The organism is Nocardioides sp. LMS-CY (genome assembly GCF_018732145.1).
Classification (GTDB): Bacteria; Actinomycetota; Actinomycetes; order Propionibacteriales; family Nocardioidaceae; genus Nocardioides; species Nocardioides soli.
In genome coordinates this window covers 5,236,716-5,293,180 of the sequence record NZ_CP076104.1, presented here as the reverse complement: position 1 = coordinate 5,293,180, position 56,465 = coordinate 5,236,716, and the positions used below count along the sequence as shown (strand labels likewise).

Annotated in this window: 52 protein-coding genes (2 of these 52 cut by a window edge); 30 read left to right on the top strand and 22 right to left on the bottom strand. The window is 73.2% G+C overall.

The window, feature by feature from the left end:
- Positions 1 to 570, bottom strand: partial view of an IS110 family RNA-guided transposase gene (locus KM427_RS24875; protein ID WP_215525712.1) — the 5' portion only. 501 nt of this gene lie to the left of the window's left edge; only the first 570 of its 1,071 coding nucleotides appear in the window; its start codon is at positions 568 to 570; its stop codon lies beyond the left edge, outside the window.
- A gap of 359 nt (positions 571 to 929) precedes the next feature.
- Here KM427_RS24875 and KM427_RS24870 point away from each other — a divergent pair, with 359 nt between their 5' ends.
- Together KM427_RS24870 and KM427_RS24865 are read left to right on the top strand one after the other, a co-directional pair.
- The gene (locus KM427_RS24870; RefSeq protein ID WP_215525711.1) at positions 930 to 1,205 is read left to right on the top strand and encodes a DUF1905 domain-containing protein; all 276 of its coding nucleotides are present in this window, start codon (positions 930 to 932) and stop codon (positions 1,203 to 1,205) included.
- Positions 1,205 to 1,444: a DUF4287 domain-containing protein gene (locus tag KM427_RS24865; RefSeq protein WP_215525710.1), complete on the top strand. Its 240-nt coding sequence runs from the start codon at positions 1,205 to 1,207 to the stop codon at positions 1,442 to 1,444. Before KM427_RS24870 ends, KM427_RS24865 begins: the two co-directional genes overlap by 1 nt.
- Before the next feature lie 120 nt (positions 1,445 to 1,564).
- Here the strand turns inward: KM427_RS24865 and KM427_RS24860 are convergent, their stop codons facing one another.
- Positions 1,565 to 2,596 (bottom strand): glycoside hydrolase family 6 protein, encoded by a 1,032-nt coding sequence (locus tag KM427_RS24860; RefSeq protein WP_215525709.1) that lies wholly within the window; start codon positions 2,594 to 2,596, stop codon positions 1,565 to 1,567.
- 144 nt (positions 2,597 to 2,740) lie between these two features.
- Between KM427_RS24860 and KM427_RS24855 the strand changes: the two genes are divergently transcribed.
- The 10 genes from KM427_RS24855 to KM427_RS24810 all read left to right on the top strand — a co-directional run bounded on the left by KM427_RS24855 (position 2,741) and on the right by KM427_RS24810 (position 13,885).
- Complete coding sequence (locus KM427_RS24855) at positions 2,741 to 3,109, top strand: YciI family protein (RefSeq protein WP_215525708.1); 369 nt, start codon at positions 2,741 to 2,743, stop codon at positions 3,107 to 3,109.
- Positions 3,110 to 3,113: 4 nt separating this feature from the next.
- Positions 3,114 to 4,334, top strand: coding sequence for an RNA polymerase sigma factor (locus tag KM427_RS24850; protein ID WP_215525707.1), 1,221 nt, complete (start codon positions 3,114 to 3,116; stop codon positions 4,332 to 4,334).
- The gene (locus KM427_RS24845) at positions 4,331 to 6,301 is read left to right on the top strand and encodes a M3 family metallopeptidase (RefSeq protein WP_215525706.1); all 1,971 of its coding nucleotides are present in this window, start codon (positions 4,331 to 4,333) and stop codon (positions 6,299 to 6,301) included. The genes KM427_RS24850 and KM427_RS24845 overlap by 4 nt, the downstream gene beginning before the upstream one ends.
- A 216-nt stretch (positions 6,302 to 6,517) precedes the next feature.
- Positions 6,518 to 7,261: a PadR family transcriptional regulator gene (locus tag KM427_RS24840; RefSeq protein ID WP_215525705.1), complete on the top strand. Its 744-nt coding sequence runs from the start codon at positions 6,518 to 6,520 to the stop codon at positions 7,259 to 7,261.
- Entirely contained in the window at positions 7,258 to 7,683 is a 426-nt protein-coding gene (locus tag KM427_RS24835) for a DUF1707 SHOCT-like domain-containing protein (protein WP_215525704.1), read from the top strand. The genes KM427_RS24840 and KM427_RS24835 overlap by 4 nt, the downstream gene beginning before the upstream one ends.
- Positions 7,684 to 7,809: 126 nt before the next feature.
- Positions 7,810 to 8,907 (top strand): hypothetical protein, encoded by a 1,098-nt coding sequence (locus tag KM427_RS24830; RefSeq protein WP_215525703.1) that lies wholly within the window; start codon positions 7,810 to 7,812, stop codon positions 8,905 to 8,907.
- 158 nt (positions 8,908 to 9,065) lie between these two features.
- On the top strand, positions 9,066 to 9,368 hold the full coding sequence (locus KM427_RS24825) for a DUF3311 domain-containing protein (RefSeq protein WP_183595646.1): 303 nt from the start codon (positions 9,066 to 9,068) through the stop codon (positions 9,366 to 9,368).
- The gene (mctP, locus tag KM427_RS24820) at positions 9,365 to 11,008 is read left to right on the top strand and encodes a monocarboxylate uptake permease MctP (RefSeq protein WP_215525702.1); all 1,644 of its coding nucleotides are present in this window, start codon (positions 9,365 to 9,367) and stop codon (positions 11,006 to 11,008) included. Before KM427_RS24825 ends, mctP begins: the two co-directional genes overlap by 4 nt.
- A gap of 109 nt (positions 11,009 to 11,117) precedes the next feature.
- Entirely contained in the window at positions 11,118 to 12,386 is a 1,269-nt protein-coding gene (locus KM427_RS24815) for an acyl-CoA dehydrogenase family protein (protein WP_215525701.1), read from the top strand.
- A 308-nt stretch (positions 12,387 to 12,694) separates the two neighbouring features.
- Positions 12,695 to 13,885, top strand: coding sequence for an acyl-CoA dehydrogenase family protein (locus KM427_RS24810; RefSeq protein WP_215525700.1), 1,191 nt, complete (start codon positions 12,695 to 12,697; stop codon positions 13,883 to 13,885).
- Positions 13,886 to 13,896: 11 nt separating this feature from the next.
- On the opposite strand, the gene KM427_RS24805 is transcribed toward KM427_RS24810, so the two are convergent.
- The 4 genes from KM427_RS24805 to KM427_RS24790 form a co-directional block, all read right to left on the bottom strand.
- Entirely contained in the window at positions 13,897 to 14,862 is a 966-nt protein-coding gene (locus tag KM427_RS24805) for an LLM class flavin-dependent oxidoreductase (protein WP_183595650.1), read from the bottom strand.
- A gap of 72 nt (positions 14,863 to 14,934) precedes the next feature.
- The gene (locus tag KM427_RS24800; RefSeq protein ID WP_183595651.1) at positions 14,935 to 15,840 is read right to left on the bottom strand and encodes a GNAT family N-acetyltransferase; all 906 of its coding nucleotides are present in this window, start codon (positions 15,838 to 15,840) and stop codon (positions 14,935 to 14,937) included.
- A 136-nt stretch (positions 15,841 to 15,976) separates the two neighbouring features.
- Positions 15,977 to 16,573 (bottom strand): YceI family protein, encoded by a 597-nt coding sequence (locus tag KM427_RS24795; protein WP_183595652.1) that lies wholly within the window; start codon positions 16,571 to 16,573, stop codon positions 15,977 to 15,979.
- Positions 16,574 to 16,769: 196 nt separating this feature from the next.
- Entirely contained in the window at positions 16,770 to 16,916 is a 147-nt protein-coding gene (locus tag KM427_RS24790; RefSeq protein ID WP_183595653.1) for a hypothetical protein, read from the bottom strand.
- 281 nt (positions 16,917 to 17,197) lie between these two features.
- Here KM427_RS24790 and KM427_RS24785 point away from each other — a divergent pair, with 281 nt between their 5' ends.
- The 3 genes from KM427_RS24785 to KM427_RS24775 all read left to right on the top strand — a co-directional run bounded on the left by KM427_RS24785 (position 17,198) and on the right by KM427_RS24775 (position 21,269).
- Positions 17,198 to 17,467 (top strand): hypothetical protein, encoded by a 270-nt coding sequence (locus KM427_RS24785; RefSeq protein WP_183595654.1) that lies wholly within the window; start codon positions 17,198 to 17,200, stop codon positions 17,465 to 17,467.
- Positions 17,468 to 17,617: 150 nt separating this feature from the next.
- Entirely contained in the window at positions 17,618 to 19,459 is a 1,842-nt protein-coding gene (glmS, locus tag KM427_RS24780) for a glutamine--fructose-6-phosphate transaminase (isomerizing) (protein ID WP_215525699.1), read from the top strand.
- Between the two features lie 67 nt (positions 19,460 to 19,526).
- On the top strand, positions 19,527 to 21,269 hold the full coding sequence (locus tag KM427_RS24775) for a DEAD/DEAH box helicase (protein WP_252274875.1): 1,743 nt from the start codon (positions 19,527 to 19,529) through the stop codon (positions 21,267 to 21,269).
- 24 nt (positions 21,270 to 21,293) lie between these two features.
- Here the strand turns inward: KM427_RS24775 and KM427_RS24770 are convergent, their stop codons facing one another.
- On the bottom strand, positions 21,294 to 22,130 hold the full coding sequence (locus KM427_RS24770) for an NAD(P)/FAD-dependent oxidoreductase (RefSeq protein WP_215525698.1): 837 nt from the start codon (positions 22,128 to 22,130) through the stop codon (positions 21,294 to 21,296).
- 28 nt (positions 22,131 to 22,158) lie between these two features.
- Here KM427_RS24770 and KM427_RS24765 point away from each other — a divergent pair, with 28 nt between their 5' ends.
- Complete coding sequence (locus KM427_RS24765) at positions 22,159 to 22,587, top strand: MerR family transcriptional regulator (RefSeq protein ID WP_215525697.1); 429 nt, start codon at positions 22,159 to 22,161, stop codon at positions 22,585 to 22,587.
- 55 nt (positions 22,588 to 22,642) lie between these two features.
- Positions 22,643 to 24,529, top strand: coding sequence for a penicillin-binding transpeptidase domain-containing protein (locus KM427_RS24760; RefSeq protein WP_215525696.1), 1,887 nt, complete (start codon positions 22,643 to 22,645; stop codon positions 24,527 to 24,529).
- Between the two features lie 407 nt (positions 24,530 to 24,936).
- Here KM427_RS24760 and KM427_RS24755 read toward each other — a convergent pair whose 3' ends face one another.
- Positions 24,937 to 27,033 carry an elongation factor G-like protein EF-G2 gene (locus KM427_RS24755; protein ID WP_215525695.1) on the bottom strand — a complete coding sequence of 699 codons (2,097 nt, stop codon included), beginning with the start codon at positions 27,031 to 27,033 and terminating at the stop codon, positions 24,937 to 24,939.
- A gap of 349 nt (positions 27,034 to 27,382) precedes the next feature.
- Between KM427_RS24755 and KM427_RS24750 the strand changes: the two genes are divergently transcribed.
- Positions 27,383 to 28,852, top strand: coding sequence for an NAD-dependent succinate-semialdehyde dehydrogenase (locus KM427_RS24750; RefSeq protein WP_215525694.1), 1,470 nt, complete (start codon positions 27,383 to 27,385; stop codon positions 28,850 to 28,852).
- An 18-nt stretch (positions 28,853 to 28,870) separates the two neighbouring features.
- Here KM427_RS24750 and KM427_RS24745 read toward each other — a convergent pair whose 3' ends face one another.
- Positions 28,871 to 29,842, bottom strand: coding sequence for a hypothetical protein (locus KM427_RS24745; protein ID WP_215525693.1), 972 nt, complete (start codon positions 29,840 to 29,842; stop codon positions 28,871 to 28,873).
- Between the two features lie 40 nt (positions 29,843 to 29,882).
- Here KM427_RS24745 and KM427_RS24740 point away from each other — a divergent pair, with 40 nt between their 5' ends.
- The 3 genes from KM427_RS24740 to KM427_RS24730 all read left to right on the top strand — a co-directional run bounded on the left by KM427_RS24740 (position 29,883) and on the right by KM427_RS24730 (position 33,199).
- The gene (locus KM427_RS24740) at positions 29,883 to 30,872 is read left to right on the top strand and encodes a DUF2332 domain-containing protein (RefSeq protein WP_215525692.1); all 990 of its coding nucleotides are present in this window, start codon (positions 29,883 to 29,885) and stop codon (positions 30,870 to 30,872) included.
- A gap of 28 nt (positions 30,873 to 30,900) precedes the next feature.
- Positions 30,901 to 31,866, top strand: a complete 966-nt coding sequence (locus tag KM427_RS24735; RefSeq protein WP_215525691.1) for a zinc-binding dehydrogenase — start codon at positions 30,901 to 30,903, stop codon at positions 31,864 to 31,866.
- Between the two features lie 61 nt (positions 31,867 to 31,927).
- On the top strand, positions 31,928 to 33,199 hold the full coding sequence (locus KM427_RS24730; RefSeq protein WP_215525690.1) for an MFS transporter: 1,272 nt from the start codon (positions 31,928 to 31,930) through the stop codon (positions 33,197 to 33,199).
- 130 nt (positions 33,200 to 33,329) lie between these two features.
- Here the strand turns inward: KM427_RS24730 and KM427_RS24725 are convergent, their stop codons facing one another.
- From KM427_RS24725 to KM427_RS24715, 3 genes are read right to left on the bottom strand one after another with little or no spacing between them, the layout of a single operon-like run.
- Positions 33,330 to 34,526, bottom strand: coding sequence for an ABC transporter permease (locus tag KM427_RS24725; protein WP_215525689.1), 1,197 nt, complete (start codon positions 34,524 to 34,526; stop codon positions 33,330 to 33,332).
- The gene (locus tag KM427_RS24720; protein ID WP_215525688.1) at positions 34,523 to 35,206 is read right to left on the bottom strand and encodes an ABC transporter ATP-binding protein; all 684 of its coding nucleotides are present in this window, start codon (positions 35,204 to 35,206) and stop codon (positions 34,523 to 34,525) included. The genes KM427_RS24725 and KM427_RS24720 overlap by 4 nt, the downstream gene beginning before the upstream one ends.
- Positions 35,203 to 36,339 carry a hypothetical protein gene (locus tag KM427_RS24715; RefSeq protein WP_215525687.1) on the bottom strand — a complete coding sequence of 379 codons (1,137 nt, stop codon included), beginning with the start codon at positions 36,337 to 36,339 and terminating at the stop codon, positions 35,203 to 35,205. Before KM427_RS24715 ends, KM427_RS24720 begins: the two co-directional genes overlap by 4 nt.
- Positions 36,340 to 36,535: 196 nt before the next feature.
- Between KM427_RS24715 and KM427_RS24710 the strand changes: the two genes are divergently transcribed.
- Positions 36,536 to 38,371: a sensor histidine kinase gene (locus KM427_RS24710; protein WP_215525686.1), complete on the top strand. Its 1,836-nt coding sequence runs from the start codon at positions 36,536 to 36,538 to the stop codon at positions 38,369 to 38,371.
- 20 nt (positions 38,372 to 38,391) lie between these two features.
- Here KM427_RS24710 and KM427_RS24705 read toward each other — a convergent pair whose 3' ends face one another.
- Positions 38,392 to 39,474, bottom strand: coding sequence for a hypothetical protein (locus KM427_RS24705; protein WP_215525685.1), 1,083 nt, complete (start codon positions 39,472 to 39,474; stop codon positions 38,392 to 38,394).
- A 106-nt stretch (positions 39,475 to 39,580) separates the two neighbouring features.
- Here KM427_RS24705 and KM427_RS24700 point away from each other — a divergent pair, with 106 nt between their 5' ends.
- Positions 39,581 to 40,273 (top strand): response regulator transcription factor, encoded by a 693-nt coding sequence (locus KM427_RS24700; RefSeq protein ID WP_183595442.1) that lies wholly within the window; start codon positions 39,581 to 39,583, stop codon positions 40,271 to 40,273.
- 23 nt (positions 40,274 to 40,296) lie between these two features.
- Here the strand turns inward: KM427_RS24700 and KM427_RS24695 are convergent, their stop codons facing one another.
- From KM427_RS24695 to KM427_RS24675, 5 genes are all read right to left on the bottom strand, one after another.
- The gene (locus tag KM427_RS24695) at positions 40,297 to 41,316 is read right to left on the bottom strand and encodes a LuxR family transcriptional regulator (RefSeq protein WP_183595441.1); all 1,020 of its coding nucleotides are present in this window, start codon (positions 41,314 to 41,316) and stop codon (positions 40,297 to 40,299) included.
- A gap of 67 nt (positions 41,317 to 41,383) precedes the next feature.
- Positions 41,384 to 41,959, bottom strand: coding sequence for a TIGR03086 family metal-binding protein (locus KM427_RS24690; protein ID WP_215525683.1), 576 nt, complete (start codon positions 41,957 to 41,959; stop codon positions 41,384 to 41,386).
- Positions 41,960 to 41,967: 8 nt separating this feature from the next.
- Complete coding sequence (locus tag KM427_RS24685; protein ID WP_183595439.1) at positions 41,968 to 42,960, bottom strand: sigma-70 family RNA polymerase sigma factor; 993 nt, start codon at positions 42,958 to 42,960, stop codon at positions 41,968 to 41,970.
- Between the two features lie 48 nt (positions 42,961 to 43,008).
- Positions 43,009 to 44,544, bottom strand: a complete 1,536-nt coding sequence (locus KM427_RS24680; RefSeq protein WP_215525681.1) for a glycerol-3-phosphate dehydrogenase/oxidase — start codon at positions 44,542 to 44,544, stop codon at positions 43,009 to 43,011.
- Positions 44,541 to 45,143, bottom strand: a complete 603-nt coding sequence (locus KM427_RS24675; RefSeq protein ID WP_215525680.1) for a TetR/AcrR family transcriptional regulator — start codon at positions 45,141 to 45,143, stop codon at positions 44,541 to 44,543. Before KM427_RS24675 ends, KM427_RS24680 begins: the two co-directional genes overlap by 4 nt.
- 17 nt (positions 45,144 to 45,160) lie before the next feature.
- Between KM427_RS24675 and KM427_RS24670 the strand changes: the two genes are divergently transcribed.
- Both KM427_RS24670 and KM427_RS24665 read left to right on the top strand, forming a co-directional pair.
- The gene (locus KM427_RS24670) at positions 45,161 to 46,729 is read left to right on the top strand and encodes an FAD-binding oxidoreductase (RefSeq protein WP_252274872.1); all 1,569 of its coding nucleotides are present in this window, start codon (positions 45,161 to 45,163) and stop codon (positions 46,727 to 46,729) included.
- Positions 46,726 to 47,661, top strand: coding sequence for a diacylglycerol/lipid kinase family protein (locus KM427_RS24665; RefSeq protein ID WP_215525679.1), 936 nt, complete (start codon positions 46,726 to 46,728; stop codon positions 47,659 to 47,661). The genes KM427_RS24670 and KM427_RS24665 overlap by 4 nt, the downstream gene beginning before the upstream one ends.
- Positions 47,662 to 47,764: 103 nt before the next feature.
- Here KM427_RS24665 and KM427_RS24660 read toward each other — a convergent pair whose 3' ends face one another.
- Positions 47,765 to 48,427 carry a pirin family protein gene (locus KM427_RS24660; RefSeq protein WP_215525678.1) on the bottom strand — a complete coding sequence of 221 codons (663 nt, stop codon included), beginning with the start codon at positions 48,425 to 48,427 and terminating at the stop codon, positions 47,765 to 47,767.
- 15 nt (positions 48,428 to 48,442) lie between these two features.
- Here KM427_RS24660 and KM427_RS24655 point away from each other — a divergent pair, with 15 nt between their 5' ends.
- Complete coding sequence (locus KM427_RS24655) at positions 48,443 to 49,804, top strand: GH1 family beta-glucosidase (RefSeq protein ID WP_215525677.1); 1,362 nt, start codon at positions 48,443 to 48,445, stop codon at positions 49,802 to 49,804.
- 91 nt (positions 49,805 to 49,895) lie between these two features.
- On the opposite strand, the gene KM427_RS24650 is transcribed toward KM427_RS24655, so the two are convergent.
- Positions 49,896 to 51,014, bottom strand: a complete 1,119-nt coding sequence (locus tag KM427_RS24650) for a MalY/PatB family protein (protein WP_215525676.1) — start codon at positions 51,012 to 51,014, stop codon at positions 49,896 to 49,898.
- Between the two features lie 24 nt (positions 51,015 to 51,038).
- Between KM427_RS24650 and KM427_RS24645 the strand changes: the two genes are divergently transcribed.
- Entirely contained in the window at positions 51,039 to 52,400 is a 1,362-nt protein-coding gene (locus KM427_RS24645) for a CapA family protein (RefSeq protein WP_215525675.1), read from the top strand.
- On the opposite strand, the gene KM427_RS24640 is transcribed toward KM427_RS24645, so the two are convergent.
- Entirely contained in the window at positions 52,375 to 53,337 is a 963-nt protein-coding gene (locus KM427_RS24640) for a M28 family metallopeptidase (protein ID WP_252274869.1), read from the bottom strand. The two genes, KM427_RS24645 and KM427_RS24640, sit on opposite strands and share 26 nt — an antisense overlap.
- A 39-nt stretch (positions 53,338 to 53,376) precedes the next feature.
- On the opposite strand from KM427_RS24640, the gene KM427_RS24635 reads away from it, so the two are divergent.
- From KM427_RS24635 to KM427_RS24625, 3 genes are read left to right on the top strand one after another with little or no spacing between them, the layout of a single operon-like run.
- Entirely contained in the window at positions 53,377 to 54,264 is an 888-nt protein-coding gene (locus KM427_RS24635; protein ID WP_215525674.1) for an ABC transporter substrate-binding protein, read from the top strand.
- A complete protein-coding gene (locus tag KM427_RS24630) occupies positions 54,261 to 55,109 on the top strand; it encodes an amino acid ABC transporter permease (protein WP_252274867.1) in 849 nt (282 codons plus the stop codon). The genes KM427_RS24635 and KM427_RS24630 overlap by 4 nt, the downstream gene beginning before the upstream one ends.
- A complete protein-coding gene (locus KM427_RS24625; RefSeq protein WP_215525673.1) occupies positions 55,106 to 55,852 on the top strand; it encodes an amino acid ABC transporter ATP-binding protein in 747 nt (248 codons plus the stop codon). The genes KM427_RS24630 and KM427_RS24625 overlap by 4 nt, the downstream gene beginning before the upstream one ends.
- A gap of 247 nt (positions 55,853 to 56,099) precedes the next feature.
- On the opposite strand, the gene KM427_RS24620 is transcribed toward KM427_RS24625, so the two are convergent.
- Positions 56,100 to 56,465, bottom strand: the final stretch of a protein-coding gene (locus KM427_RS24620; protein ID WP_215525672.1) for a hypothetical protein. It continues 597 nt past the right edge of the window; only the last 366 of its 963 coding nucleotides appear in the window; the start codon falls outside the window, past its right edge; it ends in the stop codon at positions 56,100 to 56,102.

Below are 56,465 nucleotides of genomic sequence, written 5' to 3'. Positions count from 1 at the left end.
CAGGTTCCGTGCGACTGCGGGCATGGCGGATGCCTTGAGACCGCGGAATCGTTCCCGCACAGGCTCCGGTGCGGCAATGACCAGGCTGAACAGCTGTCGTCGGGCGTCGCTGGCCGCGTCCACGGCGGAGCGGCGGACGGTGAGCAGCATCGAGAGGGAGTGACGCTCTGCGGCCTGATCCCCGCCGTCGCGCGGGCCACCCAACTTGGTGCGGGAGAGCGCCTCACGGGCTGCGCGGATCGCGTCGAGGGGATCAGACTTCGCGCCGTTGCGGCGCTTGGTCCGGACCGGTCGATCGAGTTCGATCACCAGTTCGTCTCGCGTGCGGAGGTGGCGGGTCAGGCCGGCGCCGAAGCTGCCGGTGCCTTCGATCGCCCACGCGCGCAGGGTGGCATGCTCGTCGGCGAACTCCGTCAGCTGGGCGTAGCCGTCGGGAGTGGCGTCGACGGTGATCTGGTCGAGCACACCGCCGGTGCGGGCATCCACCGCAGCTGCGGAGTGTGTGTGGACGTGGGTGTCGACGCCGATGACGACATCGACCACCTCACGCAGGTCGGTCACACTGGTCATGCGTTCTCTCCTATGCCGGAAGGGACGTGGTTCCGGTCCGGGACGGAGATTCGGCGGGACTGTGATGAGACACGACGGGCGACGATAACGCCCGCCGGTCAAGCTCCTAATCAGGCCAGCTCCTCCGACCGGGCCGGGGCCGGTGACCACGAGCGGACGAGTCGCCAGAAAGGCACGAGGCCAGCCTTGCCAAGAGTCACGCCCGCGGCCACCGAGGACAGCCCAGCACGATCAGGCTGCGTACGCGATCCTCACAGCCTTGCGATGCACGCACCCCGAGCACGGGCCACCCCCGAGGAACTCCCAGCGACGACCACTAGTCGCCGATGAGTCCTGTTCCCGCCACCGGTCGAAACGGCATGACCGAGATCGACGTCACCTTCGAGGCGGTGCTTCAGACGAGTGGGGCCAAGGGTGGCTGGACCTACGTGATCTGGCCCGAGTCCGCGGCGTACTTCGGCACGCGTGGCCTGGTGAAGGTGCGTGGCACCGTCGACGGCCGGCCGTTCGAGAGCTCGTTCATGGCGCTCGGCGACGGCAACCACAAGCTGCCGGTCCGGTCGGCGCTCCGCGTCGAGTCGGGCAAGCAGGCGGGTGACACGGTGACCGTGCATCTCCAGGAGAGGATCGCGTGATGACCGAGAAGGTGCAGGGGCCCGCGTCGTACTTCCCGTCGATCGAGAAGAAGTACGGCCGTCCGATCGCGGAGTGGCAGGCCGTGGTGCGCGCGGCTCCGGGCTACGGCGCGGGCGCGAAGCACATGGAGCTGGTCGCGCTGCTCAAGGACGAGCACGGCATGGGCCACGGCCACGCGAACGCCGTCGTCGCCCACACTTTGGCCGAGGACAAGCGGGGGAAGGATGCCGCGTCGTGAGGCTCGGGCGACGTCAGTCCGGGATAGTCCGTCACGTTCTGGTTGGCTCGCCGGCCGATCGGCAACCGAAACGTGACGGACTATCCCGACGACCGCCCGTACGCCGCCCCCACCGGGCGGTCAGCAGCTGCCGCTCTCGGGGAGTCCCAGCAGCCGGTCGGCGAGGAAGTCGCACCACTGGCCGGACGCCGGCCCGCCGTTCTCGTAGCCGTCGGACTCGCCCGGGTGCTTGACCCACAGGGTGCCGTCGAAGGCGCCCCGGAAGACCAGTCTCGGCTTCTTGCCGACCTCGGCCCAGGTCGGGTTGATCACGTCCATGCCATCGTTGCTCGGCGCCGCCCCGTTGCGCGAGGTGTCGATGACGTAGTGCTTGCGCTTCACGCCCAGCTTGCGCAGGCCGCGGAGGAGTCCGGTGGCGTACCGCTTCTCGTCCCGGGTCGGGCGGAAGTTCGACACGTTGGTGCTGATCCCGCGGGCGAACCGCACCCCCGCGGCCTTGAGGTGGGCGGGCCGGGTCTCGTGCGGTGTCCAGTTCGAGTGGCCCGCGTCGAGGTAGACCCAGGCGCCGCTCCGGCTCAGCCGCTTCGACGCGAACCGGAGCATGCCCTGCCAGCCCCGCGGCTTCGTCGGGCAGGCCTGCACCGAGCTGCTGAAGAGCGGCAGCGCGTCGGGCTCGAGCACCACGAGCGCCTTCCGCCCCTCGAGTTCGGCCGCGACCTGCTTGATCCAGGCCTTGTACTGAGGGGCGGTCGTCAGCGGGTTGTTGGAGGAGTACATGCCGCAGTCGCGGCCGGGGATGCCGTAGATCGTGAGCACCGGCGTCTTCCCGGCCGCCGCGGCGTCGCCCGTGTACACGGCGGCCGCCTGCCCCACCGGCACCAGCCACGGCTGGTCCGGATCGGGGCGAGTGGGGTAGGCCTCCGGGATCACCCAGAAGGCCTGCGCGACCCGGCCGATCTCCTCCCGATAGACCCCGCCCTGCTGGTAGGCCGGCATCTTCGGGTCGACGAACAGGCCCTGGCTTCGGCGCGGGTCCTTCGGCTTCGCCGAGAGCCCGGCGTCGGCGCCGGAGGCCGACGTCAGGCCGGCCGTGCCGAGAGCGAGGACGGCGACCGTGGCGCAGGCGCGCAGGACCAACGACCGGGGAAGCACGCGCTCAGGGTACGGGCTGGCCGGCCCGACCGTAGGCGTCGAAAGTCTTTTCCGGAAGGGTGTCGTATCGAGGACGGACCGTTCGTGGAGAGGGTGAGCGGGGCCACCGGACCCGCTGCACCAAGGACGCAAGGAGAAGAGACCATGTCGCAGTACCTGCTCGCAGTCAACGGATCGGCGGCCGACGAGGCGGCCCAGTCCCAGATGACCATGGAGGAGATGCAGCCGCTCTTCGAGGCGGTGGAGCGGTTCAACGAGAGGCTCCGGGCCGAGGGCGCCTGGGTGTTCGCCGGAGGCCTGCAGCCGATCGGGAGCACCACCACCGTCGACAACACCGGCGGCGAGGTGATCATCACCGACGGGCCGTTCGCCGAGTCGAAGGAGTGGCTGGGCGGCTTCTGGGTGATCGAGGCGCCCGACCTCGACGCCGCCCTGAGGTGGGCGGCCGAAGGGTCGAAGGCGTGCGCCGGGCGGGTCGAGGTGCGGCCGTTCCAGGACGAGCCCGAGGCGTGACGGCTTGAGCGATCGCGACGCCCACGAGGCCGTCGAGCGGATCTACCGCGAGGAGTACGGCCGGGTCGTGGCCTCGCTGGTGCGCCGCTTCGGCGACATCGACGTCGCCGAGGAGGCGGCCGGCGAGGCGCTGGTCGTCGCCCTCGAGCGGTGGCCGGCCGACGGCGTACCGCCCAACCCGGGCGGCTGGCTGACGACGACCGCGGGCAACCGTGCCCTCGACCGGCTCCGCCGCGAGTCGCGCCGCGACGCCAAGCACCAGGCGGCCCTGATGATCCACGACGAGACGCCCCACGAGCCGACCGGTCCGGTCGAGGACGACCGGCTGCGGCTGATCTTCACCTGCTGCCATCCCGCCCTCGCGCCGGAGGCGCGGGTGGCGCTGACCCTGCGGCTGCTCGGCGGCCTGACCGTCGCCGAGATCGCCCAGGCGTTCCTCGTGCCCGAGACCACGATGGCGCAGCGGATCACCCGCGCCAAGAGGAAGATCCGGGACGCCCACATCCCCTACCGGGTCCCTGCGGCCGACGACCTGACCGCCCGGCTGGGCGCGGTGCTGGCCGTGGTCTACCTGGTCTTCAACGAGGGCTACCTGGCCAGCTCGGGCGAGCACTCGATCCGCGAGGACCTCACCGCCGAGGCGATCCGGCTCGGCCGGCTCCTGCGCTCGCTGCTGCCCGGCGAGCCGGAGGTCGCAGGCCTGCTCGCGCTGATGGTGCTCACCGAGGCCCGGCGTACGGCGCGGGTGGCCGCCGGCGAGCTGGTGCCGATGCGCGACCAGGACCGCGGCGGCTGGGACCGCGAGCTGATCGCCGAGGGCCACGACCTGGTGCGCGAGTGCCTCGCGGTCGGGCGTCCCGGGCAGTACCAGCTGCTCGCGGCGATCAACGCCGTGCACACCGACGCCCCCGACGCGGCGGCCACCGACTGGCGTCAGATCGCCGCGCTCTACGACCAGCTGTACGCCGTGGCGCCGAGCCCCGTCGTCGCCCTCAATCGTGCGGTCGCCGTGGCCGAGCTCGACGGGCCCGCGGTGGCCCTGGCAGAGGTGGACCGTCTCGACCTGACGGCGTACCACGCCTGGCACGCGACCCGGGCCGAGCTGCTGCGCCGGCTGGGCCGCAGCGCCGAGGCGCGGCCGGCGTACGACGCCGCCATCGCGGCCACGGACAACCCGGCCGAGCGCGCCTACCTGTCCAGGCGTCGTGGCAGTCTGGCCCCATGACTGATCCGGGGACGCCCCTCGACCTCCCGACGGCCGACGATGCGCAGGGCTGGGTCGAGGCCCGCTCCCGGGACGGCCTGGCGGCGGCCCGCGGCATCGTCGACGGCCTCCGCGCCGGGCGGCCGGCGACCACGCTCGACCTGCTGCGCGCGTGGGACGAGGCGTCGCGCCACCTCAGCAACGTGGCGGCGACGGCATCGCTCCTCGCCAACGTGCATCCGCTCGAGCCGGTGCGCACGACCTGCGAGCAGGCCGAGGTCGAGGTCGACCGCTACGTCACCGAGCTGCGCCAGGACCGCGCGCTGTACGACGTGTTCGCGGCCGCCTCGCCGGCGGGGCTGGACCCGGTCGCGGCGCGCCTGCTCGCCAAGACGCTCGACGACTTCCGGCGCGCCGGCGTCGATCGTGACGACGCCACCCGGGCCCGATTGGCCGAGATCAACGAGCGGCTGACCGCGGTCGGCCAGGAGTTCGGCCGCACCATCCGCGACGACGTCCGCACGGTCCGGGTCACCCCCGACCGGCTCGCCGGGCTGCCGCAGGACTGGCTCGACGCCCACCCCGCCGCCGACGACGGCCTGGTCACGGTTACCACCGACTATCCCGACTCGGTGCCGGTGCGGATGTTCGCCCACGACGCCGACGTGCGCCGCGACGTCACCGTCGCCTTCCTCGAGCGCGGCTGGCCGGCCAACGAGCCGCTGCTGCGCGAGATGTTCGCGCTGCGCGAGGAGCTGGCCACGCTGGTCGGCTACGCCGACTGGGCGTCGTACGACGCCGACGTGAAGATGATCGGCAAGGGCCCCGCCACGGTTCCTGAGGAGGCGAGGGACGAGCCGTCTCGAAGGATCCCGGAGTTCATCGACCGGATCGCCGACGCCGCCGACGGCCCGATGCGGCGTGACCTCGACCTGCTGCTCGAGCGCTACCGCCGCGACGTCCCGGGCGCCGAGGCGATCACGACCGCCGACTCGCTCTACTACGAGGAGCTGGTGCGCCAGGAGCGGCACGACGTCGACGCGCAGCGGGTGCGCACCTACTTCGACTTCGCGCGCGTGCGCCAGGGGCTGCTCGACGTGACCGGCCGCCTCTTCGGGCTGGCCTACGAGCCGGTCCCAGGCGCGGTCGTGTGGCACGAGGAGGTCACGGCGTACGACGTGCTGCGCGACGTCGGCGCCGGCCCCGAGCGGATCGGGCGGATCTACCTCGACCTGCACCCGCGCGAGGGCAAGTACAAGCACGCCGCGCAGTTCACGCTCGTCGACGGGCTCGCCGGCCGGCAGCTGCCCGAGGGCGTGCTGGTCTGCAACTTCAGCCGCGGCCTGATGGAGCACGACCACGTGGTCACGCTCTTCCACGAGTTCGGGCACCTGCTCCACCACGTGCTGGCCGGGTCGGGGGAGTGGACCCGCTTCGCCGGCGTCGCCACCGAGTGGGACTTCGTCGAGGCGCCCAGCCAGATGCTCGAGGAGTGGGCCTGGGACGCCGACGTGCTGCAGACCTTCGCCGTCTCCGCCTCCGGCGAGCCCATCCCGGCCGATCTGGTCGAGCGGATGCGCGCCGCCGACGACTTCGGCAAGGGCTACCACGCGCGCACCCAGATGTTCTACGCCGCGATGTCGTACTGGTTCCACACCTCGCGACCCTCGGACCTCACCGCGGCGATGCGGGAGCTGCAGGCGCGGTACTCGCCGTTCCCCTACATCGACGGCACCCACATGTTCGCCAGCTTCGGTCACCTCTCCGGCTACTCCTCGGCGTACTACACCTACATGTGGTCGCTGGTCATCGCGAAGGACCTCTTCTCCGCCTTCGACCCCGACGACCTCTTCGACCCGGTCGTCGCCGGCCGCTACCGCGACCGGGTGCTCGCCCGCGGCGGGGAGCGGGACGCCGCCGACCTGGTCGCCGACTTCCTCGACCGGCCCTACACCTTCGACGCGTACGCCGCCTGGCTGGCGCGGTAGGGGCCGCGGGGTTTCGGCTGCTGACCGCCGGAACCCGCACGACACGCCGAGATGCCGCGGCGTGTCGTGCGGGGTATGGCTGCTGACCGCCGAAACCCGCTTGTGTCACCACCCCAGCCGGCGTACGCTCACGATATATCGCGACAGGTTGACGACAGTTCTCGAAACTGTCGCCCCGCGATACCCAGACAACGAAGACAGACAAGGAGTCCTGACATGGGACACAAGGGATTCAACCGACAGTGGGCGCAGTACGCCGAGAGCGAGTGCCGCCAGCACGGCGGCGGACGACGGGGTGGCTGGGGCGGACCCGGCGCGTGGGGCGGCTTCGGCCCCGGCGGGTTCGGCCGACCCGGACACCCCGGCCCGCCGCCGTGGGTGGCCGGCCTCTTCGGGCTCGCCCAGGGCGACCGCCAGCGCGGGCCGCGGGTGCGCCGCGGCGACGTGCGGTCCGCGATCCTCGATGTGGTGCGCGCCGCGCAGCAGAGTGACGAGACCGTCAACGGCTACCAAGTGATCCAGCAGATCGCCGAGCGCAGCAACGATGGCTGGCGACCGAGCCCCGGCTCGGTCTACCCGACCATCCAGCAGCTCGAGGACGAGGGCCTGCTCGAGACCGACGACTCCCGCGCCCGGCGCAGCCTGCGGCTGACCGCCGAGGGCGAGGCGTACGTCGCCGAGCATGCCGACGAGCTCGCCGCGGTGTGGGCGCCGTTCGAGCGGACCGCCGGTGACGACGCCGGCGATGGTGACGCCTTCGCCGACCTGCGCCCGGAGATCGGCCAGGTGATGGGTGCCGTGTGGCAGGTCGTCACGACCGGGAGCGACGGGCAGCGCCGCGCCGCGGCCGAGATCCTCGCCGACGCCCGCCGGCGGCTCTACGGGCTGCTGGCCGACGGCGAGCCCGAGGGCGAGGCCGAGGACGGCGACACCGACCCCGAGGACGGCGAACCGCGATGAACGACGGCTACCTGCGGATCGGCGACGCGGAGCGAGAGCAGGCGGCCGCGGCCCTGGGCGAGCACTACGCCCAGGGCCGGCTCACCGTCGACGAGCACGCCGAGCGGCTGGACCGGATCTGGGCAGCGCGCACCCGCAGCGAGCTCGAGCCGGTCTTCGCCGACCTTCCGGACCCCGCTCATCGCAACCCCGACCGGCGTACGGCGCGACGCCGGTCGCCGGCGTACGCGCCCGGGTACTGGTCCCGCGGTGTCGCCTGCCGCGGCGGCGTCCCCGGACCGCTGTTCGTGGTCCTCGCGGCACTCCTGGCGCTGACGGTGCTGACGCACGTCCCGTTCGTGCTGCTCGGGCTGATGGTGGTGCTGTTCGTCGCGCTCCGGCACCGCCGGGGACTGGACCATTGGCGTAGACCAATGCGGTAGACCAGTTTCGCCGTCGCCGCGGCACCCACCTAGCCTGGGCGGGCCGGACCGGGGGGACCGGAGAGCGTTCTCGGGTGCACCAGTGCTCACGCCCCTGTTCCCGCACAGCCCAAGGAGATCGTCGTCATGACGGCTCGGACCCGGTCCCGCACCTTCCTCGTCGGCGCCGCCGCTGCCGCACTGGCCGCCCCGCTGGCGGCGGTCGTCTCGCTGGCCGGCCCGGCGCAGGCGTCCGGCAACCGGCCGCACGAACTGACCATGTACAAGGTGGAGCAGTTCGTCACCCTCGAGGGCGAGTACCCCGACAACACCGCGCGCGTCGACCTTCGCTGCAACCCCGGCGACCACGTCGTCGACGGCATGTGGAAGATCGACGCGGTCGACGACGTCAACCCCTCCGCCGGGATCGAGTACGGCGACGAGCGCGACGTGGTGTTCTCCTCGTCGTACTCCCTGGACAGCCGGACCTGGCGCTTCCAGATGGAGAACCGGGCCGACGGACGGGCGCAGGTGAAGCTCTTCGTCACCTGCCTCGGCGGCCGTACCCAGAAGCAGTACGGCCACCGGCACCGCGTGCGGGTCTCCAACCCGGTGAAGAAGACCGTCGACTGGACCGCCAACGGGCTGCGGATGTCGTCCAACCAGGCGCGGATGGGCTACGGCAACTCGGCCACGGAGCACAGCTACTTCGGCACCGAGTGGGGCTCGGCCGCCTCCTACGCGACGCCGGGCGGCTGGAGCATGACCTGCGCGAGCGGCGAGGTCGCGGTCGCACCCGGGTATGACTTCACCCACGGCTCGGGGCGCCTCTTCATCAACTGGCCGTCCGCGAACTCCCGCGGCTGGCTGTGGGGTTTCGTCGTCAACGACGCGGCCACGGTGGACGTCTCCTTCCGCTGCCTGCGCGTGAAGACCGACCGCGGCGGCCCGCACCCGCGCCACGTGCACAAGGTCTCGGCCTCGTGGTGGCCGAACGGCCACCAGGGCAGCCTCCGCCACCTGCCGGCCTCCCCGGCGTGGGAGGAGCAGCAGTCCTGCGACAGCCAGGCGAAGGCGCTGGTGGGCGCGTTCTGGATCCAGCACCCGGAGTACAGCTGGTACCTCGGGATGGACCCGCGGATCAAGACCCGGGCCTACAAGTTCTGGCACACCGCCGGCCCCGACGCCGCGTGGGTGAGCACGCTCTGTGTCGGCGACCGCACCGGCAAGCAGCTGCGCCCCTGAGGCCGGGCACCGCTCGCTGATCGTCTACCCGAGCCCGTCCCGGCCCTGCCGGGACGGGCTCGGGTGCGTCCGGGGGGCTGTTCGACGTGGGCCCGAGTGGGTACCGGCCGAGACGGCGGTGAGCGTGGTCGCCCCGCCGAATCGGCTCGGAGGTGCTCATGTCCGACGTACCCGACCGTGCCGGCCCGTCCTCGGCGGGCCGCTGGGCCCTGATCTACGTCCTGCTCACGCCGGCGGTGGCGCTACCGCTGTGGGTGTCGCTCTACGACCGCGAGGACCCGACCCTCTTCGGGTTCCCCTTCTACTACTGGTTCCAGTTCGCGCTGATCGTGATCGCCGTCGCGCTCACGATCCCCGCCTACCTCCTCGCCCGCGGGGCCGACCGGGCGGACCGCCGCGCCCACGGCCTCCCGCCCGAGCCGACCCGCCAGCAGCCGCAGGAAGGCGGCGAGCCGCGATGATCGACGACGTCGACGGAGTCGCGTTCGGCGTCTTCGTCTTCCTGTTCCTGGTCGTCACCGTGATCGGCTTCGCGGCCGCGCGCTGGCGGCGGGCCCAGTCGATGGCGAGCCTCGACGAGTGGGGCCTCGGCGGCCGCGGGTTCGGCACCTTCATCGCCTGGTTCCTCATCGGCGGCGACATCTACACGGCGTACACCTTCATCGCCGTCCCCGCGACGCTGTACGCCGGCAGCGCGGTCGGCTTCTTCGCCGTGCCCTACACGATCGTGGTCTATCCCCTGATCTTCCTGTTCCTGCCCCGGTTGTGGTCGGTGAGCCACCGGCACGGCTACGTCACGCCCGCCGACTTCGTGCAGGGCCGCTACGACAGCCGTCCCCTGGCGCTCGTCGTCGCGCTGACCGGCATCCTCGCGACGATGCCGTACATCGCCCTCCAGCTCGTGGGCATGCAGGTCGTGCTCGAGGTGATGGGCATCGGCGCCAGTGGCGGCAACTGGTTCATGAAGGACCTGCCGCTCTTCATCGCCTTCGTCGTGCTCGCGGCCTACACCTACTCCAGCGGGCTGCGGGCCCCGGCGCTGATCGCGTTCGTCAAGGACACGCTCATCTACGTCGTGATCCTCGTGGCCGTGTTCTACATCCCCAGCCAGATCGGCGGCTGGGACCACGTCTTCTCGACGGTGAGCGACGGCTTCACGTCCTTCAACAGCGAGAACGCCGATGCCATCGCGGCCGGCGACGCCGCGCCGAAGGCGACGATGCCGCCCGAGGCGCTGCACTGGGCCTACGCGTCGCTGGCGCTCGGGTCGGCGCTGGCGCTGTTCATGTACCCGCACTCGGTGACCGGTGTGCTCTCGACACGCAGTCGCTCGGTGATCCGTCGCAACGCGGCGCTGCTGCCGGCGTACTCCTTCCTGCTCGGGCTGCTCGCCCTGCTCGGCTTCGTGGCGATCGCGGCGGGCGTCAAGGTCGAGAACCCGCAGCAGTCGGTGCCGCAGCTCTTCGAGGAGCAGTTCAGCCCGTGGTTCGCCGGGGTCGCGTTCGCGGCGATCGTGATCGGCGCGCTGGTGCCCGCGGCGATCATGTCGATCGCCGCCGCCAACCTGTGGACCCGCAACATCTACCGGGCCTTCATCAACCGCCATGCCACCCCCGCGCAGGAGGCGGCCCAGAGCAAGGTGGTCTCGTTGGTGGTGAAGTTCGGTGCGCTGGTCTTCGTGCTCGCCCTGTCGAAGTCGTTCGCGATCAACCTGCAGCTGCTCGGCGGGGTGTGGATCCTGCAGACGCTGCCGGCGATCGTGATCGGCCTGTACACCCGCTGGATGCACCGGTGGGCGCTGTTCGCCGGCTGGGCGGTCGGCATGGCCTGGGGCACCTGGCTGGCCTACGGCGTGGAGTCGCCCACGCAGGACCACTTCGGCGGCCCGCTGGTGACCTTCCCCGGCACGGACACCCAGGTCTACATCGCCCTGGTCGCGTTCCTGGCCAACCTGCTGGTTGCGATCGTGCTGACCGTGGTGTTCCGGGCGATCCGGCTGGCCGAGGGTGTCGACCGCACCCGCGCGCAGGACTACTACGCCGACGCCGGTGACCCGGGTGTGGAGGGCGAGCTGGATCCGGGCGAGCGCGTGCACGCCTGACCGACCGGGATAGTCCGTCACGTTTCGGTGGTCCAAGACGCGATTCGACGGCCGGAACGTGACGGACTATCCCGGCGGAGGCCGGTGACCGGTCGGTAACCTGCGAGTCGTGAGCGAGCCGACGCCGACACCCGCCCCGCCGTCCTTCGACCTCGACCAGGACCACGTCGACCTCCGCGCCTGGGTGCACGGGTTCGCGGCCGAGGTGATCCGCCCGGCCGCGGCCGAGTGGGACGAGCGGGAGGAGTTCCCCTGGCCGGTCGTCGAGGAGGCCGCGAAGGCGGGGATCTACTCGGTGGACTTCATCGTCGCCCAGGCCCTCGACGAGACCGGACTCGGCTTCCCGGTCTCGATGGAGGAGCTCTTCTGGGGTGACGCCGGCATCGGACTCTCCATCGTCGGCACGTCGCTCGCCGCGGCCGGCGTCCGCGCCAGCGGCACCGACGAGCAGGTCGCCGAGTGGGTGCCGGCGATGTACGGGACGCCGGGCGACCTCAAGCTCGGCGCGTTCTGCTCCTCCGAGCCCGACGCCGGCTCCGACGTCGGGGCGATGCGCACCCGGGCGACGTACGACGAGGCGACCGACGAGTGGGTCCTCAACGGCACCAAGACGTGGGCGACGAACGGCGGCATCGCCGACGTGCACGTCGTCACCGCGGTCGTCGACCCGGACCTGCGCACCCGCGGCCAGGCGTCGTTCGTGGTGCCGCCGGGCACCAACGGGCTCGGCCAGGGCCAGAAGTTCCACAAGCACGGCATCCGTGCCTCGCACACGGCCGAGGTCGTGCTCGACAACGTGCGCGTGCCCGGCCGCTGCCTGCTCGGCGGCAAGGAGAGGCTCGACGCCCGCCTGGCTCGGGCCCGTGCCCTTCGAGACGGCTCGTCCCTCGCCTCCTCAGGAACCGGGATCAACGGAGGCAACGCGAGCATGGCGACCTTCGAGCGCACCCGCCCCTCGGTCGGCGCCCAGGCGATCGGCATCGCGCGGGCGGCGTACGAGGTGGCGCTGGACTACGCGAAGACCCGCGAGCAGTTCGGCAAGCCGATCATCGAGAACCAGGCCATCGCCTTCGCGCTCGCCGACATGGCCACCTCCATCGAGGCCTCGCGGCTGCTCGTGTGGCGCGCGGCCTGGATGGCGCGGCAGGGCAGGACGTTCGAGAATGCCGAGGGCTCGATGTCCAAGCTGTTCGCCGGCGAGACCGCGGTCAGGGTGACCGGTCAGGCCATGCAGATCCTGGGCGGCAACGGGTTCACCCGCGAGTACCCGGTCGAGCGGATGGCGCGCGACGCCAAGATCTACACGATCTTCGAGGGCACCTCCGAGATCCAGCGGCTGGTCATCGCACGATCGATCTCGGGTGCGCCGATCCGGTAGGTCGAGACGGCCGTGGCTTGGCCGGAACGGACATCCGGGTGCCCGATCTTCTCTCCCTCGCCCGAGGCGCGAGCCGCCGGTCCCGCCTAGTGTCGTGCGTTGGAGGTTGTTGCACGGTTGGCGTGCTCAGGGTGCGTGCGCTGCAAGGCGCCGGAGCGCCGCCATACCCGCTCGTCTCGCAAGCGACGGCAACGCCGCAGAGTGCGTGCCATGGGTGCGCGAAGCGCACCAGAACCTCTGACGCACGACACTAGTCTCGGTGAGCACGACGCCGAGCTCCGCGACCGGCTCACGAAGGAGACTCCCGCATGACCACCCCGACGCCGCTCCCGGCCTTCGACCCGCTCGACCCGGCGGGCATCGACGACCTGCTCACCGACGAGGAGATCGCGATCCGCGCCTCGGTGCGCCAGATGTGCGACTCCCGGATCCAGCCGCACGTCGCGCGCTGGTTCGAGGAGGCGCGCATCGACGACGTCCGCGGGCTGACCGCCGAGCTCGGCGAGCTGGGCGTCCTGGGGATGCACCTCGAGGGCTACGGCTGCGCCGGCATGTCCGCGACGGCGTACGGCCTGGCCTGCCTCGAGCTCGAGGCGGTCGACTCCGGCATCCGGTCGCTGGTGTCGGTGCAGGGATCCCTGGCGATGTTCGCGATCCACCGGTGGGGCTCGGAGGAGCAGAAGCAGGAGTGGCTGCCGCGGATGGCCGCGGGCCGCGCGCTCGGGTGCTTCGGCCTGACCGAGCCCGACGCGGGCTCCGACCCCGGCAGCATGCGCACCCGCGCCCGCCGCGACGGTGCCGACTGGGTGCTCGACGGCCGCAAGATGTGGATCACCAACGGCAGCGTCGCCGACGTCGCCATCGTGTGGGCGCGCACCGACGAGGGCGTGCGCGGCTTCGTGGTGCCCACCGACACCCCCGGCTTCTCCGCGCCCGAGATCAGGCACAAGCAGTCGCTGCGCGCCTCGGTCACCAGCGAGCTGGTACTCGACGGGGTGCGCCTGCCGGCCTCCGCCCGGCTGCCCGAGGCCGAGGGCCTGCGCGGGCCGCTGAGCTGTCTCAACGAGGCCCGCTACGGCATCGTGTGGGGAGCCATGGGTGCGGCGCGCTCGTCCTTCGAGGCGGCGTTGTCCTACAGCCTGGACCGGGTCCAGTTCGACCGCCCGATCGCCGGCTTCCAGCTGACCCAGCAGAAGCTCGCCGACATGGCGCTGGAGTACGCCAAGGGCGTGCTGCTCGCCCTGCACCTCGGCCGGCGCAAGGACGCCGGCCGGCTGCGTCCCGAGCAGGTCAGCCTCGGCAAGCTCAACAACGTGCGCGAGGCGATCGAGATCTGCCGGACGGCGCGCACGGTGCTGGGCGCCAACGGCATCTCGCTGGAGTACCCCGTGATCCGGCACATGAACAACCTCGAGTCGGTGCTCACCTACGAGGGCACCGTCGAGATGCACACGCTGGTGGTCGGCCAGGCGCTCACCGGCCTGGCGGCCTTCCGCTGAGCACGGCGCACCTACCCCCGCACCGCCGGGAGCACGGTCTCGAAGATCAGCCGCAGGCTCTCCCACGACGGCTCGGCGGGCAGGCCGCCGCAGGCGGGGTGGCTGGTGACCAGCCCGATCTCGCCCGAGCGGCACCGGTCGACGAGCTCGTCGGCGGTGAGCACGACGTACACGCCGGCCGCGCGCATCTCCTCGACGGTGCGCGAGTGGTCGACGACGTACGACCCGGCCTCGCCGTGCCAAGCCTGGTAGGCGACGGCGTCGGCGAGCAGGTGGTGGCCGTAGCGCTCCCAGAACTCGTCGGGCCGCTCGGCGCAGAAGACATTGGCCGGGCCGCCGTCGGGCGCCTGCAGCACGAAGCCCGGCTCGCGGCCGGCCGCCCGGCAGGTCGCGTCGTAGATCTCCTTGAGCTCCGCGCTGCCGTGCTGCGGCTGGAAGTTCAGGCCGAGTCGCGCGGCGCGGCGGGCGGCGGCCGGGGTGCCGCCGCCGTAGAAGAGGAACGGGTGCGGCCGGGAGTACGGCGCGGGCGTGGTCGCTCCCGACGACCAGGCGTCGAGCACCGCCGAGATGCGCGCCTCGATCTCGGCGCCGCGGGTCGCCCAGGACCGGTCGTAGAGGTCGTACTCCACCGGGCGGTAGCCGAGCCCGAAGGTGTAGGCGACCCGGCCCCTGCTCAGGTGGTCGAGGACCGCGATGTCCTCGGCCAGCCGCACCGGCTCGTAGAGGTTGACCAGCAGCGCCGACACCGTGATCGGCACCCGGCTGGTGACCGCCGCGAACGCGGAGGCCACCAGCAGTGGGCTGGGCAGGTAGCCGTCGTCGGCCGCGTGGTGCTCGGAGACCATCAGCGCGTCCGTGCCGTGCTGGTCGAGGTACGCCGCCTGCTCGACCGCCCGGGCGAAGAGCTCCTGACGGGTCTCGGGGTCGGCGCCCGGGGCGCGGAAGTCGTAGCGGGTGGCGAACCGGATGCGCGGCATGCGCACACTGAACCAGAGAAGTGGAACGCGTTCTAGTCCGATGGTCCGGCCGCCACCCGGTGCGGCCGGCTGTCAGAGATCGATCGCGCGGTTGACCCAGTTCTGGGTCACCTGCATGCCGACCTTCTCGTAGAGGCCGAGCGCGCCGGTGCGCGAGTCGGTGTTCAGCCCGGACGTGAGGGCGCCGTGCTCGCGGGCGACCGCGAACGCGTCGACGAGCATCGCCTGGGCGATCCCGCGGCCCCGCTGGTCCTTCCGGGTGGCGATCCGGTCGACGTACCCCTCGGTGCCGAACGGGTAGACCACGGTCACGCCGACGACCGTGCCGGACGCGTCGGTGACCAGGCGCAGGTTCCAGGACTCGAAGCCGGGCCGCTTGACCGTGCGCGCGACGAAGTCGTCGAAGGGCTCCCGGTCGCGCACCGACCACTCGAGGAACGCGTCCTCGAGCACCGTCCAGCAGGCCTCGTAGTCGTCCGCCGTGGCCTCGCGGAGCGCATAGCCGTCGGGCAGGTCGCGGTGGGGGACAGTCGCACCCTCGGGGAGCTGCAGCACCCAGCTGTTCCAGCGCACGTGGTAGCCCAGCGCCTCGAGCAGTCGGTCGCCGGCGGAGCCCATCGGGACCGGCATCCCCACGACCGACGCGCCCGTCGCCCGCGCCCGCTCCTGCATCCAGCCGGCGATCGCGGTGCCGATCCCGCGGCCGCGGTGGTCGGGGTGCACGGCGGCGTCGCCGCGGTCGGCGCCCATGTACTCGGCGTAGGCGACCAGGCGGTCGCCCTCGAAGACACCGAGGGTGCCGGCGCTGACGTCGTACGACGGGCGCTGCCAGTCGCCCACGATGTCGGCCTCCTCGATCGCGATCTCGCCGGTGTCGTGTTGCTCCTGGGCGGCCATCACCTCGTAGACCGCGCGGGAGTCGGTCATCACCAGGGGCCGCGCCGTGAGGCCGGTGGGCAGATCTAGCAGCTCTGTCATGGCGCAAGTGTTGCGGACGTGCGGCCGCCGCGCCTTCGAATTTCCGTCGGGGCGGCGGGTCGCCCACAGATACGACGACGGCCCGCCTCCCGAGGGAGGCGGGCCGTCGAGCGGATGCGCGCGTCGGCGCGGGTGCTCAGGCGTCCTGGCTGTTGCGGATCGCGGAGACGTCGAAGTCGAGCTTGACCTTCTCGGAGACCAGCACGCCGCCGGTCTCGAGCGCGGCGTTCCAGGTCAGGCCCCAGTCCTTGCGGTTGATGGTGGTGCCGCCCTCGAAGCCGATGCGCAGGTTGCCGAACGGGTCGCGGGCCGAGCCGGTGGGCTCGAAGGTGATCGTGACCGACTTGGTCTCGCCCTTGATCGCGAGGTCGCCGGTGATGACCCAGTCGTCGCCATCGCGCTCGACCTTGGTCGAGGTGAAGGTGATCTCCTTGTTGGTGTCGGCGTCGAAGAAGTCGGCCGAGCGGAGGTGGCCGTCGCGGTCGGCGACACCGGTGTCGATGCTTGCGGTCTGGATGGTGAGCGCGACCCTCGAGTTGGCCGGGTTCGCGGCGTCGACGTGCGCGGTGCCGGCGAAGTCGGTGAACTGGCCGCGGACGGTGGTGACCATCGCGTGGCGGGTGCTGAAGCCGATCCGCGTGTGGGTCGGGTCGATGGTGTAGTCGCCCGAGATGTCCTCGACGGCGGCGGTGGGGGCGTCGAACTGCTCGGACTGACGGTTGAAGAACGACATGGGCGCTCCTGGTGTGGGTCGGTTTTGATTGAACCTTTGACCACCTTAATCGGACCGCGGTCCGATTTATTCCCGGCTCGTCGCGCCGTACCCGTGGATCGGCCCGGACATGCCTCCGGCCCGCCCGGATCGATCCGGGCGGGCCAGCGGCGCGCGGTGCGCTGGGTGCCGGTGTCAGTCCCGGCGTCAGGCCTGGTCAGGCGGCGTGCGTGGCGTGCACGGTCGCGCCGCTCGGGCCGACCGTGTGGTCCACCCAGTGCGCTTCGAGGCGGGTGCGGCCGTCGGTGTCGGCCACCGCGATCCAGGTCTGCACGAGGCCACCTGTCGGGGTCTGGTCGCTCATCGGGTGCCCTCCGTTCGCTTGTCGTTCACCAACTGTTCACCCAGCGTACCTGATCCCCACCCGAACGACCGGAACGGGGTCGATTTCGTGCCTCGTCCCCCACTGGAGCTGCTCGGGGGCGGCGCGTCGGGCGCGATCCGCTCCATCGGCGCTCGCTGCGCTCGGTGGCCACGGGTGCGGTGCGGCCTCGGGTGCATCCGCTTGCCCAACTTGGGGCAATTTCCTGCCCGATAGCGGGCAAGAACTTGCGCGATGGCCGGCCCGATCCGCAAGATCGACCGGTGCCGACGTCGTCCGACTCCGATCTGGTCGCCCGCATCGTCGCCAGCACCGGCCTCTCGCCGGCCGAGGCGGCCCGGGTCGTCGAGGACGTCGTCGCCTTCCACGCCGAGCCGGTGGAGGAGTACGTCCGGCGCCGGCACGCCCAACTGAAGACCTACGGACGGAAGAACCCGGAGATCTTCGCCCGGATCGCCGAGGAGCTGGCCGACCGCGTGGTGGCCGCACCGGCCCTGTCCGAGCGGCAGCTCCGGCGGATCGTCTACGGATAGCCGGTGGTTGAGGTGTGAGGGCCGCCGGGCCCGAGCTCCAAGCCGTCACCAGGGAGAGCGGGGCCGGTGGTTGAGGTGTGAGGGCCGCCAGGCCCGAGCCTCGAAACCACCACGACAGACACGACAGAGACACGAGAGAGAGGTCGGGACATGTGCGGAATCGTGGGGTACGTCGGCGCCCAGCAGGCGTCGCCGCTGCTGCTGGAGGGGTTGACCCGCCTCGAGCACCGCGGCTACGACTCCGCCGGGGTCGCCCTGCTCGGCCGCTCAGGCATCAAGGTCGCCAAGCGCGCCGGCCGGGTCCGGGACCTCGCCGACGGCATGCCCAAGCGCAGCGCCGCCAAGGTGGGCATCGGGCACACCCGCTGGGCGACCCACGGCCCGGCGAACGACGTCAATGCCCATCCGCACACCGACTCCCAGGCCGGCGGCCGAGTGGCCGTCGTGCACAACGGCATCATCGACAACGCCGCCGCCCTGCGGCAGCGCCTGACCGACGAGGGCGTCGAGCTCGTCAGCGACACCGACACCGAGGTGCTCGCGCACCTCGTGAGTCGGTCGGGGGCCGACACGCTCGAGGGCAAGGTGGGCGAGGCGCTCGCCCAGGTCGAGGGCACCTACGGCCTGGCCGTGCTGCACGCCGACTTCGGCGACCGGCTGGTCGTGGCCCGCAACGGCAGCCCGCTGCTGATCGGGGTCGGCGAGCGCGAGATGTACGTCGCCTCCGACCTGGCCGCGATCGTGCGGCACACGACGACCATCGCCCACCTCGACGACGGCGAGATCGCGACGGTGACGGCGACCGGCTTCACGACGTACGGCGGCGACCTGCGGCCCGTGACCCGGACCGCCGAGACCATCGACATCGACCCCGCGTCGTACGACGCCGGCGAGCACGACTCGTTCATGCACAAGGAGATGCGCGAGCAGCCCACCGCCGCCGAGCGGGTGCTGCGTGGCCGCCTCAACGAGCGGTTCGGCACCGCGCACCTCGGCGGCCTCAACATGGACGCCCGCGAGACCCGCGCGATCCGCCGGGTGAAGATCCTCGGCTGCGGCTCGGCGTACTACGTCGGCCAGCTGGGCGCCTCGCTCGTCGAGGAGCTTGCGCGGATCCCCGCGGACGCCGAGGCGGCGAGCGAGTTCCGCTACCGCGACCCGGTGATCGAGCCCGACACGCTCTATGTCGCGGTGAGCCAGTCCGGGGAGACCATCGACACCCTGCTGGCGGTGCAGGAGATCCGGCGCAAGGGCGGGCGGGTGATCGGCCTGGTCAACGTGGTCGGCAGCGCGATCGCCCGGGAGTGCGACGGCGGCATCTACCTGCACGCGGGTCCGGAGGTCGCGGTCGCGTCGACCAAGGCGCTGACCAACATGTTCCTCGGGTTCGCGCTGCTCGCCCTCCAGCTCGGGCGGGTGCGCGACCTCTCGATCGCCGACGGCCGGCGGCTGATCGCCGGGCTCGAGCGGCTGCCGGCCCAGATCCAGCAGGTCCTGGACCGCGAGGACGAGATCGGGCAGGTCGCCGGCAGGCTGGCAGCGGCCGAGAGCCTGTTCTTCGTCGGCCGCGTGCGCGGCTACCCGGTGGCCCGGGAGGGCGCGCAGAAGTTCAAGGAGATCTCCTACCGGCACGCCGAGGCCTACCAGACCTCCGAGCTCAAGCACGGCCCGCTCGCGCTGGTCTGCGAGCAGGTGCCGACGGTCGCGATCGTGCCCGACGACGAGCTGACCGACCGCAACGTCGGCGCGCTGCACGAGATCGCCGCCCGGCGCGGGCCGCTGGTCGTCGTCACCCACGAGGGCGTCGACCTCGGCGGGATCGAGGCGCAGCCGAACTTCTGGGCGCGCATCGACGTACCCCGCAACGAGCGCGAGCTCGACCCCCTGCTGCTCGTCGTACCCCTACAGCTGCTGGCCTTCCACGCCGCACTGCAGCTGGGCCACGACATCGACAAGCCGCGGAACCTGGCCAAGTCGGTCACGGTCGAGTGAGCGTGGTGACCCAGCCCACCGCGACGACGAAGGTGGACGGCTCCGCGCCAGCCACTACCGTTGACGGGTGAGCAACGAGGACACCACTGACGACGCCCTGGAGCCCGAGGTGACGTTCGCCGACCTCGGTCTCGCCGCGCCGGTGCTGAAGGGGCTGGCCGAGGTCGGCTACGAGAAGCCGTCGCCGATCCAGGCCGCCACCATCCCGCCGCTCCTCGAGGGTCGCGATGTCGTCGGCCTCGCGCAGACCGGCACCGGCAAGACGGCGGCGTTCGCGCTGCCGATCCTGTCGCGGCTCGACCTGGCGCAGAAGACCCCGCAGGCACTGGTGCTCGCGCCGACCCGCGAGCTCGCGCTGCAGGTGTGCGAGGCGTTCGAGCGGTACGCCGCCCACCTGCGTGGTGTGCACGTCCTCCCGGTCTACGGCGGCCAGGGGTACGGCGTCCAGCTGTCCGCGCTGCGCCGGGGCGTGCACGTCGTGGTCGGCACGCCGGGGCGGATCATGGACCACCTCGACAAGGGCACCCTCGACCTGTCGGAGCTGCGGTTCCTCGTGCTCGACGAGGCCGACGAGATGCTCAACATGGGCTTCGCCGAGGACGTCGAGACGATCCTCGCCGAGACGCCGGAGGAGAAGAACGTCGCGCTGTTCTCGGCCACGATGCCGGCGCAGATCCGGCGGATCTCCAAGAAGTACCTGCGCGACCCGCAGGAGATCACGGTCAAGAACAAGACCGCGACCGCGTCGAACATCGCCCAGCGCTACCTGATGGTGAGCTATCCGCAGAAGGTCGACGCGCTCACCCGGATCCTCGAGGTCGAGAACTTCGAGGGCATGATCGTGTTCGTCCGCACCAAGAACGAGACCGAGATGCTCGCCGAGAAGCTGCGGGCCCGGGGTTTCTCCGCCGCGGCGATCAACGGCGACGTGCCGCAGGCGGTGCGTGAGCGGACCGTGAACCAGCTCAAGTCGGCCAAGCTCGACATCCTGGTCGCGACCGACGTCGCCGCGCGCGGCCTCGACGTCGAGCGGATCAGCCACGTCGTCAACTACGACATCCCCACCGACACCGAGTCCTACGTGCACCGGATCGGCCGCACCGGCCGGGCGGGTCGCAGCGGCGACGCGATCTCGTTCGTGACCCCGCGGGAGCGCTATCTGCTCAAGCACATCGAGAAGGCCACCCGCCAGCCGCTCCAGCAGATGCAGCTGCCGACGGTCGAGGACGTCAACACCACGCGACTGTCCCGCTTCGACGACGCGATCACCGAGGCGCTGTCGCAGAGCACCCGGATCGAGGCGTTCCGCGACATCATCGGCCACTACGTGCGCGAGTACGACGTGCCCGAGGCCGACGTCGCGGCGGCCCTGGCGATCGTGGCGCAGGGCGAGACCCCGCTGCTGCTCGACCCGGGCGCCGACGACCTGCGGCCGCCGCGTGAGGAGCGGCCCGGCCGCGACCGGGCCGACCGGGACCGGGGTGGCGACCGCGGCCCACGCACCCGTCGGCCGCGGGGGCGGTCCGACGTGCCGATGGCGACGTACCGGATCGCGGTCGGCAAGCGGCACCGCGTCGAGCCCCGCCAGATCGTCGGCGCGCTCGCCAACGAGGGCGGGCTGTCCCGCGAGGACTTCGGCCACATCGACATCCGCGGCGACCACTCGCTCGTCGAGCTGCCCGAGCAGCTGCCCGGCGACGCCTGGGACCGGCTGCGCGCCACCCGCATCTCCGGCAAGCTCATCGAGCTCTCCCGCGACGCCGGCGGCCCTCCCGCCCGCCAGAAGAAGCCGCGCCACAAGAACCGTTGAATCGGGAGTTCTGCCGATTCGACCTCACATCAGGTGGGCGACCAGGGCGCCGGCGGCGACCTGACCGGACGCGGCGGCGACCAGCACCGACGACATCGGCATCGGCAGGGCGGCGACGTGGGCCAGGTCGCCGGCGGCGTGTACGCCGGGCAGGCTGGTGCGGCCCATGACGTCGACCTCGACGCAGCCTGACGGCAGCAGGGTGAGGCCGAGCTGCTCGGCGAACGGCGCGGACTGCTCGAGCCGGGTCGAGACGAAGATGCCGCCGTACTCCGCGGTGGAGCCGTCGGCGAAGACGACCCGGGCGCCGTCGCCGGCGCGCTCGAGGCGCTCGACCGTGGCCTCGTCGAGCATGGTCACCGAGGAGGCCACCGGGCCCATGAGGCCCACCAGGTGGGTGGCGTCGCCGAGCACGGCGACCGGTCGGTCGGCGAACTCGTGGCCGTGGCAGAACGGGCAGTGCGCGACCGCGTCGCCGAAGAGCTCGGCCAGGCCGGGCTTGTCGGGCAGCCGGTCGCGTACGCCGGTCGCCAGGATCAGGCCGCGGGCGGTGACGACGTCGTCACCGATCTCGACCCGGAATCCCTCGCCGTCGACCCCGACCGCGGTGGCCGCGTCGGTGCGGATCGTCACCGTGTCGTACGCCGCGAGGTCCTGCTGCGCGGCAGCACGGAAGTCGGCCGGCGGGGTGCCGTCGTGGGCCACGATGTTGTGCATGTGCCGTGCCGGGTCGTTGCGGTAGCTGCCCGAGTCGAGCATCAGGACGCGCCGGTGCACCCGGGCGAGCGTGAGGGTGGCCTGGAGGCCCGCGGGTCCGCCGCCGATCACGACGGCGTCGTACATGAAGGAGGAAGTTGCCATGTACACGAGGATCTGACTTCATGTTGACATGAAGTCAAGCGAGCGTGACCAGGGCCTCTGGTCGATCGGCGAGATGGCCGCGAGGTTCGGTCTGGAGACCCACGTGCTGCGGCACTGGGAGGACGTCGGGCTGCTGCTGCCGGTGCGCGACGGCGCCGGTCGTCGGCGCTACGTCCAGGACGATCTCGTGCGGATCGCGGTGATCCTGCGCAGCAAGGCCGCCGGCATGACGCTCGAGCAGATCGGGGTGATGCTCGACGCCGGCGCCGCCGACCGGCACCGGGTGCTCGAGGACCACATCGCGGATCTCGATCGGCGGATGGCCGAGATGCAGCGCTCGCGGGAGATGACCGAGCACGCGCTGCGCTGCCGGGCCCACGACATCGCGACCTGCCCACGGTTCAAGGAGGCGGTCGCCGACATCGTGGCCGGCGGGAGTCGCGCGCGCTGGTCGTGACGGCACGGACCGGGGCTCCGCAGGCGGGTCGGCGGCGGCTGGTAGAACCGAGGGCGTGCGTTCCCTCCTCTCCGCCGCGGCCACCGTGCTCGCCGCCAGCTCCCTCGTCGCCTGCAGCGGGTCGGGCGACGACCCCGCACCCGACCCCGACGAGGCGGTCGGGGCGCTGGCCGCGGCGTTCGGGTCCGGCGACTTCTCCGGGGTCGCGCTGGCCGGTGAGCTCGACGCGGCCGGCGTGGCGGCGGAGTACGACGAGGTCGTCGAGGGGATGGGCGACCTGTCCCCGACCGTCTCCGCGGGCGACGCCGAGGAGTCGGAGGACGGCGACACCGCGACCGCGCCCCTCGCGTGGATGTGGCCGGTCGGCGGCGACGAGTGGAGCTACACGACCGAGGTCGAGCTGACGAGGGCCGACGACGAGTGGCAGGTCGCCTGGGACCGCGCGCTGGTGGAGCCGTCGCTGCAGTCGGGCACGGTCCTCGACGTCACCACCGTCCGCGCCGACCGGGGGCTGATCCTCGGCAACAAGGGCGACGTGATCGTCACCGACCGGGCGGTGACGCGCTTCGGCATCGACCGCTCCCAGGTGCCGGCCAAGCGCGCGGGCGAGTCCGCGCGCCGGCTCGCACAGCTGCTGGACCTCGACGCCGCGGCGTACGCCGAGCGGGTGAAGGCCGCGGGCGACAAGGCGTTCGTCGAGGCGATCGTGATCCGCAAGGACGACGTGCCGGCCGCGGTCGCTCAGGGTTACGGCTCGATCAAGGGGGCCGTCGCGATCGCCGACGACATCCCGCTGGGGCCGAGCCGCGAGTTCGCGCTGCCGATCCTCGGCTCGGTCGGCGCCGTCACCGCCGAGATGCTCAAGGAGCATCCCGACCGCTACCAGGTCGGCGACCAGGCCGGGCTCTCCGGGCTCCAGGCTCGCTACGACGAGCAGCTCCAGGGCGTCGACGGCGCCGTGGTGAACGCCGTGGCCTCCGACGGCGGGGAGCGCGAGCTCTACCGGGTCGATGCGCAGCCCGGCCGGCCGCTCGAGCTGACGATGGACCTCCAGGCGCAGCAGGCCGCCGAGGCGGCGCTCGCGGACGTCGGCCCGGCGAGTGCGCTGGTCGCGGTCCGCCCCTCCGACGGGGCGATCCTCGCCGCGGCCAACGGGCCCGGCACCGACGGCTACAACGTCGCGACGTACGGTCAGGCGGCGCCGGGCTCGACGTTCAAGACCGTCAGCAGCCTGGCCCTGCTACGGGCCGGACTCACGCCCCGGACCGTCGTGCCCTGCACCGCGGAGGTCGTCGTCGACGGCAAGCCGTTCGAGAACTACGACGACTACCCGAGCGGGGCGCTCGGGGACATCCCGCTGAGCGCCGCGGTCGCCAACTCCTGCAACACCGCCTTCATCGCGAGCGCCGACAAGCTCTCCGACGGCGACCTCGCCGGCGCGGCCGCCTCGCTCGGGCTCGGGATCGACCACGACCTCGGCTTCCCGTCGTACTTCGGCCAGGTGCCCGACCCGAAGTCGGAGACCGAGGCCGCAGCCGACCTGATCGGCCAGGGCGGCATCCTGGCCTCCCCGATGGCGATGGCGACCGTGATGGCCTCGATCCAGGCGGGCGAGACCGTCGTGCCCCGGCTGGTGAAGTCGGTCGAGGTCACGGTGCCCGACGAGGCCGCGCCGCTCGGCAAGGAGGAGGTCGCCGCGCTCCGCTCGATGCTGCGCGGCGTCGTCACCTCCGGCAGCGGGCGCGGCCTGCTCGACGTGCCCGGCGGACCGGTGATCGCGAAGACCGGCACCGCCGAGTTCGAGCGCGACGGCAACGTGCTCCTGCGCGCCTGGATGGTCGCCGCCCAGGGCGACCTCGCCGTCGCCGTGTACGTCGACGAGGGCGACTCCGGCTCCGGCACCGCCGGGCCGATCCTGGAGCAGTTCCTGCGGTCGCGGTAGTCGTTCGTTTCACCGGTCGCCCGGGGAAACGATCAGACACGCCGGGCCGGACCGGGGGTGGTCAGGGGAACCGAGCACGACACGCCGATGATCCCCGGCGTGTCGTCGTCGACTTCCCTGGCCATCCAGCGGTGGGGGGTCGTCCATCGGCCGGCACGTCACCCTGTCCGGTTCGTCACATGAGACTGTTCGTTTCACCGGCCGCCCGGGGAAACGAGCACGACACGCCGGGAAGAACCGGCGTGTTGCCTTCGGGTCCCCTGACCACCCTCGTCAAGCACGCTGACGCAACAAGCCGACGGCCGGCGGATGCCATACGTCGCAGAGCAAGCGGACGAGCAAGCGGACGACCGTGCGCATGACGTGCGCACCGTGGGTCAGCGGGCCCCGCCCCGGAGCGGCAGGCCTCACTCCCGCGGGGCGACGGTGCGCGCGACCTCCTCGGGCATCGGCTCGTAGTGGGCGAAGGACCGGGTGAAGACGCCCGAGCCGTGGGTGGAGGAGCGCAGGTCGACGGCGTAGCGGACCAGCTCGGTCTGAGGCACCTCGGCCTGCACGGAGGTGCGGTCCTCGCCGACCTTGTCGGTGCCGAGCAGCCGGCCGCGGCGGGCGGAGAGGTCGCTCATCACCGGGCCGACCAGGTCGTCGGGTACGACGACGGTGACGGTGTCGTAGGGCTCGAGCATCGTCACGGTGGTGGCGGCCGCGGCCTCCCGCAGCGCGAGGGCGCCGGCGGTCTGGAAGGCCATGTCGGAGGAGTCGACGCTGTGGGCCTTGCCGTCGGTGAGCGTGACCCGCAGGTCGACGACGGGGTGGCCGAGGCGCACGCCCTTCTCCATCTGCGACCGCACGCCCTTCTCGACCGAGAGGATGAACTGCCGCGGCACCGCGCCGCCGACGACCTTGTCGACGAACTCGAAGCCGCTGCCCTCCGGCAGCGGCTCCACCTCGAGGTGGCACACGGCGTACTGACCGTGGCCGCCGGACTGCTTGACGTGCCGGCCCAGGCCCTTCGCGGCGCCGGCGAAGGTCTCGCGCAGCGACACCACGAACGGCTCCTGGTCGACGTGGACGCCGTACCGCTCGGTCAGCCGTTCGAGCGTGACCTCGGCATGCGACTCGCCCATGCACCAGAGCACCAGCTGGTGGGTCTCGGGGTTGTTCTCGATGCGGAGCGACGGGTCCTCGGCGGCGACCCGGGTGAGCGCCTGGGAGAGCTTGTCGTCGTCGGCCTTGCTGCTGGCGACGATCGCGACCGGCAGCAGCGGCTCGGGCATCGACCACGGGCGCAGCACCCGGGGCTCGTCGACCGACGAGAGCGTGTCGCCGGTCTCGGCGCGCGACAGCCGCCCGATCGCACAGATGTCGCCGGCGACGACGTTCCCCGCCGGTGCCTGGGCCCTGCCGAAGACGTGGGCGAGCGCGCCGATCTTCTCGTCCTCGTCGTGGTCGGGGTGGCCCGCGGAATCGCCGAAGAACGACGAGAAGTGGCCGGACACGTGCACCGACTGGTCGGCGGCCAGCGTGCCGGAGAAGACGCGCACCAGGCTGAGCCGGCCGACGTAGGGGTCGCTGGTGGTCTTCACGACCTCGGCGACCAGCGGCCCGTCGGGGTCGCAGCGGATCGGGTCGGCGGTCGCGCCCGAGGGGAGGAACACGTCGGGCGCGGGGTGCTCGGCAGGCGACGGGAAGCCCCGGACGGCGAGGTCGAGCAGCTCCGCGCAGCCCACGCCCGTCATCGAGCAGACCGGGACGACGGGGAAGAACGTCGCGCGCGCGACCGCCCGCTCGAGATCCCCGACCAGCACCTTCTCGTCGATCTCCTCGCCGTCGAGGTAGCGGTCCATCAGCGTCTCGTCCTCGGACTCCTCGATGATCGCCTCGATCAGGTCGCCGCGCAGCCCGGTGGCCTCGGCCGCCTCGCCGGGTGCGAGCAGCCCGGTCAGCGCCACCACCTCCCCGGCCTCGCGCACGGGCACGAACAGCGGCAGCAGGCGGTCGCCGAAGGCGGCCTGTGCCTGGGCCAGCAACCCCTCGTAGTCGGCCCGCGCCTGGTCGAGCTTGGTGATCACGACGGCGCGCGGCATCCCGACGCTCGCGCACTCGCGCCACAGCGAGCGGGTGCCGTCGTCGACGGCCTCGTTGGCCGCGATCACGAAGAGCGCGCAGTCGGCCGCGCGCAGGCCGGCCCGCAGCTCGCCGACGAAGTCGGCGTACCCCGGGGTGTCGACGAGGTTGACCTTCGTGCCGTCGTGGACCAGCGGGGCGACCGCGAGCGAGATGGTGCGGCCGTGGGCGTGCTCGGACTCCTCGTGGTCGCAGACGGTGGTGCCGTCGCGCACGGAGCCGGCGCGCGGGATCGCGCCCGAGGCGGCGAGCAGGGTCTCGGCCAGCGTGGTCTTCCCGGACCCGGCCGGGCCCACCAGCACCACGTTCCTGATCCGGTCCGGGCTGCTCGCCCCCAGATCTTGTCCCGACGCTCTCCGGTTGCTCTTGTCGGCCATGGCCGACACCTCCCTGCGCTGGCTGAGGCGGCCCCTGTCGAACCCTTGATCCGAGGGAACTCCTCCACGCGCGTCGACACAAGGGGCAACGGGCCCTCATTCGGCGGCCGAAATGACGCGAGGCCCCGGTGTGCACGCCGGGGCCCCGCTCCTTGGGACTCCGTCGATCCGCCGCGAGGGGGTGCGCCGGATCGGAACATTCCAAGGGTGAGCCCCTCGCTGCATGGGGTCAGCAAGGGGCTCTTGCCGACACAAGGTGCTCCCTCCGAGTCGACCCTCCAAGAGTGTCACGTTTGCGGTGGGGGTGTCAGTGGTTTCCCCGAAGGCGATCGAGTGTCACGCTGGCAGCATGGATGGCCAGATCAACGGACTCGACCTGCTCGGCCCCGACATGCGCGGCCTCTACGTCGGCGGCGCCTGGCGCGAGGCCGAGGGCGGCGAGCGCTTCGACGTGATCGACCCCGCCGACGGGTCGGTGCTCACCGACGTGGCGAACGGGTCGCCGGGCGACGCCGTCGAGGCCCTCGACGCGGCGGTCGACGCCCAGGCCGACTGGGCGCGCACCGCGCCGCGCGAGCGCGGCGAGATCCTGCGCAGGGCGTTCGAGCTGATCACCGAGCGCGCCGATCGCTTCGCGCACCTGATGAGCCTCGAGATGGGCAAGACCGTCGCCGAGTCGCGCGGTGAGGTCGCCTACGGCGCCGAGTTCTTCCGGTGGTACGCCGAGGAGGCGGTGCGCGTCCACGGTCGCTGGATGCAGGCGCCGGCCGGCGGCAGCCGCCTGCTGACCATCAAGAAGCCGGTCGGTCCGTGCCTGTTCATCACCCCGTGGAACTTCCCGCTCGCGATGGGCACCCGCAAGATCGGGCCGGCGGTCGCGGCCGGCTGCACGATGGTGGTCAAGCCCGCCAGCCAGACGCCGCTGACGATGCTCGCGCTGGCCGCCCTGCTGGCGGAGGCGGGGCTCCCGGCCGGGGTGCTCAACGTGGTGACGACCAGCCACACCCGCGAGTTCAGCGAGACCCTGCAGGCCGACGACCGGCTGCGCAAGGTGAGCTTCACCGGCTCGACCGCGGTGGGCCGGGTGCTGGTGCGGCAGTCGGCCGAGCAGCTCCAGCGGCTGAGCATGGAGCTCGGCGGCAACGCGCCGTTCATCGTCTTCGACGACGCCGACATCGACGCCGCGGTCGACGGCGCCATGGTCGCGAAGATGCGCAACATGGGGGAGGCGTGCACCGCCGCCAACCGGTTCCTGGTGCACTCCTCGGTCGCCCAGGAGTTCGGCGAGAAGCTCGGCAAGCGGATGGGCGCGCTGACCGTCGGCCGCGGCCAGGACGACGGCGTCGACGTCGGCCCGCTCATCGACGAGCAGGCCGTCGAGAGCGTGGGCCAGCTCGTCACCGACGCCGTGCACGACGGCGCGAAGGTCGTCGTCGGGGGCTCGGCGCCCGACGGTGCCGGCTACTTCTACTCGCCGACCGTGCTGCTCGACGTGCCCGCCGACTCGGAGATCAACGTGCAGGAGATCTTCGGCCCAGTCGCGCCGATCACGACGTTCGAGAGCGAGGAGGAGGCGATCCGCCGGGCCAACGACACCGAGTACGGACTCGCGTCGTACGTCTACACCCGCGACCTGGCGCGCACCATCCGGGTCGTGGAGTCGCTGGAGTACGGCATGGTCGGCATCAACTCCGGGCTGATCTCCAACCCGGCGGCGCCGTTCGGCGGCGTCAAGGCCAGCGGCTTCGGGCGCGAGGGCGGCTTCGAGGGCATCGAGGAGTACCTCGAGACGACGTACGTCGCGCTGCCCGCCGGCTGACCCGGGTCGGCCCGGCAATCAGCGCGCGGCGTGCCGGGCCAGCCACGCGTCCCAGCCTCGGTCGAGCCGGTCGCGGCCGCGCGCGGCGGGCCGGTCGGATGCCCAGCTGCCGAAGACATCGTCGGGCCCAGCCCCGGTGGCGTGCAGGCGCAGCCAGGCCGGGAGGTCGGTGGCGCCGAGCGCGACCTGGGCCGCCCGCACGAGGGGCGCGAGCGTCCGGCCGTGGCGGGCGACGGTGAGCTGCTCGGGCGTCCTCGCCGCCGCGACGTCGACCGTCAGGTCGAGCCGCACGTGTCCGGAGCGGCGGTCGAGCTGCCAGTAAGGCACCCACACGGGCTGGCCCTCCGCGCCGGCGCCGCGCTGCACGGCCTCGAAGAGGCGTAGGTCGCGGCCCGTCACCCGGCCGGTCGCGGTGAAGGTGCCGGGGCCGCTGTCGAAGACCCACACGGTCCGGTCGCTCCCGTGGCCGATCCGCCGGGCCCGGGCCACGTCGTGCGCCGCGCCGCCCCCGGAGCGGACCCGGACCGTCTCGCCGTCCGGGCCCACGGCGTACGACACGGCTCCGAGCATCGTGTCGGTGAGCCGGAGCCAGGTGCGGAGCACGGCCCTGCTGCCACGCCGATCGCCGAAGCCGTCGCCGACGGTCAGCTCCGACTCCGGCGTGACGGCCGAGACCAGGGTCAGCCGGTACGACGGGTAGCCGCGGTCCGCGGCGACCGCGTCGACCTCCGAGACCAGTGCCGCCAACCCGGCCGCGTCGTCGACGGCCGCGGCGTAGGTGATCCTGATCGCGCCGGCCCGGTCGGGGCCCGGCTGCGTGACCTCCGCGGCTCGTACCTGGTCGAGGTGTCGCAGCCCGCTCTGCACGGCGAGTGCTGGATCGGGAGCGCGTGAGCAGGCCGCCAGCCCGGACAGGAGGAGCGCGCCGGTGGCGAGCGTCGCCGCGGCCCGCCGCCCCCGACGATCCTCATGCGGAGAATGGTGGCCCATCCGGGTGTCGCCCGGACGGGAAACGGGAGGATCGCACCGGATGGACGTCTACGGCGACACCGCCACGCAGTACTCCGAGTTCGCCGCGGACGCGCGCCCGACCTCAGCGTGCTTCGCGGACTGGGCGAGCCGGGTCGCGTCCGACCCCGAGGTGCTCGCGTGGCTCGGCCGGCTGCCCGTGCCCAAGCGACAGCCGAACCTGGTCTTCGCGGCCGCCCGCTGGCACGGGGTTCCCGCGCCGGGGCCGTACGACGACCTGCGGGCGGCGCTCCTCGGCGACGACGGGGAGATCCGGGCGACCATCCTCGAGCGCGCCACCCAGACGAACGAGGTCGGCCGGCTGGCGACCCTCGTGCCGGCCTTCGCCCTCGCCGCCGGGACCGGGCCGCTCGCCCTGGTCGAGGCCGGGGCGAGCGCCGGGCTGTGCCTCTACCCGGACCGGTACCGGTATCTGTGGCGCACGGACGCCGGGGTCACCGCGGCCGGCGATCCGGAGGCGCCGACGCTCGCGTGCGACGTGATCGGGCCCGCGCCGCTCCCGCCCACGGTGCCCTCCGTGGCCTGGCGGGCCGGGGTCGACCTCAACCCTCTCGACGTGACCGACGCCGAGCGGATGCGCTGGCTCGCGACCCTGATCTGGCCCGAGCACGACGACCGCCGGGCGCGGCTGGAGCGAGCCGTCGAGGTGGCTCGCCGCGATCCGCCGTACCTGCGCCGCGGCGACCTGATCGAGGAGCTGCCGGGACTGGTCGACGAGGCCGGTCGGCACGGGACAGTCGTCGTCTTCCACAGCGCGGTGATCGCCTACCTCCCCGACGAGCGGCGTGCGGCGTTCCACCGGCTCATGGCCGGGCTGGTCGCGGCCGGCCGCTGCCACTGGGTGAGCAACGAGGGGCCGCGGGTGCTGCCGGGCGTGACCGCCACCGGTCCGGACCTGCCCGAGGACGAGCACGGGTTCGTCCTCGGCGTCGACGGTCGCGCCGTGGCGCGGACCCAGGGACACGGCCGGAGCCTGCGATGGTTGACGTGAAGTTAACTTGAACTTGTGCAATGGGCTCATGCACGCCATCCGTCTCCATGAGTTCGGCCCATCCGACCGCCTGGTCCTGGAGGACCTGCCCGACCTCAGCCCGGCCGTCGGCCAGGTGCGGATCGCCGTCGCCGCGAGCGGGGTGCACCTGCTCGACACGGCGATCCGGCGCGGCGAGCCCGGTCCGCTGCCGCCTCCCGAGCTGCCGACGATCCCCGGCCGCGAGGTCGCCGGCGTCGTCGATGCGGTCGGCGACGGTGTCGACGCGTCCTGGGTCGGCCGCCGCGTCGTCGCCCACCTGGGGCCGGTGCCGGGCGGGTACGCCGAGCAGGCGGTCGCGACCGTCGACCTCCTCTTCCCGGTGCCCGATCACGTGTCCTTCGCCGACGCGGTGGCCGCCGTCGGCACCGGCCGCACCGCGCAGGGCATCGTCGAGCTCGAGCCGGCCGGCCGCGACGACGTCGTCCTGGTCCCGTCGGCCGCGGGCGGGCTGGGCTGGCTGCTGGTGCAGGACGCCCGGTCACGTGGCGCGCGCGTGGTCGCGGCCGCCCGCGGCACCGAGCGCACCTCCCGACTCGCGGAGCTGGAGCCCGACCAGGTCGTCGACTACGGCCGCGACGGCTGGGAGCGCGAGGTCGCCGACGGCGTCACCCTCGTGTACGACGGCGTCGGCGGCGCGGTCGGGCGCGCGGCGCTGGAGCTGCTGCGCCCCGGCGGCCGGCTGGTGATGTTCGGGTTCTCGGCCGGCGAGCCGACCCGGCTCGACACCGACGACCTGATCGGGCGGTCGATCTCCGCCGGCTGGAGCCTCGGGCCGCGCATGGTCGCGCTCCCCGGCGGCATCCCCGGCCTCGCCGCCCGGGCGCTCGACCGGGTCGCCGCGGGCGAATGGCGGCCACTGGTCACGACGTACCCGCTCGCCGAGGCCGCCCGCGCCCATGCCGACCTCGAGCGGCGTCGGGCGCTCGGCAAGGTCGTGCTCGAGCCGCGATGAAATCGGTGGGGCCAGGCGGTCGCAACAGCCAGACTGTTCCCCGGCCCGGAGAGGAGGAGCGATGACCGACGTGGAGCAGCGGCTCGAGAACACCAGACTGCCGCGCGCGCTCACGCCGTTCCGCCACTCGGCGTACCGCCGCCTCGCAGTGGCGCTCGTGCTGGCCACCTTCGCCGGCGGGGTGTGGACGGTCGGACTGGTCTGGGAGGTCATCCGGATCGGCGGCGGTCCGGCGCAGCTCTCGGTCGTCTCGACCGCGGCCGCGGTCGGCGTGCTGCTGCCGGCGCTGCTCGGTGGGGTGGTCGCCGACCGGGTCCCGCAGAAGGTCATCCTGCTCTGCGTCGCCGCGATCGAGTTCGTCGCGATGTCCGTCGTCGCGCTGCTGTCGGTCGCCGACCTGACGCTGCTGTGGCACCTGGGCGTGGTGGGCTTCGCGATCGGCACGGCGATGGCGTTCTACTACCCGGCGTACTCCGCCTGGCTGCCGGCGCTCGTGCCGGAGGAGGACCTGCTCGCGGTCAACGGCTTCGAGGGCATGGTGCGCCCGACGATCGGCCAGGCGATCGGCCCGGCCGTCGCCGGGGTGCTGGTCGGCGCGGTCTCGCCCGCCGCCGCGCTGAGCATCGCGGCGGTGTCGTCGGTCGCCGGCCTGCTCGCGCTCACCACCGTGCCGCTGACGCCGGTACGTCGTGACGCCGACCAGCCGGTGCGCTCGGTGGGCCACGACCTGCGCGAGGGATTCGTCTACATGGCGCGGACGCCGTGGCTGCTGGCCACGCTGCTGTTCGCGTCGCTGATGATCTTCGTGATCATGGGCCCGCTCGAGGTGCTGGTGCCGTTCCTCATCAAGGACAAGCTGGGCGGCGACGCGGGCGACCACGCGATGGTGCTGGCCGCGTTCGGTATCGGCGGCGCCGTCGGCTCGATGGCGATGGCGTCCCTGCGGATGCCGCGCCGCTACCTGAGCGTGATGAACCTGCTCTGGGGCGTGGGCTGCCTGCCCTTCGTCGTGATGGGCATGGCCACCCAGATCTGGATGCTGGTGGTGGCGGCGCTCGTCCTCGGTGCGATGTTCTCGGCCCCGATGGTGATCTGGGGGACGCTGCTCCAGCGTCGCGTGCCGCCGCACCTGCTCGGCCGGGTCGCCTCGCTCGACTTCTTCGTCTCGGTGAGCCTGATGCCGGTGTCGATGGCGCTGGCCGGCCCGGTCTCCGAGGCGATCGGCCTGCGCACGACGTTCCTGGTGGCCGGGGTGGTGCCGACCTTCGCGGCGATCGCCGCCGTCGTCCTGGCCCGGCTGCCGCAGGACGAGCTCGCCCACCCGCTGGCGTGAGGCTCGTCCGCCTCTCGCGGGTGCACACCGAGCGATACCCAGTGACGATCTGGTTGTTCCCGGGGTCGTGGAACGACCAGATCGTCACTGGGTATCGGGACGGGGCATCAGGACGGGGCCGGGTGCAGCTCTAGAGGGTGCGGAGCGCTTCGGCGGGCTCCAGGGACCCGGCTCGCCAGGCAGGGAACGCCCCGGCGAGTACGCCGATCACCAGCCCGGCGAGCGGGGCCGCGAGCAGCCGGGCGTCGAGCACGGGCGCCCAGTCGCGGGCGAGTGCGACGAGCATGCTGGTGCCGAACCCGAGGCTGGTCCCGACGACGCCGCCGAGCAGGCCCACGGTGGCACTCTCGACGAGGAACTGGGTCATCAGGTCGCCGCGGGTCGCGCCGAGCGCCCGGCGCAGCCCGATCTCGCCGACGCGCTCCATCACCGAGAGCAGCATGATGTTGGCGATGCCGACGCCACCGGCGACCAGCGTGACGATGCCGAGGAGCACCAGCAGCGACGAGACGTCGCCCTGCACCCGCTCCCGCAGCGTGGTGTCGGTCGGCGGGGCCGAGGCGAGCAGCGCGCCCGGGTCCGTGGGCGTGATCGCCAGCGGCGCCTGACGGGCGATCGTCTCGGCGGCGCCGGGCGCGACCTCGACCTGCAGCGACTGCGCTCCCTGCCAGCCGAACAGCCGGGCCGCCGTCGACTCCGGGACGACGATCGAGTCGACCAGCTCGCCCCGGGCGTCGACCGCGTCGATGATGCCGACGACCGTCAGGGCCCGGTCGCCGACGAAGACCGCCGGCCCGTGGGCGAGGTCCGTGATGCCCAGGCGCCGCGCGGCCGCGGCGCCGAGCAGCGCGACCGGGTCGGCGCGGGCGACGTGACCGGCGTCGTACCGCCGGCCGGAGATCTCGGCGTCGACCGCGTCGAGCAGGCCCGGGGAGGCCGCCAGCACCGGGAGCGTGGGGTCGGGCGGCGCCTGGGGGTCGACGACCGGCACGGTCCGCGCCGGGTCGTCCACCTCCAGGCGGGTGAGCGTGCCGGCCGTCTCGACGCCCTCGAGGCTGCGGATCCGCTCCTCGGCGTCGGCCGGCAGCACCGCCCCGCGCTCGGCCCGCGACTCCTCCGGCTGCACGGTCACCCGGTCGGCGGCGGCCCGGTCGAAGTGGTCGGCGACCTGCCCGCTCGCCGTGCCCGCCAGGCTGACGGTCGCCACCAGGGCGGCCAGGCCCAGCGCCTCGCCGACCATCGTGAGCACCAGCCGGCCGGGTCGTGCCGACACCCCGGCCATCGCCTCGATGACGTGGGTCCACGGGCGTGCCCTCCCGCGGCTCATGCGGAGAGCCGTCCGTCGACGATCCGCACGCTGCGCGACGCGCGGGCGGCGACGCCCGGGTCGTGGGTGATCATCAGGATCGTCGTGCCCTCGGCGTGCAGCTCCTCGAAGAGCTCGAGCACCGAGGCGGCGCTGGCGGTGTCGAGGTTGCCGGTCGGCTCGTCGGCGAGCAGCAGGCTGGGGCCGGCGACCAGCGCCCGGGCGATGGCGACGCGCTGCCGCTCACCGCCCGAGAGCGTCGTGGGCCGGGCCCGGCGCCGGTGCGCCAGCCCGACCCGATCGAGGAGCCGCTCGGCGCGGAGCGCGCGCTCCCGCCCGGACAGGCCGAGATAGAGCCCGCCCAGGCTCGCGTTCTCGAGCACGGTGAGGTGGGGGAGGAGCTGGAAGGCCTGGAACACGAATCCGAGGCGTGCGGCCCGCAGCCCGGCCCGCCGGCGCTCGCCGGCGGTGGTCGTGTCGATCCCGGCCAGCCGGTAGTGACCGGCGGTCGGCGAGTCGAGGAGGCCCAGGACGTTGAGGAGGGTGGACTTGCCCGAGCCCGACGGGCCGACGATCGCGAGGAACTCGCCCTCGGTCACGGTCAGGTCGACGTCGCGCAGCACGTCGACCGGTGGGTCGCCCCCGAAGGTCCGGCCGACGCCCTCGAGCTCGACGACCGCGGGAGCACCGGCGGCGGTCACTCGCCCACCACCACGCGGTCGCCGTCGGCCAGCTCACCGTCGACGACGCGCACCTCGACGTAGCCCTCGGCGGACAGCCCGACCTCGACCCGGACCGTGCTCGTCGAGCCGTCCGGGTCCACCCGGACGACGCGCGCGGTGCCGGCGGCATCGGTGCTCAGCGCCGCGAGCGGTACGACGAGTACCTTGCCCCGCGTGCTCTCGAGCGGCACGGTCACCTTCACGTTGGCGCCCTGGAGAGCTCGCTGCTGCCGGTCGGTGAGGCCGGGCAGGCGCACCGAGGTGCGGGCGCCGGTCTCGGTGCCCGTGACCGCGCCGAGCCGGCCGCGCACCTCGGCGCCCCCGGGGACGTCGATGACCACGGGCATGCCGGCCTCCAGGACCTCCTGGTCGGCGGTGGTCAGCCCGATGGAGACGACGAGCTCGGAGCCGGAGAGGAGCATCGGGGCCCGCGGCAGCGGCTTGCCCAGCCGGGCCGGCGCACGGTCGACGCGGCGCGGCAGGCTGGGGACGTAGGTGACCTCGCTCATCGGCAGCACGACCTCGTCGGCGTCGGCCGCCGCGGCGCCGGTCGTGGCCTCCTCGCCGGCCGCACCGTCGGGTGCGGAGCCGATCGTGCCCGCGGTCGGCGCCGGGTAGCCCAGGCGTTCGTAGAGGTCGGCCACGGCCGCGCTCGTGTACGTCGTGAACTCCTCGTCCACGTCGCCGGGGTCGAGCCCGATCTGGGCCAGCGCCTGTTCGAGCTGCGCGACGTCGGGGCCGACGTCGCCCGGTGCGAGGTCGCGGTACGCCGGCAGCGCGCCGGTCAGCGCGATCACGGGACGGCCGGCGACCTCGAGCACGACCTCGCCCGCGCGGACGGTCGCGCCGCGGTGCCGGGGCGCCGCGGTGACGATCGGCAGCGGCGCGGTCGTGCGGACCACGAGCGGGACCGGGTCGGAGAAGTTGGCGTCGCCCCGCACGACCACGGCCGAGGTGATCTTGCGCAGCTCGACGGCCGCGGTCACCGGACCGGTCGGCGGCGGGGCGTCGCGGCCGGTGGACGGCGCCATCGTGAGCGCCGCGGCGTACCCGAGACCCGCGCACGCCAGCGAGCCCGCCGTGATCAGCAGCAGGGAGCGGAAGCGCCTCATCCCGGACCCGGCCTCGAGGTGAGGTCGGCGGGCGAGGGATGGGAGCGCGGCGGGTCGGGCGTCGGCATGCGGCGAACGTTCGCAGCGGGGTGTGAAGAACCGGTGTCGATCCGGTCAGGATGCGCCTTCACATGTTCTTGGCATCCCGATGCCACGATGTGCCGATGGAGACGGTGCGGGCGACGGCGACGGCGCGGTGAGGTCCCCCGGGCTCCTGGGCCGCTCGATCCTGGCGTCGGTGCTGGTCGCCGCCGTCGCGAGCGTCGCCACCGCGGTGCTCACCGCCGACGCGGTGCGCTCGAGCGCGGAGCGGGAGCAGGTGCGGGTGGCCGACGTGGACCGGACCATCGTCGACCGCCTGGAGGCCTTCGGCCGCGGCGGCCCCGAGTGGGCGGGCGCGGGCGCCCTGCTCGGCGAGCTGGCCGCGTCGTCGGAGCGGCTCATCGTCGTGACCGATGTCGACGGTGCGCCGCTGGCCAGCTCGGCCGGGTCCGACCCCGGGCAGCGGGAGGTCGGGACCCAGGACCCCACCGCGGTCCTCGACCCGCTGGCCGGCATCCTCGCCGCCGCGACGGCGGCCGTGCCCGCGGCGTACGACGAGCTGGCGCTGCCGGCGCCGCTGCTCGCCGCCCGGGCAGGTGGCGGCGACCTGCGGGCCGCGTTCCGCCGCGACTACGACCTCACCGGCATCTGTCTCGACGTCGAGGCCGACGAGGGACCGTCGGGCGGCGTGCCCGGAGACGTGACGGTGCTGACCTCGTGCCGCGACCTCGCATCCACCCGAGCCGGGGCCGGCCGCGGCGGGCTCGCCGATCTGGCCTGGCTGCAGAGTGCCGTCGCGCTGGAGGAGTACCGGTGCCTGCAGCGCCGGGGAGTGACCTCGCAGCTGACCCGGCTCTTCGGCGCCGACGGCAGCGGCGCGCCCGACCTGCTCACCGTGCACGTGCCGGGCGCGGCGGACGGCGCGCGTCCGTCGTCGGTGTCTCGTGCCTGGGACGACTGCGCCACGGCCGTGCTGACGCGGCACCTCCGGGCGTCGGTCGCGCCGAGCGCGGTGCTCTACGTCTCCGAGACCCGTGCGGTCGAGCGAGGCCTGGTCGACCGGGTCGGCGGGCGGCGCATCGTCCTCGCCCTGGTCGTCATCCTGGTGGTCGCGGTGGTGGCCAGCCTGGTCGCCTCGCGCCGCGTGCTGCGGCCGGTGCGCCGGCTCACCGAGGCCACCCAGCAGATGGCGGCGGGGGAGCTGGCCACCCGGGTGCCCGTCACGGGCCACGACGAGGTGGCGCGGCTGGGTCGGTCCTTCAACGAGATGGCGCAGGCCCTCGGGGAGGCCGACGACCAGCGGCGCCGGATGGTGAGCGACGTGGCGCACGAGCTGCGGACGCCGCTCTCCAACCTCCGCGGCTACCTCGAGGCGGGGCACGACGGCGTCCTCGAGCGCGACGACGGCTGGACCGGATCGCTGCTCGAGGAGGTGGCGCTGTTGCAGCATGTCGTCGACGACCTCGGCGTGCTCGCCCAGGCCGACGCCGGCCGCCTCGCCCTGCACCCGGTCGACGGCGACGTCGCCGCGACCGTCGACACCGCCCTGCTCGCGATGCGGGGCGCCGCGGAGTCGCGGTCGGTGACGCTCGCCCGGACCGGACTCGCGTCGGCGCCGGCCCCGCACGACCCGCTGCGACTGCGGCAGGTCGTCGCCAACCTGGTCTCGAACGCCGTGCGGCACTCACCCGAGGGCGCCACGGTGACGGTGGACCTGCGGGCAGACGCCGGACCCGACGACCGACCCGGCGTGGTGGTCGAGGTCGCCGACCGCGGCGCGGGCATTGCGGCGAAGCACCTGCCGCACGTCTTCGAGCGCTTCTTCCGCGCCGACCCCTCGCGTACCCGGGAGACCGGGGGGAGCGGCCTCGGCCTCGCGATCGTCGAGCAGCTCGTCGACGCCCACGGCGGGGCCGTGACCGCCGGACAGCGGGCCGGTGGGGGCGCCGTGTTCACGGTCTGGCTCCCCGCCGGCCGGCCCCAGGACTGAGAGATCGAGCCTGGCGCCGCCTACTCCTGGTCGGCGACCGCGGCGGCCATCGCGGTGCGGAACGCCTCGAGCTCCTCGAGGTTGTCGCGCACGAACCGCTCCTCGGTGTCCAGCTTCACCGCCCGGAAGGTCCGTCGCCAGTCCCGCAGGCAGGCCTCGTCGGCGACGGCCAGGTCGACCTCGGCGGTGCGGAGGGCGGCCAGGCGGGTCGGATCGGCGTCCGCCATCCCCGACAGGTCGGGGCCGAGCAGCTTCCGGGCGTCGTCGCGGGCGCGGGCCCGGGGCTGGTCGAGCTCGGTGAACCCGCGGTGCCCGGCGGCGGCCAGGCAGCTCGACCAGGACGACGTCGCGGCCTCGACCCGCGGGTCCGCCAGCTGCTCGTCGCGGAGATCGCCGACCCGCTTCAGCAGGCTCGCGAAGCTGTCGCGGACCCGCTGGGCGCGCTTCTCGGCACTCCGGCGCTCGTCAGCGGTGGGCTCGCCGGCGTCCGCGCGGCCGACGCAGGACGTCTCCGTGTTCGACATCGCGGTGCCCGCCAGGTAGCCACGGTCGTCCAGGGTGTTGACGTCGCCGTAGAGCGCCTGGTGGTAGGCGACCCGCTCCGCGACGCTCATCCGCGCGACGATCGCCTCGTTGGGGTCGCGCTGCTCCTCACGGTCCGCCGGCGGCTCGGTGCTGATGCCGTAGCCGAACCGCGCCGCGAACTCGTCGGGCGGCAGGTCGGGGAAGCTGCCTCCGGTCACGTCCAGCGTCATGGAGCCGTCCGGCAGCAGCGTCGCGTCGACGTCGGGCACGAACGGCACGTACTCGAACCCCTCGGCGGCCATGCACCGCGCGATCTCCTCCTCGAACTCGAGGTACTCGGCGTCGTCGGTGCTCAGCGCGGCTCCCGCGCCGACCCCGACGTAGTCGTCGAGCGGGCCGACCGGCACGCCGCCGTCGTCCGACCCGTCGTCGGAGTCGTCCGCCCCGGTCTCCGGCGGACCGGACGCGGCGGCCGGGGAGGGGTCGGGATCGTCGGCTCCGGAGGAGCAGGCCGAGAGGCCGAGGAGCAGGGCGAGGACCGCCGCGGCGGCGGCCGGGTGCAGGAGTTGTCGACGCATGGCGCGACGGTCGCAGTGTCTCGTGAAGACGCCGTCAAGAACCGGTGTGGATCCGCACCCGAGCGTTCTTCACAGGTTCTTGGCAGCCGGCTGCCAGGATGACGCGGTGAGCGCACGGATCCTGGTGGCGGACGACGACCGCAAGCTCGCCGCACTCGTCCGGACCTATCTCGAGCGGGCCGGGCACTCGGTGGTCGTCGTTCCCGACGGCCGGGCGGCGCTCGTCGAGTGCCGGCGCCGGCAGCCGGACCTCGCCGTCCTCGATATCATGATGCCGCTGCTCGACGGTCACGACGTGTGCCACCTCCTCCGCTCCGAGGGCGACGTGCCGATCATCTTCCTCACCGCGCGTGCGACCGAGGACGACCTCGTGCAGGGCCTCCAGCTGGGCGCGGACGACTACGTCACCAAGCCCTTCAGCCCCCGCGAGCTGGTGGCCCGGGTCGAGGCGGTGCTGCGGCGCAGCCGCCCCGAGCCCGGTGACGCGGTCACCCGGGCCGGCTCGCTCGTCCTCGACGAGGAGCGCCACGAGGTGCGGCTCGGCGGGCGCCTGGTGCCGTGCACGCCGGCCGAGTTCCGGATCCTGCGCGAGCTGGTCACCCACCCCGGGCGGGTCTTCTCCCGGCAGCGGCTCCTCGAGGCGGCGTTCGGCTTCGACCACGACGCGCTCGAGCGGACCGTGGACGTGCACGTGATGAACCTGCGCCGCAAGCTCGAGCCGGACCCGACCGACCCGCGGCACCTGGTCACCGTCTACGGCGTCGGCTACAAGTACGTCGCCGACGACGCTGCTCCTTGAGGTCGGACCGCCGTCGGCCGAGGTCAGATGCCGGGACCGAGCACCGAGGCGAGTGAGCCGCGGGAGCTGATGCCGAGCTTGCGGTAGACGTGCGAGAGGTGCCACTCGACGGCCTTGACCGTGACCACGAGCTGGTTGGCGATCTCGCGGTTGGTCAGCCCGGTGACCGCGAGCCGGGCGACGCGCTGCTCCGCCGCGGTCAGCGACGCGAGGGTCTCGCCGGCCACCGGCTGCGGCTGCTCGCCCAGGCGGCCCAGCAGGCGGCGGATCCGGCCGAGCAGCGGCCAGAGGTTCTCGCTCCCGGCGTACCGCTCGGCGCGGCGCAGCAGCGCGAGGACCTCGCCGCCGCGCTCGGGGCCGGCGAGCAGCAGCAGCCCGGCGAGGTCGGTCTCGATCTGGGCGGTGAGCCGCGCGCTCGGCACGCCGTCGAGCTCGTCGAGCGCCTGGCGCAGCAGCGAGGCGCGGTCGGTACGGGCGTCGACGGTGGCGAGGGTGCGCAGGCCGAGGGCGATCGGGTACGCCGCGCCGCTCACGCCGGCCAGGGTGAGGTGCTCGCGGGCCAGCGCGGTGCCCTCCACCCGGTGGCCGAGGCGGACCGCGGTCAGCGCGGCCGCCGTGCGCCAGGGCAGCACGTCCGGGTCGTCCTCGCCCGGACGCAGCAACCGGGGGACCCGGGCGAAGTGGTGGGCCGCCAGCTCGATCTCGTTGACCGCGGCGCACAGCTCGCCGCGCCCGTAGTGGGCGGTGGCGCCGACCAGGCCGGCGTGGTCGAGGTGGACGCCGAGCCGCTCGCCCGCGACCCGCGCCTCGGTCAGCTCGCCGCGGGCGAGCCGGCAGTCGATCAGCGCCGTCAGCAGGGCCGCGCGCTGGGGGACGTCGAGGGCGTCGGTCGCGGCGGCCCGGTCCAGGTAGCCGACCGCGGCGCCGATGGCGCCGGCGCGGGTGTTCACGAGGCCGCGCTCGAGCAGCTCCAGCGGATCCTCGACCGCACCGGCCTTCCTCGTCGCCGCGTCGGAGGCAGGGGTAACCGAGGCCGCGGGCATGCGGGAGAGCCTAGGAAGACCCGCCGCGCTCCGGGGCGGAATCGGGTAAAGGATCGTGGCGGTCCAGTCAGGTCCGGCCCGGTCGGCGGCCCAGGAAGGCGAGCAGCCGGGCGTCGGCCGGAGCGTCGGCGGGCGCCGGCAGCGCCGGGGCGAACCGGAGGCCGCGGTCCGCCCGGGTCACCGCGGCCCGCGCGATCGGGAGCAGCGACTCAGCGAGATCGACCGGGATCGGGGCGTCCTCGCCGACCGCGCGGCCGACGTCCCAGCCGTGGGTGGTGACCTCCAGCGCCGCCGTGGCGACCAGCAGCGGGCTGACCAGGTCGTGGCGGCCGGTCGCGGCCTCGATCACGACGTCGCCGGGCGAGGGCCGCGACCAGGCGCCCAACAGCGCGGTCGCCTTGGCCCGGATCGTCGGGACCGGGCCCGCGGCCGACCGGGACCGGTGCACGTCGACCGAGCCGCCCGCCGCCTCGGTGAAGGCGTCGAGGGCGTCCTCCATGTGCGCGAGCAGGTCGGCGAGCCGCCAGCACGCGCACGGCGTACGTCGGTCGAGGAGGTCGTCGCGGACTCCGGCGAGCCGACCGCAGGTGTAGGCGAGGGACCGGTCGAGCAGCTCGACGGACCCGCCGAGCGTCACGCTCACGGCCAGGGTCACCGAGGGTTCGGGGCCGGTGCGTGGTCGGCGGGCAGCCGGGTCGGCAGCCCGAACCTCTCGAACAGCGCCTGGTCGAAGAACGCGGTCACGTGCCGCACCCGGTCGCCGTCGAGCTCGAGCACCTGCAGCTGGAACGGCGTGAAGTCGCCCTGCGGGGTGCGCATGTACAGGCCGTAGGCGGGCTGCCCGTTGGCCTGCGTCGGCAGCATCGGCATGTCGTTGGCGCCGCCGGGGCACTCGTTGCCGATCAGCCAGCCGATGTTCACGGGCCCGCGGAACCAGCTCGTGAACGGCGGCATGTCCCAGGTCGCCTCCGCGGTCAGCATGCTGACGATTGCGTCGACGTCCTTGCGCCAGAAGGCGTCGACGTAGCGCTCCAGCAGCTGCTCCTGGGCGGGGGTGAGCTCGTTGCAGACGGTGTCCTCGGTCAGCCCGCGCTCGGCGAGCTGGGCATGGGCCCGCTGGAGCGCGGAGTTGACCGCCGCGGTCGAGGTGTCGAGCGCCGCGGCGACCTCGGCGGCGCTCCACCGCAGCACGTCGCGCAGGATCAGCACGGCGCGCTGCCGGGCGGGGAGGTGCTGCAGCGCGGCGACGAAGGCCAGCCGGATCGAGTCGCGCTCGGCGACCACCACGGCGGCGTCCGGCACCGGCTCGAGCCAGGTGATCTCGTGGTCGCTCTCGAGCGCGTCGCCGGCCATCGCCTCGGGCGTGCCCAGTCCGGCGGGCAGCGGCCGGCGCGGCTTGTTCTCGAGGTTGGTCAGGCACACGTTGGTGGCGATCCGGTAGAGCCAGGTGCGCACCGAGGAGCGGCCCTCGAACTTGCCCGCGGCCTTCCACGCCCGCAGGAACGTCTCCTGCACGAGGTCCTCGGCCTCCTGGACCGAGCCGGACATCCGGTAGCAGTGCGCGAGCAGCTCACGTTGGTAGCGCTGCGTCAGCGTCGGGAAGTCGTCGAGCTCGGCCCCGGGATCGTTGTCAGGTGTCGTCATGACCGCTCCAGTCTGCATGGTGGTACCGACAGCCGTCGACGCCGAATTTCATCGGACCAGCGCGAGCGCCCTCTCCGCCGCGGGCTCGGCGAGCGCGCGGTCGGCCGGGACCAGCCCGACCCGGGTGCGCCGGTCGAGCAGGTCGTCGACGTCGGCGGCGCCCTCGTGGGTGACCCCGAAGACCAGCTCGGCGAGCGTCACCGGCACGCCGTCCGCCACGGGCGCGAGCAGCTCGTCGTCGGCGAGCCCGGTGACCTCGCGGGCGTTGTCGAGCACCAGCCGGGCGTCGGTGCCGAAGCGCCGGACCAGCCGCGCGGGTTCCTCGAGGTCGGCGAGCGCGGCGCGGGGCGCGGCGCCCAGCAGCGGCAGCGCGGCGGTGCGGCACGGCCCGGCGGGCAGCCCGGCACGGGCGACCGCGGCGTCGACGGCGTCCTCGGCCATCCGGCGGTACGTCGTGAGCTTGCCGCCCACGATCGTGACGACGCCGGTGTCGCTGGTCAGCACGGCGTGGCGGCGGGACAGGTCGGCCGTCGAGCCGGAGCCCCCGCCGTGATCGGTGTCGAGCAGCGGCCGGAGCCCGGCGTACGCCCCGACCACGTCGGAGCGGTGCAGCTGCCGGGAGAACGCCGCGGACACGACGTCGAGCAGGAACCCGATCTCGGGCTCGGTCGGCTCCGGGACGTCGGGCACCGCGCCCTCGACCGGCTCGTCGGTGAGGCCCGCGTAGATCGTGCCGTCGGGCTGCGGCAGCACCATCACGAACCGGTTGCTCTCGCCGGGCACCGGGCAGAACACGGAGATCTCCAGGCCGGGCAGCGTCTCGCGGCGCAGCACCAGGTGGGTGCCCCGGCTGGGCCGCAGGGTGATGCCGTCGACGAGGGTGTCGGCCCAGACGCCGGTCGCGTTCACGACGGCCCGGGCGGTGACGGCGGTGGTCGTCCCCGTGAGTTCGTCGCGCAGCTCGACGCCGGTGCCGGTGGCCGACAGCACCCGGGCGCGGGTGCGCACGTGGGCGCCGTACGCCGCGGCCGTGCGGGCGACGGTGACGACCAGCCGGGCGTCGTCCTCGAGCTGCCCGTCCCAGCCGAGCATCGCGCCGCGCAGGCCGGCCGGGCGCAACGCCGGCACCAGTCGGAGCGTCTCGGTGACCGAGAGGTGCCGCGGCCGCGGGAGGGTCGCGGCGTCGGTGTGCGCGCCGCGGCGCAGCAGGTCGCCGGCGAGCAGCCCGCTGCGGGTGACGAGTGTCTGGAGGCGGCTCACGCTGGAGGAGAGCGGCACCAGCATCGGCATCGGCCGGGTCAGGTGCGGGGCGGTGACCTCCATCAGGACACCGCGCTCGACCGCGCTCTCGTGGGCGACGCCGAGCTGGCCCTTCGCGAGGTAGCGGAGCCCGCCGTGGACCATCTTCGACGACCAGCGGGAGGTGCCGAAGGCGAGGTCGTGGGCGTCCACGGCGAGCACGCTCAGCCCGCGGGTGACCGCGTCGAGGGCGACACCGGCGCCGGTGATGCCCAGGCCGACGACCACGACGTCGACGTCGGTCGGCGCGTCGGCGAGACCGGGGATGATCCGGGTGGGGTTCACGGCTGCAGGCTCCGGGTCAGTGCGAGCGCGAGCTCGGCGTCGAGCTCCTCGCCCGCGACCCGGTCGTCGACCATCGTGTGCGCCGAGAGCACGAAGCCGTGGGCGGCGAGCAGCATCGCCCGCGCCATCGCATCGGGGTTGCCCGCACGGACGGTGCCCTCGGCCTGGCCGTCGCGGACCGCCCGGACGGTCAGTTCCAGGATGCCGTCCTGCGACCGACCGCGACGGGAGAGCAGGTAGGGCAGCAGCAGCTCGGGGTCGAGCTCGACGATGCGGACGAAGAGCTCGTTCTCGCGCAGCCGCCGGATCGTGGTGACGATGTCGCCGACCAGCCGCTCCACGGTCGGGGCGTCGGCGTCCTCCTCCGCGAGACTCTCCGCGACCACCGTGCCCCACTCGCGGGTCATCAGGTCGGCGAGCAGCTGGGGCATGTCGGCCCAGGTGCGGTAGATCGTCATCCGCGAGACCCCCGCCCGGCGGGCGACCTCGGTGAGCGTCGTCCGCCGCCAGCCGACGTCGAGGATGCAGTCGCGCGCGGCGTCGAGGTAGGCGTCGCGACCTTCGGGAGCACGTGCGTCGTTGTGACGAAGTGACGACATATGTCACAGTGTAACGCGTGAACGCCGAGATGCATCCGTCCCGCTGGGGCGACCCGGCCCGCGCGGCCGCCCTGCCCGAGGCCACCCGCGGCCTGGTCGAGATGGTCTTCGGGCTCGATGACCGCCCGGCCGTCGCCGAGCCGAAGCCGCCGCCGTCCGCGCTGGGCCGCGCCGTGATCGACCGGTTGGCCGCGGTGGTCGGCGAGGACGACGTCCGCGTCGACGACGAGACCCGCCGGCTGCGCACCCGCGGCAAGTCCACGCCCGACCTGCTCCGGGCGCGGTCCGGCGACCTGAGCGACGCGCCCGACGTCGTCGTCCGCCCCGGCACGCACGACGAGGTCGCGGCGGTGCTGGCACTCGCGGTGGAGGAACACCTGGCGGTGGTGCCGTTCGGGGGCGGTACGTCGGTGACCGGCGGCCTGGCCGCCCGGCGCGCGGGGTACGCCGGCGTGGTCAGCCTCGACCTGGTGCGGATGAAGCGGCTGCTCGCCGTCGACCACACCTCGATGACCGCCACCCTCGAGCCCGGCCTGCGCGGTCCCGAGGCGGAGGCGCTGCTCGCGGCCGAGGGGCTGACGCTCGGCCACTACCCGCAGTCGTGGGAGTACGCCTCGATCGGCGGCTTCGCCGCCACCCGCTCCAGCGGCCAGTCGAGCGCCGGCTACGGCCGCTTCGACGCCCTGGTCGTCGGGCTGCGGGTCGCCACGCCGCGCGGGTCGCTCGAGCTGGGCAGCGCCCCCGCGAACGCCGCCGGACCCGACCTGCGCCAGCTCTTCCTCGGCTCGGAGGGCGCCTTCGGCGTGCTCACCGCCGTGACCGTCCGGGTGCGCCGGCTCCCGGCACAGAAGACCTACGAGGGCTGGCGGTGGCCGTCGTTCGCCGACGGCGCGGCGGCGATGCGCACGCTCGCCCAGTCGGGGCTGCTGCCCACCGTGCTCCGGCTCTCCGACGAGTCCGAGACCGCGATCAACCTCGCCGACCCGGCCGCGATCGGCGGCGACGGCGCCACCGGGTGCGTGATGATCACCGGCTTCGAGGGCGAGCCCGAGGCGGTCGCCGCCAAGCGGTCGGCCGTCACCGCCGTGCTGACCGGCCTGGGCGGCACCCCGCTCGGCGCGGACGTGGGAGAGAAGTGGGCGCACGGGCGCTTCGACGCGCCGTACCTGCGCGACGCGATGCTCGACGTCGGCGTGCTGGTGGAGACGCTGGAGACCGCGACGTTCTGGTCGAACCTGGACCGGCTGTACGCCGACGTGAAGGCCGCGCTGACCGCGTCGCTCGGCGACCCGTCGATCGTGCTCTGCCACATCTCGCACGTCTACGAGACCGGGTGCTCGCTCTACTTCACGGTGGCCGCGAAGGAGTCGGCGGACCCGCTCGTGCAGTGGGACGCCGCGAAGCGAGCGGCGAGCGACGCGATGATCGCGGCCGGCGCGACGATCACTCATCACCACGCGATCGGCACCGACCACAAGCCGTGGCTCGCGCGGGAGATCGGGCCGCTCGGCGTCTCCGTGCTGCGCGCGGTCAAGGCCGACCTCGACCCGACCGGCATCCTCAACCCGGGCGTCCTGATCCCATGACCTCCCACGCGAACGGCAGGGCGTTCGCCTTCCTGGTCAACCCGTCCTCCGGCGGCGGAGCGGCGCCGGGTGCGGTGGTGCCGGTCGCGCGCCTCCTGCGCGAGGCCGGCGCGGTCGTCGACGTCACCTACTCGCCCGGGCCCCAGGCGATGACGCGGCTCGTCGACGAGGCCGTGGCCCGCGGCGACGTGGTGGTCTCGGTCGGCGGCGACGGCATGCTCTCCTCGCTCGCCGGGCTGGTCGCCGGTCGCGACGCCACGCTCGCGATGGTGCCGGCCGGGCGCGGCAACGACTTCGCCCGGATGCTCGGCCTGCCCGGCGACCCCGCGGCACTGGCCCGGGTGCTGCTCGAGGGTGAGGTGCGCCGCGTCGACCTGCTGGCCGTCTCCGGCCTCGGCGCGCAGCGGCGGATGGTCGCCGGCTCGATCTACGCCGGCGTCGACGCCCGCGCGGCCGCGATCGCCGACCGCGCGACCTGGCTCCCGCGCTCGATGCAGTACCCCTACGCCGCCCTCCGCGCCCTCGCGGCCTACCGGCCCGGCCGCTACCGGGTCGCGGTCGACGGGATCCCGCACGAGTACGCCGCGGCCACGGTCGTGGTCGCGAACTCCGCCTACTACGGCAAGGGCATGCAGATCGCCCCGCCCGCCTCGATCGAGGACGGCGTGCTCGACGTGATCGTCATCGAGGCCGCCTCGCGGCTCGCGCTGATGCGCTCGCTGCCGAAGGTGTACGACGGCCGGCACGTCGCGCTCCCCGAGGTCACCGTGCTCACCGGCAAGCGGGTCGAGCTCAGCGGCACGCTCCGCGGATCCGCGGGCGGCCCGATCCCCGTCGGCGGCGACGGCGAGCCCCTCGGCCTGCTCCCCGCCTCCCTCGCCGACCCGGCCGTCGTCGAGGTCGTCCCCGGGGCGCTGTCGGTCATCTGCTGACGGTGGTTTCGAGGCTCGGCGCTGGCGCGCCTCGCACCTCAACCACCGGCGCCGGTGGTTGAGGTGCGAAGGCCGTCAAGGCCTGAGCCTCGAAACCACCGCGTCAGGCGAACGCCCACACGAGCAGCTCGGTGGGCACCGCGGCGGTGACGCTGACTCCTGAGGCGTCGGTGATCCGGAAGGCGTCGCCGTCCGCGAGCGGCTCGGCCAGCGACGACCGGGCGAGCGCGCCGCCCGCGACGTACGCGTGCAGCAGGGGAGCGTCGGGGAGGGCGACGGTGTCGCCGGCGTTCAGCCGGGCGACGGAGAAGGTCGCGTCGCCGAGCCGCGCCACCTCGGTCAGGCGGCCGGAGGAGAGCGAGACCGGCGTGATGGAGTACGCCGGCGGCGTACCGGTGTCCTCCGGGGTCAGCCACGCCTGCACGAAGCGGGTCGGGCCGCCGGGTCCGGCGATCTCGGAGTGGGTCACCCCGGAGCCGGCCGACAGCACCTGCACCTCGCCGGGGCGCACGACCCCGGCGTGGCCGGAGGAGTCGTGGTGGTGCAGCTCGCCGCTCAGCACCCAGGTCACGATGTCGACGTCGCGGTGCGGGTGGTCGGCGAAGCCGGACCCGTGCCCCAGCAGGTGGTCGTCGTGGCAGACCAGCCGACCGAAGCGCACGTTGTCCGGGTCGTAGTGGGTGCCGAACGAGAACGAGTGGCGCGTGAGGAGTCCCTCATCCCGGGTAAGGAAGCGGTCGGTTCCACGGCGGATCTCGACGCTCACAGGCATCATTGTGCCGTGTCCGACCCCCGCCCGCTCAGCGGACTGCCCCAGCTGCCCCCCGGCTTCCGATTCGGTACCAGCACGGCGTCCTTCCAGATCGAGGGCGCCGCCACCGAGGGCGGCAAGGGCCCCAGCATCTGGGACACCTTCTGCGCCGAGCCCGGGCGGATCAAGGACGGGTCGAGCGGTGCGGTGACCTGCGACCACTACCACCGGTACGCCGAGGACGTCGCGCTGATGAGACGACTCGGCGTGGGCGGCTACCGGCTGTCAGTGTCGTGGCCGCGCATCCAGCCGACCGGCTCCGGCGCCCCCAACCCGGAGGGTCTGGGCTTCTACGACCGGCTGATCGACGAGCTGCTCGCGAACGACGTACAGCCGATGGTCACGCTCTACCACTGGGACCTGCCGCAGGCGCTCGAGGACGACGGCGGCTGGCTCAACCGCGCGACCGTCGACCGGTTCGCGGAGTACGCCGCGATCCTCGGCGAGCGGTTCGCCGACCGGGTCGAGCACTGGATCCCGGTCAACGAGCCCAACGTGGTGATGATGATGGGCTACGCGACCGGCATGCACGCGCCGGGTCGCACGTTGATGTTCGACTCGATGCCGGTCGCCCACCACCTCCTGCTCGGCCACGGCCGGGCGGCGATCGCGCTCCGCGAGGCGGGCGCGACCAGCGTCGGCTGCGCCAACAACCACGCCCCGATGTGGCCGGCCAGCGACGACGCGGCCGACGTCGGGGCGTCCAAGCTCTTCGACGCCCTGTGGAACGGCATGTTCAGCGAGCCGATGCTCCTGGGGCGGTACCCCGCCGACCTCGCGCCGCTCTTCGAGGGCATCGCCCGCGACGGCGACCTGGCGGTGATCCGCCAGCCGCTCGACTTCTACGGGCTCAACTACTACAACCCCTTCAAGATCGGCGCCGCCGGCGCGGACGCCGAGATGCCGTTCGAGTTCCGCGAGCTGCTCGGCTACCCGGTCACCGACTTCGGCTGGCCGGTGGTCCCCGACGCGCTGCGCGAGTGGCTGATCCTGATGCGCGCCCGCTACCGCGCCGCGCTCCCGCCGATCTACATCACCGAGTCCGGCTGTGCCTACAACATGGGGCCGGACGAGGCCGGTGTCGTCGACGACCAGCCGCGCATCGACTACCTCGACGCCCACCTGCGCGCGGTCGCCACGGCCGTGCAGCGCGGCGTCGACGTACGCGGCTACTACACCTGGTCGCTGATGGACAACTTCGAGTGGTCCGAGGGATTCACCCAGCGCTTCGGCCTGGTGCACGTCGACTACGACACCCTGAAGCGCACCCCGAAGCGGTCGTTCGACTGGTACGCCGACGTGATCGCCGCGCAGGGCAGGTCGGTCGGCTGAGCCCGGACCTCTCGGGCAGCTCTGGCACTTCTCGGGTGTTGCAGACCCCCAGATGTGCAGGGATACCCGGTGAACCGGGTATCCCTGCGGCTCAAGGCCTCACGCCAAGGGCCAACCGATCGACGATCTGCTCTAGCCGCTCGGGGGTGGTGGCGATGTTGACGCGCACGTGGCCCTCGAGGTCCGGCTGGTAGTCGTGCCCCGGGGCGACCCGGACGCCGTGGGCGAGGGCGGCCGCGGCCGGGTCGGCGACGCCGTACCCGCGCAGGTCGAGCCAGGCGAGGTAGGTCGCCTGCAGTGGCCGCATCCGCGCCTTGGGCAGCCGATCCGCGACCAGCTCGGTGAGCAGCTCGCGCTGTGCCGTCAGCCGGTCACGCAGCGCGGCCAGCCACTCGTCGCAGTCGCGCCAGGCCACGGTGCCCGCGATCACGCCGAGGATCGACCAGGTGTTCTGAGCCGGGATCGGCACCGCCGCCAGCCGCTCGCGGTCGGCCGGGTCGGGGAGCACCAGCTGCGCGCCGTGGGTCGCGGGCATGTTGAACGTCTTGGACGGGCTGGTGACGACGATCGCGCGCTCGTCGACGGCGAGGTACGGCGTGAAGGTCGCGCCCGGCAGCACCAGCGGGGCGTGGATCTCGTCGGACACGACGCGCGCGTCGTACTCGCGGGCCAGCGCCGCGACCGCGGCCAGCTCCTCGCGCGAGGGCACCTGGCCCAGCGGGTTGTGCGGGTTGCACAGCAGCAGCGTGCGCGCGCCCGACGCGAACGCGCGGGACACGGCGGCCAGGTCGAGGACCGCTTCGTCGCTGTCGGGATCGAGGGTGACCGGCACGACCTCGCGGCCGGTGACCTCGACGACGTCGCGGAAGGGCGGGTAGCACGGCAGCGGCACCACGACCGGCCCCGGTGGGCAGAGCACCTCGAGTGCGAGCCGGATGCCGCTCATCACGCCCCCGGTCGGCACCGACGCCTCCGGCGCCACCTCCCAGCCCCAGTGCCGGGCCGCGAAGCCGGCGTACGCCGCGCCCAGGTCGTCGCCGTGCGGCGGATAGCCCAGGGCACCGCGGCGGACGGCGTCGACCAGCGCCTCGGTGATCGGCTCGGCCTGCCGATAGTCCATCTCGGCCACCCAGGCGGGGACCACCCCGGGGGTCTCCCACTTCAGCGGCAGCGCGGCCCGAGCCTCCTCGTCGGTGAGATCGTGGATCACCCGAGGCAACCTACCCTTGCCGCCATGAGGCTCCTGGTCGGGTGCGTGGCGGTGCTCGCGCTCGCCGGCTGCACGGGCGGGTCCGATTCGCCGCCGGTCGACCGGGCCATCACCGACGTGCCGTCGCCGACGCCCTCGCCCGCGGAGAGCGTCGAGCCCACCACCCGGCCGCTCGTGCTCGCGCTCAACGCACGCCGGCCGGCGCTCGACCTCACCGTGGGCCAGGCGCGCCGCATCGAGCGCGGCGAGATCACCGACTGGCGCCGGCTCGGCGGGCCCCCGGGCCCGCTGCGCACCACCGACCGCACCGACGGGCTGCGGCATCTGCCGATGGACACGATCGCGGTCGTCGTCGCCGACGCGGTCGGCCCGACGGTGCGGGTCGCCACGGTGGGGGGCGTCGACCCGCTGCGCGACCCCGCGGCGTACCCGCTCCAGGTCGCCGGACCCGCCCCGGCCGAGGTCACCACGCTGACCGTGGTCGGCGACATCATGCTGGGGCGCGGGGTGGCCGGTAGCCCCCTCGCGCCGATGAGCGAGCGCCTCGCCGCCGCCGACATCACCGTCGGCAACCTCGAGAGCACGCTCGCGGAGCTCGGCCCGCCGCGGCAGGACCCGGTCACCGACTCCTTCTCGGCCGCGCCGTCGGTGCGGCGCGACCTGCGGGCCGCGGGCTTCGACGCGCTCGACCTGGCCAACAACCACACCGGTGACTTCGGCGACGCGTCGCTGGTGCGCACGGTCGGCCTGTTGCGCGCGGGCGGGCTGCCGACGTTCGGCGCCGGCCGCGACCTCGCGCAGGCCCGGCGGCCGGCGGTGGTGGAGCGCGACGGCGTCCGGTTCGGCTTCCTCGGTTTCAACGCGATCGGCGAGACGGCCGAGGCCGGCCCCGGTCGCCCGGGGGCGAACGCCGTGAGCATGCCGCCGCGCACCGGCCCGCTCGACCGGGCCGAGCTCGACCGCGTGCTCGGCGACGTACGCCGGCTCGCGCGGCGGGTCGACGTCGTCGTGGTGCTGCCGCACTGGGGCACGCAGTACACCCATCGGCCCGAGCCGGTGCAGCACCAGGTCGCCCGTGAGCTCGCGCGGGCCGGCGCCGACCTGGTGGTCGGCGGTCACCCGCACTGGGTGCAGGGCGCCGAGCAGGTCGGGGACACCCTCGTGGTGCACTCGCTGGGCAACTTCGTCTTCGACATGGACTTCATGACCCAGACCATGGAGGGGCTGGTGCTCGAGGCGGTGTTCTGGGGCGACCGGCTGATGGCGGCCGACTTCGTGCCGTACCGGATGGACCGCGCCTTCGCGCCGCGCGTCGTGCCGGCGGCGTCGGCCGGCAGCATCCTCGAGCCGTTCTGGCAGCTCAGCCAGCTGGCGGCGCCGCGCTGAGCCAGGCGAGGAGCAGCCGGCCCACCCGGCGCAGCTGAGCGGGCTCGACGAAGTGCGGCAGGTCCTGGGCGGAGTGGTAGCCGGCGTACGGCGTGCTGCCGATCCGCGCCGCGAGGAAGCCGGCGTCGGCGAACGACTCGTGGTCGCTCGCCGAGTCCGTCTCCACGATCGTCGGGATGCCCTCCTGCGCCGCGACCCGCGCCAGCCGGTCGCGCAGCGCGGCCGGCGTGCCCGCCACCGACGACAGCGGGACCACGGAGCCGACGCCGACCCGGTCGAGGGAGACCATGCCGCGCAGCAGCCGGCCCCGGTCGGGAGTCAGCGCCGTGACGTACCGCTTGGACCCGAAGTGGTGCAGCTCGCCCGGCCCGCGGGGCTCCTCGCCGCCGAACGCCACCAGCACCACCTGACCGCTGCCGCCCAGCACCCGTGCGACCTCGAGCAGCACCGCGACGCCCGAGGCGTTGTCCTCCGCGCCCGGCGCGACCGCGACCGTGTCGAGGTGCGCGCCGACCACGACGTATGGCGCGGACGGGTCGAAGTCGGTCGGGGTCGCGATCACGTTGCTCGACCGTCCCTTGCGTACCGGTACGCCCCACGAGTCACCGGCTGGCAGGGGAAACGAGGGGCGACGCACGGCGTACCCGTGCCGCGCGAACTCGTCGGCGACCCAGTCAGCGGCCTCGCGGAACGCCGGGCCGGTCGCCAGCCGCGGCCCGATCTCGACCGCCAGGTGGCGGACCGTGCGCATCGCGCGCGCGGCCTCGAAGCGGGCGGGTCGCGTCGGGGTGGACTCCGTGGGTGTCGGCGCGCTCGACGTGGCCGCGGGGGTCGTCACCTCGGGCTGCTTCGGGTCGCCGACGGGCCTGTCCGTGCACCCGGAGGAGAGCCCCGCGAGTGTGATGCAGGCGACTGAGGCGACCAGCCTTCGAGCCATGCGGAGACGATAGCCGGGCCGGCACCCTACGATTCGGGCATGCTCGTACGTCGCACCCTGGCCGCTGCCGCCGTGATCCCGCTCGTCCTCGCCGCCGCCGCGTGTGCCCCGGAGTCCGACGGCGACTCCTCGTCGGCGGCCGACCCGAGCGACATGAGCAGCCCCAGCGCGCAGGCCTGCGCGATCGACTCGCTGCCGCTGAAGACGGCCGGCCAGCTCACGATCGGCACCGACTCGCCGGCGTACGACCCGTGGTTCGCCAACAACGACCCGAGCAACGGCGAGGGCTTCGAGTCGGCGGTCGCCTACGCCGTCGCCGAGCAGCTCGGCTTCAGCGAGGACCAGGTCACCTGGGTCAAGGTCCCCTTCAACACGTCCTACGCCCCGGGCGCGAAGAAGTTCGACTTCGACATCAACCAGGTCTCGATCACGCCGGAGCGCGCCCAGGTGGTCGACTTCTCCGACGGCTACTACCAGGCCGCCCAGGCCGTGATCGCGCTCAAGGGCACCGCCGGCGCCGAGGCGGCCAGCCTCGACGACCTCGAGGACCTGCGCCTGGGGGCGCAGACCGGCACCACGTCGCTGACCGCGATCCGCGACATCATCGAGCCCGAAGCGGACCCGCTGGTCTTCGAGGACACCAACGCGGCCAAGCAGGCGCTGCAGAACGACCAGGTCGACGCGATCCTGGCCGACCTGCCGACGGCGTTCTACATCTCGGCCGTGGAGATCCCCAAGAGCGTGATCGTCGGGCAGTTCCAGCCGGAGACCGGCGAGCAGGAGGAGTTCGGGATGCTCTTCGAGAAGGGCAGCGAGCTGGTCCCCTGCGTCAACGAGGCGCTGTCCGCCCTGCGTGAGGACGGCACGCTCGACCAGATCGAGCAGCAGTGGCTCTCCGACACCGTGGGCGTGCCCGAGCTCCAGTGAGCGAGTGGTCACCGAGCCCACGTGAGCTCGAGCGGCGCGGGATCCGCCGGTCCCTGAGGACGCGGTCGATCCTGGTCGCCACGATCGCGATGATCGCGGTGTTCGCGCTGCTGGTCATCGGCCTGGTCAGCTCGCCCGGCTGGGATCGGGTGCAGGACACCTTCTTCAACTGGCACCACGCCCGGGAGTCGTTCCCCGACATCTGGGACTACTTCTGGGTCAACGTCAAGATCTTCCTGATCGCCGAGCCGCTGATCCTGGTGGTCGGTCTCGCGGTCGCGCTGGCCCGGCAGGCCCGCGCCGCGATCCTCACGCCCCTGCGGGTGCTCGCCGTCGCCTACACCGACGTGCTGCGCGGCATCCCGACCGTGCTGCTGATCCTGCTGATGGGCTTCGGGGTGCCGGCGCTGCAGCTGCAGGGCGTGACCAACAGCGCGCTGGTCTGGGCGACGGTCGCGCTGGTGCTCTCCTACTCGGCGTACGTCGCCGAGGTCTTCCGCGCCGGCATCGAGTCGATCCACCCCTCCCAGCTCGCCAGCGCCGAGGCGCTCGGCCTGTCCCGGGCGCAGACGATGCGGCACGTGGTGGTGCCGCAGGCGGTGCGCCGCGTCGTACCGCCGCTGCTCAACGACTTCGTCTCGCTGCAGAAGGACACCGCCCTCGTCTCGCTCGTGGGCGTGCTGGACGCGGTCTTCGCCGCCCGCGACTACGGGAACTACAACTTCAACTACACGCCGCTCGTGGTCGTCGCCGGCTTCTTCGTGGTGATCACGATCCCGCTCGCCCGGCTCTGCGACTGGCTCCAGCGTCGGATGGTCGAGAAGGAACGGGCGGGCTCGCGATGACGGCACTCCTCGAGGTCGCCGGGCTGCGGAAGTCGTACGGCGACCGCGTCGTGCTCGACGACGTCTCCCTGACCGTGCAGCCGCACGACGTGATCTGCCTGATCGGCTCGTCGGGCTCGGGGAAGTCGACGCTGCTGCGCTGCCTGAACCTGCTCGAGGAGATCGACGACGGCGTCATCGCCTTCGAGGGCCGCGAGATCTCCGACCCGCGCGTCGACCCGCGGGCGGTGCGGTCGCGGATCGGCATGGTCTTCCAGGCCTACAACCTCTTCCCGCACCTGACCGTCCTCGAGAACTGCACCCTCGCCCCGCGGCTGGTGCACGGCGTCTCGCGCGCCGACGCCGAGTCGCGCGCTCGCGAACTGCTGGGCCGCTTCGGATTGGCCGAGCACGCGACCAAGCACCCCGACCGGCTCTCGGGCGGCCAGCAGCAGCGCGCCGCCCTGGTCCGGGCCCTCTGCACCTCGCCGACGCTGCTGCTGCTCGACGAGATCACCGCCGCCCTCGACCCCGAGCTCGTCGGCGAGGTGCTGTCGATCGTCCGGGCCGAGGCGGAGGCCGGGACGACGATGGTGATCGCCACCCACGAGATGGCCTTCGCCCGCGACGTCGCCACCTCGGTCTGCTTCCTCGACCGCGGCCGGATCCTCGAGCAGGGGCCGCCGGCGCAGATCTTCAGCGCGCCCGAGCAGGAGCGGACCCGACAGTTCCTGCGGCGGGTGCTGCCGGGCGGCGGTGAGTAGGCAACCGTCTCGGTCCGGGGTTTGGTTGCTGGTTCACCGCTGGGCGGGGCGTGTGCCGGGCGGCGGTGAGTGGGCAACCGTCTCGGTTCGGGGTTTGGTTGCTGGTTCACCGCTGGGCGGGGCGTGTGCCGGGCGGCGGTGAGTAGGCAACCGTCTCGGTTCGGGGTTTGGTTGCTGGTTCACCGCTGGGCGGGGCGTGCGCCGGGCGGCGGTGAGTGGGCAACCAGTCCGTACGACGGATCGGTTGCTAGCTCACCGCCGATCGGTGGGTCCGGTCGCGCTTCGGGCCCACCGAGACCGAGACTCCCCGGAACAGCAGCTCCCACCGCACGCCGAACGTCGGCGGCGGTCCGTCGTACCCGCCGGCGATCAGCGTCCGGTAGACCTCTCCGACCAACGTCCTCGGCCGGGCGAGCCGTTCCTTCGTGACCTGCACGTACCGGACCTCGGCGGCTCGCATCAGCCCGTAGCGATCGAGATCGGCGTTGTACCGGTCGCGGTCCTGCTGGTGATGGCTGCCTTCGTACTCGACGACGGTCCGCCAGCGGCGGTACACCAGGTCGCCGATCACCTCGACCTGCTCATTGACATCGACGGCAGCGTTCACCTCGGG

Coding starts and splice junctions, on each gene's coding strand:
- KM427_RS24665 (WP_215525679.1), top strand. CDS start 46,726: ATGACCTCCCACGCGAACGGCAGGGCGTTCGCCTTCCTGGTCAACCCG.
- KM427_RS24725 (WP_215525689.1), bottom strand. CDS start 34,526: ATGAGCCGCGGGAGGGCACGCCCGTGGACCCACGTCATCGAGGCGATG.
- KM427_RS24715 (WP_215525687.1), bottom strand. CDS start 36,339: ATGAGGCGCTTCCGCTCCCTGCTGCTGATCACGGCGGGCTCGCTGGCG.
- KM427_RS24675 (WP_215525680.1), bottom strand. CDS start 45,143: ATGTCGTCACTTCGTCACAACGACGCACGTGCTCCCGAAGGTCGCGAC.
- KM427_RS24835 (WP_215525704.1), top strand. CDS start 7,258: ATGAACGACGGCTACCTGCGGATCGGCGACGCGGAGCGAGAGCAGGCG.
- KM427_RS24695 (WP_183595441.1), bottom strand. CDS start 41,316: ATGCCCGCGGCCTCGGTTACCCCTGCCTCCGACGCGGCGACGAGGAAG.
- KM427_RS24800 (WP_183595651.1), bottom strand. CDS start 15,840: ATGACAGAGCTGCTAGATCTGCCCACCGGCCTCACGGCGCGGCCCCTG.
- KM427_RS24790 (WP_183595653.1), bottom strand. CDS start 16,916: ATGAGCGACCAGACCCCGACAGGTGGCCTCGTGCAGACCTGGATCGCG.
- KM427_RS24745 (WP_215525693.1), bottom strand. CDS start 29,842: ATGGGCCACCATTCTCCGCATGAGGATCGTCGGGGGCGGCGGGCCGCG.
- KM427_RS24830 (WP_215525703.1), top strand. CDS start 7,810: ATGACGGCTCGGACCCGGTCCCGCACCTTCCTCGTCGGCGCCGCCGCT.
- KM427_RS24735 (WP_215525691.1), top strand. CDS start 30,901: ATGCACGCCATCCGTCTCCATGAGTTCGGCCCATCCGACCGCCTGGTC.
- KM427_RS24645 (WP_215525675.1), top strand. CDS start 51,039: ATGAGGCTCCTGGTCGGGTGCGTGGCGGTGCTCGCGCTCGCCGGCTGC.
- KM427_RS24825 (WP_183595646.1), top strand. CDS start 9,066: ATGTCCGACGTACCCGACCGTGCCGGCCCGTCCTCGGCGGGCCGCTGG.
- KM427_RS24765 (WP_215525697.1), top strand. CDS start 22,159: ATGAAGTCAAGCGAGCGTGACCAGGGCCTCTGGTCGATCGGCGAGATG.
- KM427_RS24770 (WP_215525698.1), bottom strand. CDS start 22,130: ATGGCAACTTCCTCCTTCATGTACGACGCCGTCGTGATCGGCGGCGGA.
- KM427_RS24705 (WP_215525685.1), bottom strand. CDS start 39,474: ATGCGTCGACAACTCCTGCACCCGGCCGCCGCCGCGGCGGTCCTCGCC.
- KM427_RS24870 (WP_215525711.1), top strand. CDS start 930: ATGACCGAGATCGACGTCACCTTCGAGGCGGTGCTTCAGACGAGTGGG.
- KM427_RS24855 (WP_215525708.1), top strand. CDS start 2,741: ATGTCGCAGTACCTGCTCGCAGTCAACGGATCGGCGGCCGACGAGGCG.
- mctP (WP_215525702.1), top strand. CDS start 9,365: ATGATCGACGACGTCGACGGAGTCGCGTTCGGCGTCTTCGTCTTCCTG.
- KM427_RS24865 (WP_215525710.1), top strand. CDS start 1,205: ATGACCGAGAAGGTGCAGGGGCCCGCGTCGTACTTCCCGTCGATCGAG.
- KM427_RS24730 (WP_215525690.1), top strand. CDS start 31,928: ATGACCGACGTGGAGCAGCGGCTCGAGAACACCAGACTGCCGCGCGCG.
- KM427_RS24810 (WP_215525700.1), top strand. CDS start 12,695: ATGACCACCCCGACGCCGCTCCCGGCCTTCGACCCGCTCGACCCGGCG.
- KM427_RS24625 (WP_215525673.1), top strand. CDS start 55,106: ATGACGGCACTCCTCGAGGTCGCCGGGCTGCGGAAGTCGTACGGCGAC.
- KM427_RS24795 (WP_183595652.1), bottom strand. CDS start 16,573: ATGTCGTTCTTCAACCGTCAGTCCGAGCAGTTCGACGCCCCCACCGCC.
- KM427_RS24635 (WP_215525674.1), top strand. CDS start 53,377: ATGCTCGTACGTCGCACCCTGGCCGCTGCCGCCGTGATCCCGCTCGTC.
- KM427_RS24740 (WP_215525692.1), top strand. CDS start 29,883: ATGGACGTCTACGGCGACACCGCCACGCAGTACTCCGAGTTCGCCGCG.
- KM427_RS24845 (WP_215525706.1), top strand. CDS start 4,331: ATGACTGATCCGGGGACGCCCCTCGACCTCCCGACGGCCGACGATGCG.
- KM427_RS24750 (WP_215525694.1), top strand. CDS start 27,383: ATGGATGGCCAGATCAACGGACTCGACCTGCTCGGCCCCGACATGCGC.
- KM427_RS24685 (WP_183595439.1), bottom strand. CDS start 42,960: ATGACGACACCTGACAACGATCCCGGGGCCGAGCTCGACGACTTCCCG.
- glmS (WP_215525699.1), top strand. CDS start 17,618: ATGTGCGGAATCGTGGGGTACGTCGGCGCCCAGCAGGCGTCGCCGCTG.
- KM427_RS24640 (WP_252274869.1), bottom strand. CDS start 53,337: ATGGCTCGAAGGCTGGTCGCCTCAGTCGCCTGCATCACACTCGCGGGG.
- KM427_RS24840 (WP_215525705.1), top strand. CDS start 6,518: ATGGGACACAAGGGATTCAACCGACAGTGGGCGCAGTACGCCGAGAGC.
- KM427_RS24805 (WP_183595650.1), bottom strand. CDS start 14,862: ATGCCGCGCATCCGGTTCGCCACCCGCTACGACTTCCGCGCCCCGGGC.
- KM427_RS24755 (WP_215525695.1), bottom strand. CDS start 27,033: ATGGCCGACAAGAGCAACCGGAGAGCGTCGGGACAAGATCTGGGGGCG.